Source organism: Acinetobacter terrestris (assembly GCF_004331155.1).
GTDB classification, from domain to species: domain Bacteria; phylum Pseudomonadota; class Gammaproteobacteria; order Pseudomonadales; family Moraxellaceae; genus Acinetobacter; species Acinetobacter terrestris.
Genome location: NZ_SJNZ01000023.1, coordinates 1 through 55,749, shown reverse-complemented (window position 1 = coordinate 55,749; position 55,749 = coordinate 1). Strand labels below are relative to the sequence as shown.

The window sequence follows — 55,749 nt, the reverse complement described above, 5'->3', positions numbered from 1 at the left end:
CTGGACAGTTCAGCGCTTACTCAGAATAATTCAAGTGAATTTATTTGAAATAAAAACCTTAAAAGCGTTATTTTCACCCGATAAAGTCCCCATCAAACAAGAGAAGCTTAAATGAGCTTCCTCTTGTAAAAATTGTGGGACAGCAGTGGCTTCGGCTTCCTTTTTTATTGACCCAAAAGTCATGAAATAACACCGCTAGAGAACATGACAGATGTTTATAAAATGAATAGGATGGGGAAGAAATAAATACAACAACCCAATACAAGGACGCTATATGTTGGCTTATGACGCTGATTTAGAACTATTTCGCGATAACTACAAACGCTTTATGAATGAGCATGTTGCACCGCATTATGAACAATGGGAGCAGCAAGGCATTATGCCTCGTTCTATCTGGAATTTGATGGGCGAAAATGGTTTCTTGTGTGTCGATGTACCTGAAGAATATGGGGGTTATGGCGTTCCGACCCATTATTCACTGATGCTGGTTGAAGAGTCTGCACGTGCCGGATTTAGTGCATTATCCACCGGTATTTCATGCCATTCTGAAATTGCAGCGCCGTATATTTTACACATTGGGACTGAAGAGCAAAAACAATACTGGCTACCGAAAATGGTATCGGGTGAGGTGGTCGGTGCCATTGGTATGACTGAACCCGGAGCAGGTTCAGACTTGCAAGCCATGCGTACCAATGCCGTTTTGCAGGGTGATCACTACATTTTAAATGGCTCAAAAACCTTTATTTCAAATGGTCAACATGCGGACTTGGTGGTATTGGCCGTAAAAACTGATCCTCAAGCACGTGCAAAAGGCGTGTCTTTGATGCTTTTGGATACCCATTTAGACGGATTTAAAAAGGGCACAAACCTCAATAAAATTGGTTTGCATTCACAAGATACTTCCGAATTATTCTTTGATAACATTAAAGTTCCAAAGGATCAATTACTGGGTCAGGCAGGACAAGGTTTTGCTTACTTAATGCAAGAATTACCACGTGAACGTACCGCAATTGCCTCAACAGCCATTGGCGCGATTCGTGGTTCAATTGATGTCACGGTTGCTTATGTGAAAGAGCGTCAAGCCTTTGGTCAGCCGATCAGTCAATTTCAAAATACCCGTTTTGTACTTGCACAGGCAAAAATTGATGAATTGGCAACAGCAGCATTTTATAACCAGAATGTCGAACTCTACATGCAGGGTAAACTCGATGTAGAAACAGCGGCAGCATTAAAAAGTTTCAGTACAGATATGCAAATGAAAATTGCCGATAACCTGTTACAACTTTTTGGGGGTTATGGTTATATGAGTGAATATCCAATTTCACGGTTCTTCGTTGATGCCCGTATTCAGCGTATTTACGGCGGGACCAATGAAATTATGAAAGAGATTGTTGCGCGCAGTATATTGGGGCGCTAATCCATACAATAAAAGAGAGCCATCTGGCTCTTTTTTATTGACTTAATACCATCAGACTTTCTTCAATAAAGGCAGGTAAATCGTCAGGCGAACGTGAAGAGATATATAGATTATTGTCATTCACCACGCCTACATCGTAATACACGGCGCCAGCATTGATCAGATCGGTGGCGAAGCTTTTAATGGTTGTCATTAACCTGCCTTGAACCACTTTTGCGGTAATCAGCAGTTGTGGATTGTGACAAATACTCATTATGGGTTTTTTCGCATGGGCAAAGTTACGTATAAAATGGATAAAACGGTCATCGGCACACAGGTGGTTAGGGGAATGGCCACCGGGAATGAGCAAGGCATCGAAATCATGTACCGAAACATCATCTATGCTTTGGTCAATGGTCACCGCAGATTTGCGCTTATGACCGTAGACAATATTGCCTGCTCTATTTTCAATATTCAAAACACTATGGCGTGCGGCACGAAAGGCTTGTACCGGTTCTGAGTATTCGGTATCTTCAAAATCATGAGTCACTAAAACGGCGATTCTTTTTGACATTATTATTCTCTGAATTGCTTTGTTAAAAGACTATAGAGGAAACATTACACTTTTGTGATGTGTTTTGGTAAATAGCTATTGCAAATGAAAAAGCCCCGAAAATAGGGCTTCAGGGCTTAATGTAAGTGCTGTAATGAGTTGAGTCTAGGCAATATTTTGCTGTTGTTGCATTTGTCGAAGCTCGGCACGCAGGATTTTTCCGACGGTTGACTTTGGTAACTCGTTCAATATCTCAATGAATTTTGGGACTTTATAGGCAGTCAGGTTTTCTTCGCAGTGTTTTAAAATGTGATCGCTTGAAAGGTTTGGGTTACTGGAGGTAATAAAGGCTTTGACGGATTCTCCCGTTTTTTCATCGGGTATGCCTATCACTGCAGCCTCAATGACATCCGGATGTTCTGCCAAAATAGCTTCAATTTCATTGGGATAAACATTAAAACCTGAAACAATCACCATGTCTTTCTTGCGGTCTAGAATATAACAAAAGCCATCTTGATCCACTTTGGCGATATCACCTGTATGTAACCAGCCGTCAACAAAAGTTTCTGCTGTCTCGGCTGGACGGTTTAAATAGCCTAAGACAATTTGTGGACCTTTAACGCAAAGTTCACCCGCCTCGCCCAAAGGAACTTCCTGGCCTTCTGTATTGATAATTTTAATGTCTGAGCCGGGGAGTGGGAAACCGACAGAGCCTTGGCGAATTTCACTGATCGGTGGATGCAGCAGTGCTGCACAACTGGTTTCAGTCATGCCAAAACCTTCAATAATTGTACCGACTTTGGCTTTCCAGTTTTCGGCTGTAACCGGGCGCAAAGCTGTGCCACCGGAAATGGCACAGGTCAGTTTCGGTGGATGCTGTACAAACCAGTCTTCTGCCAAAAGTCCTGCATATAAAGTATCAACACCGGTTAGCCAGGTGACATTAAATTTCTCAAAAGCGGGCTTTAAATTGCTGACTGGTCGTGGCGATGGAATCAACAGGTTATGAGATCCCCCTTCAAAGAACATAAGGAAATTCACACTAAAAGCAAAAATATGGTACAGCGGAATCGCGGTTAAAATGCAGTCCTGATGATTAAATCCAGACTGATGCGCGCGTAAATAATCACCGGTGATTTTGATCAGTGATGCTACATTTTGATGGCTAATTACCGCGCCTTTACTGCGTCCAGTGGTTCCACCTGTATATTGATATAGGGCAATATCATGTTGAATCGGGAGGTATTGTTCCAGATTTTTGCCAATGGCTATAGCATCGGCGAAAGTGGAATATTCAATACTGGGCTTGAGTGAGCGACCTTGCGCTTCGGCATCTGCCTGCATCTTTTGTGCAATCATGCCGCTATACGGTTCATCAAAGAATTCACTTAAACTGGCTGTGACTAAGGCAAGCGATTTAAGTTGAGGATTATTTTGCATGACCCGTTCAAAGGTCGCTAAAAACAGCTCCGAAACAATCAGCGCTTTTGCACCACTGTCTGTCAATTGGTATTCAAGCTCACGTGGAGTATACAGCGGATTGATGTTGCTAATGATCAGCCCGACTTTCCAGCAGGCAAATACTGCAATCGGGTATTGCAGGGAATTCGGCATTTGCAAACCGACCACATCACCTTTTTGAAGCTGAAGATGATGTTGCAAATAATTGGCAAATGCAGTCGAGAGATCATCAATTTCCTGAAAAGTTAAAGTCTTGCTTAAGCCAACCGGTAATACCACACTGAATGCGGGGGATTGGGGGAATTGCGCTGTGGTATGGGTGAGTAATTCTGCCAGATTAGCTCGAACTTGCTCGGGTTGAAGTTGATAGCCGTGTAAGGAGCTTGGTAGATGTTTTTCCCATGGGCGCTGTGCATAATGACTCATCGATTATCCTTAAATTTATTTAAACTTTGTTTTGATTATTTATGTCAGTCCTGACATTGGTCTTTTAACATCGAGTAAACAGGTATTTTGCGCAATGATCAAGTCTGCCAATCAGTAAGATGGAAACTGAAAAAAACTAGAGAAAAATAATCATCATTAAGAGTTTTAAAATCTGACTTTATTTGCAAATGCCGATAAATTAATTTAATTAAATGCCATGAAATCGGCATGACTGTTGTGTATTTAAAAATCTACGCTTGCTGCGAAATTTTGAGCAAATTGGCAAAAAGTCATCAATTTTAAATATTCATGGCAAAAACCTCAGCAATAAAATTACTGATTAAATCAACTGTATGTTTTTAAGACTGAATCAATCAAAGTCTTATTGCGTAACATTTGAAAGCTAACTATTGTTATACTGTTTGCATAATGTTTTCGAAGGGCGACATAACAATGATCCACGACGATCAAAACACCACGACTTCTCTTGATCTGGCTAAAATTCGTGAGGATATTGACTCTGTAGATCAGCAGATTCAACAACTTATCAATCGTCGAGCGAAATTGGCAGAAGCAGTGGCAAAAGCAAAATTTGCTTCTGAAGAGAATCCGTTGTTTTACCGTCCTGAACGTGAAGCACAAGTTTTACGTAATGTTATGCAGCGTAATGAAGGGCCCTTATCTGATGTGACCATGGCGCGTTTATTCCGCGAAATCATGTCAGCATGCTTGGCGCTTGAAGCTCCGCAAAGTATTGCATTTTTGGGTCCTGTTGGAACGTTTACTCATTCAGCAGTCCTCAAACATTTCGGACAAGATGCCATTGTCCGTCCACTGCCAACCATTGATGAAGTATTCCGTGAAGTCGAAGCGGGCAGTGCACATTATGGTTTAGTGCCGGTTGAAAACTCATCTGAAGGTGTGGTGAACCATACTTTAGACTGTTTTAAAGCCTCGCATTTAAACGTGATTGGTGAAGTGGAACTGCGTATTCATCACCAGTTTCTTGTTTCATCCAATACCCGTAAAGACAGCATTAAACAGATTTATGCACATCAGCAAACATTAGCGCAATGCCGTGGCTGGTTAGATGCACATTATCCGGGTGTTGAACGTGTTGCCTTAAGTTCAAATGCCGAAGCGGCGCGCCGTATTCGCAATGAATGGCATTCAGCAGCTATTGCATCTGAAGTGGCTGCAAGCATTTATGACCTGGAAATTCTACATGGCAACATCGAAGATAATCCGGAAAATACCACACGTTTCTTGGTAATTGGCCGTGAAAAAGTGCCGCCAAGTGGTAATGACAAAACTTCATTATTGATTTCTGCACATGACCGTGCCGGCGCATTGCTGGAAATTCTTGCACCTTTTGCAAAACACAACATTAGTCTAACCAGTATTGAAACCCGTCCGGCTTTGCCTGAAAAATGGGCTTATGTGTTCTTTATTGACCTGGAAGGCCATGTCGATCAAGAAAATGTCAAAGCGGCAATTGAAGAAATTCGTCCTTTGGTGAAAGAAGTTCGAGTCTTGGGTTCTTACCCGATTGCAGTATTGTAAATCTTATCCATCAAAGCGATGGTCAATTTTTACATTGAAGTTGGCCACATTTATCACTTGAAATAACTGGAAGAGTAACATGTCGTTTGTACCTGCCAATGAAGGCATCTCAAAGTTAAAGCCTTATCAACCAGGTAAACCCATTAGTGAACTTGAGCGCGAGTTAGGGATTACTGATATCGTTAAATTGGCCTCAAATGAAAATCCTTTGGGTTGTTCTGATAAGGTCAAGCAAGCTGTAGCGGCTGAACTGGCAGAAATCGGACGATATCCGGACGGTGGCGGTTTTATCTTAAAAGACCAGATTCAGGCACAATTTGGCGTGACTGCTGACCGGATTACTTTGGGTAATGGTTCAAACGACTTGCTGGAAATGTTTGCCCGTGCATTCGTGTCTTCAAGCGATTCTGTGGTATATAGCCAGCATGCATTTGCGGTATATGCCTTGGTGACTCAAGCGATTAATGCAAAAGCAATAGAAGTACCGGCAAAAGGTTTTGCCCATGACCTAGATGCCATGGCAGCAGCAATTCAAGCCAATACCAAACTGGTCTTTATTGCCAATCCAAATAATCCAACCGGAACCTGGTTTGAAGAAGCTGAATTTGAAGCCTTCATGCAAAAAGTACCGGCCAATGTGATTGTGGTTCTGGATGAAGCTTATGTGGAATATTTTCCGGAAAACTTCAATAGCTTAAAATTCTTGGAACAATATCCAAACATCATTGTCAGTCGTACCTTGTCTAAATGTTATGGTCTGGCTGCATTGCGTGTCGGTTTTGCTTTGGCATCGGCAGAAGTGACTGATTATTTAAACCGTATTCGTCAACCGTTTAACGTGAATCATCTTGCAATGGTGGCTGCTGTCGCAGCATTGAAAGATGAAGACTTTATTGAGCAATCACGTGTGGTGAATAAAGCGGGCATGAAGCAGCTTGAACAAGGTTTTGCGGCGCTGGGTCTGGATTATGTACCTTCACGTGCCAACTTCATTTTGGTGGATGTACAGGCTGATCCTGCGCAGACGTTCAATGCCTTGTTGAAAGAAGGCGTGATTGTACGTCCTGTCGGCATTACAAATCATCTTCGCGTATCGATTGGGACTGAAGCTGAAAATGCGAAGTTCTTGACAGCACTGGCCAAAGTTCTGAATTTGACCAGCAGCGCTGTAGAGGAAAAAGCTTAAGCCATGTCTCAGCCACTGTTTGAAAAAGTTGCATTCATTGGACTTGGGCTGATTGGCTCAAGTCTGGCTCGTGTCATCATTGCTGAAAAATTGGCGAAGCAAATTGTTGCATCAACGCGCTCGCAAAAAACGCTGGATGATGCAAAAGCACTTGGACTGATTCAGGAAGGCTATAGCAATCCTGTCGATGCAGTCAAAGGTGCCGATCTGGTGGTTTTGGCTTTGCCTGTTCGTGCAACGCAAAAAGTGCTGGAAACCATCAAACCTTATCTGTCAGAAAAAACCATTATTACTGATGTAGGCAGTACCAAAGGCAATGTGGTGGATGCTGCAAAAGCAGTCTATGGTGAAAACTTGCCGGCAGGCTTTGTGCCGGGTCATCCGATTGCAGGCGCAGAACATACTGGGGTACACGCAGGTAAGGTCGATTTATTTGCCCATCATAAAGTAATTTTGACTCCGCTTCCTACGAGTAGCGACTGGGCCGTGAATAAACTGGTTCAACTGTGGCAAGCCGCAAAAGCGGAAGTGATTTGTATGGATGTCGACAAGCACGATGAAGTGCTGGCCCATACCAGTCATCTTCCGCATTTAATGGCATTTAATTTGGTCGAGCAACTGGCGAACCGTGAAGATAACTTGGATATTTTCCGTTATGCTGCCGGCGGTTTTCGTGATTTTTCGCGTATTGCGGCCAGTGATCCGCAGATGTGGCATGACATTTTTTTTGCCAATAAAAAAGCAATTTTGAATGCGGTTGATGGCTTTGAACAGCAACTGGCTCAAATTCGCAAACTCATTGAAGATGAAGATTCCAAAGCATTGATGGGATTGCTTGAACATGCTCAAGCGGCTCGTCAGCATTTCAATCACATGCTTTCTAAAAAAACCTTGATGGAGAAAAATAAAGTGACACAACAATTTACCATTTTGCCTGGCGCTAAAAAATTCCAGGGTAAATTTACCGTGCCAGGTGACAAATCTGTGTCACATCGCTCTATCATGTTTGGTGCGATTGCCGAAGGTACAACGCATGTGACTGGTTTCTTGGAAGGTGAAGATGCATTGGCAACCCTTCAAGCGTTCCGTGCTATGGGTGTCAGCATTGAAGGTCCTGAAAATGGCGAAGTAACCATTCATGGTGTTGGTATTAATGGCTTAAAAGAGCCTTTAAGTGCCTTATACATGGGTAACTCGGGTACCTCTATGCGTTTGCTTTCCGGTATGTTGTGTGCACAGAAATTTGATTCAGTAATGACTGGTGATGCCTCATTGTCTAAACGTCCAATGGAACGTATTGCCAAGCCTTTACGTGAAATGGGTGCACAGATTCAAACTACAGGTGAACGCGGTACACCGCCAGTATCCATCACAGGTAATCAGCAACTAAAAGGCATTCACTACGACTTACCTATGGCATCTGCTCAAGTAAAATCAGGAATTTTGTTGGCAGGTCTTTGGGCAAAGGGTGAAACTTCGGTAACCGAACCAGAACCTACCCGTGACCATACCGAACGTATGTTGCGTGCTTTTGGTTATGAGGTGAAAACTGAAGGCAACCGTATTTCACTGCAAGGTGGTGGAAAACTTGTAGCTACTGAAATTCAGGTGCCATCTGATATTTCATCGGCAGCATTCTTTATGGTCGGTGCAGCGATCACTGAAAATTCAGATGTAACTCTTGAAGCGGTCGGCATTAATCCGACCCGTACCGGTGTGATTGAAATTTTGAAACAGATGGGTGCGGACCTGACTGTTGAAAATGAACGTATTGCTGGTGGTGAACCAATTGCAGACATTCGAATTCGCGGTACACGTACTTTAAAAGGCATTCATATGCCGGAAGATCAGGTGCCATTGGCGATTGATGAATTCCCGGCATTATTTATCGCGGCTGCATGTGCAGAAGGTCAAACCATTTTGACCGGTGCTGCCGAACTTCGTGTGAAAGAATCGGATCGTATCCAAGTCATGGCAGATGGCCTAAAAACCATGGGCATTGACTGCACACCAACCGACGATGGCATCATTATTGAAGGTAAAGGTAAATCAGGTGACTGGTCTGCAATTTTCAATGGTGGTGAAATTGAATCGCATCATGACCATCGTATTGCGATGAGTTTTTCTATGGCGGGCTTACGTACTTCAGGCGAAATCAAAATTATCGGTACAGAAACTGTGGCCACCAGTTTTCCGACATTTACTGAACTTGCAAATCAAGCCGGTTTAGCGATTCAAGTGAGTGAGTAATTAGTCTAATATTGTGTATTTTTTATACAACAGCCAAGCTTTTGCTTGGCTGTTTTGTTTTTATTGCTTATGCTAAAACCATACAAGAAAAATGCGTTTGGATGCACCGATGAGAAAATTACAATTTACTGCAAACTGTGAAAAGCATGATCATGTGTCGCAGCAACCGAAAGATTGTCATGTAACTCAGGAATATGTGGCAGATCTTTTGTCTAAAGAATTGGGTCAATACGGTTTTCAGACCTTGTCGCAAAGTGGTGATCAGGTTGCTGTAAGTGTAGACAATCAGTCTTTACCTTTATCTGTTACTTGCCAGAGTCATGATGAAGAAGGGCATTTAGTTTGCGAGATTACCTCCTATCCAGATGAAGAGCAGGATTGGCTAGATCGTATTACCGAACAAAGTCTATTAAATCAATTGGCTCAAGCGGTTGAGAACACTTTAAAAGAAGATGAATCTTTTAGCGAGTTTAAATGGACGACAGGCTAATCTTAAAATATAAGTATCAATGCGGCTTTTATAAGTCGCATTTTTTTCATCTCAATTTTTAATGGGTCACTTTTTGGATTTGCACGCTTGGTAAAAATAATAAAAAGCGATTTCAATACAGCTATTTTTACTGGAAAAATTAAATTAAAAAAAGACCGTCTGATGACGGCCTTTTGATCCATTTTCTATGCCGGTTAAGCAACTAAAAAGCGAGAGATTGCAACACGCAATTGCTTTAAATATCCAGTAAAGAAATGGTTTGCACCCGGTAATATCGTTAACAGGTGACGTTGTGGTCTAGCCCATTCGATTAAGTCAGATAATAAAGTGACTTCATCGGCTTCACCATGGATAAACAGAATATCACCTTTAATGGCAGGGGTAACATAATGCCGCAAGCCTGCCACAGTTGCAGTAGGTAAGCCACATAAAATCAATTGTTTAGGCTTAATTTCATCAGGTAGTACATTATAGCTTTTTGCCATCACATGGGCGCCAAAACTAAAACCACCTGCATAAAAAGGCAGGCTAATATGTTTACTGCGAATTTGTTTAATGGCTTCTAAAATGTCATCCGTTTCACCATAGCCTTCGTCATGCAAGCCATCGCTTTGACCTGAGCCACGAAAACTCGGACGATAAACAATACAACCACGCTCAAGAAACATTTGAGCCAAAAGTGTAGGTACCTTATGCTGCGGATTACCGCCTTGCAAGGGATGGGGGTGGCATACAACCGCGAATCCTTTCACTTCACCCTGTGGATAATCAACAAAAATTTCAAGTTGACCCATAGGACCTTGAATGAAAATTTGCTCGGACATATTACAACCGATGAATAACAGGAGAATGAGGTATTTTACCGATAATGTTCAGTAAAAACACAAATTGGAAATAAAATAAGTCTACTGTTATAGTTTGTTTAATTATTTTTTGATCAGGTTATTCATGCTCGCCTTAATTTCTCCTGCCAAGACTTTAGATTATGAATCTGCACTACCAACTGATGCACATACCTTACCAAGACTGCTGGAACATTCACAAGAACTTATAGACGTAAGTCGTAAATTGTCTGCTGCAGATCTATCCAACTTAATGAGTGTAAGTGAAAAAATTGCCAAATTGAATGTTGCGCGTTTCAATGACTGGCAGTCCGAGTTCAATTTCTCTAATGCACGTCAGGCTTTGTTTGCCTTTAAAGGAGATGTGTATACCGGCTTAAATGCCTATGATCTGAATGATCAACATATTGAATTTGCACAAGATCATTTACGTATGTTATCTGGGCTTTATGGTTTGTTGCGTCCTTTAGACTTGATGATGCCGTACCGTCTAGAAATGGGCACAAAATTGAACAATCCACGTGGTCATAACTTATACCAATTCTGGGGCGATCGTATTACCGGCTTAATCAATGAAGATCTGGAAAATGCCAATTCAGAATTATTGGTGAATATTGCATCGGATGAATATTATAAATCTGTCATTGAGCCTAAAGTTAAAGCTGAAATTATTAAGCCTGTATTCTTGGATCAAAAAAATGGCAAATACAAAGTCATTAGTTTCTATGCAAAAAAAGCACGGGGTTTGATGGCACGCTATATTATTGAAAACCAGCTCAATCGGGCTGAAGATTTAAAATCATTTAATATTGATGGTTATTATTTTGATGCGGAAAGTTCACTTAAAGGCGAGCTGGTATTTAAGCGGGATGAGCAGCAGGCAGCTTAAAGTTGTTTTGTAGATAATGGAAAATCCCGAAACTGATCGGGATTTTTTAAAGCTGAAAAAATAATCTTTATAATGATGAGATAGTTATATTTAAATACAAAAAATATTTTGAAAAGTGTGAAATACATCACGTTTTATTGTGATTGTTTGTTAATATAATAAAAAGTTACCTGAATGATAAAATTTTGTTATGAAAAGATTATTAATTCTAAGCATCATTTTTGCCGTGCTAGTGCTGGGCTATTGGGTTTACCAAGATGCAGAAATGAAAAAAAAGAGAGAGGTGAATCAGTTAATTCATGAAAGCTCTCAGTCACTCAATATTATTGAGCCATCTCCTCATAATTTTATTTATAAGAAACTCGATGAAGTCGTTGCAATTCGTTCTTCAGTTCACTTAATTGCAAAATCAAGTGAACTTTAGTCGCTAAACCGGGATTGGTAAATTAAAAAATATAGATATGCTATTGAATTTTATTGAATAATAAATTTTAGAAACAATAAAAAATCATTGTGCTATAATTTGCCACGACCATAATTGAATCATTATATTTATTTTATAAGTATATGATTTATTTAAATGAAGTAGAGCTGCATAACATTTATGCAGCTTTTTTGTTTTACAATTTTTGTCATCTGGTCGTTTTAGCTGCACTGATAAATTGTTCAATCTACTTGTTTTTAAATATAAAAGTTGGCATATCCATTGCTTAGACATCTATAAAATTAATGGTGATTCGACCTAGCGGATCATTAATTTTATAGCGTGCTGACGGCATAAAGTTTACTTACCGGGGTAAAGTCATGACGACTCCTAATCCATCTTCAGAGAATATGCTTGAACGCTTATTTAAGTTAAGCGAAAACAAAACCAGTTTTCGCACCGAAGTTCTTGCAGGTGTAACCACTTTCTTAACCATGTGTTACATCATTATTGTCAATCCAATGATTTTGTCCGAAACAGGCATGGATCATGGAGCTGTGTTTGTCGCAACCTGTCTCGCAGCCGCAATCGGTTGTCTGGTGATGGGACTTGTTGCAAATTATCCAATTGCACTCGCGCCGGGTATGGGCCTGAATGCTTACTTTACCTATTCGGTATGTATGGGAATGGGTGTGCCTTGGCAAACTGCATTGGCTGCGGTATTTGTTTCAGGTTTGATCTTTATTGCGATCAGCATGTTTAAAATTCGTGAAGCCATTGTCAACGCAATTCCAATGTCATTAAAACTGGCGATTGGTGGCGGTATTGGTATGTTCCTCGCACTGGTTGCTTTAAAAAATGCCGGCATTATTGTCGATAATCCAGCAACCTTGGTGGGCTTGGGCGATTTAAAACAACCTTCAGTACTTCTGGCCTTGCTTGGTTTCTTAATGGTTGTGGTGATGCACCAGTTTAAGGTGCGTGGCGCGATTATTATCAGTATTTTGGTGATTACTGCCATTTCTACAGCATTGGGCTATAACCAGTTCCAGGGCGTGGTTGGTGAGATTCCTTCTATTGCACCGACATTCATGCAAATGGATTTTGAAGGGCTGTTCACTGCAAGCTTAGTGGGCGTGATTTTTGTATTCTTCCTGGTTGATCTGTTTGACTCAACAGGCACATTGGTCGGTGTATCACATCGTGCAGGCTTATTGAAAGATGGTAAATTACCGCGTTTGAAAAAAGCACTTTTTGCAGATTCAACTGCAATTGTTGCAGGCGCAGCTTTGGGTACATCTTCAACAACACCTTATATTGAATCATCTGCAGGTGTTGCGGCGGGTGGCCGTACAGGCTTAACCGCTGTTGTGGTTGGCGTGATGTTCCTGTTATGCCTGTTTTTAGCACCGCTTGCGCAATCTGTGCCAGGTTTCGCGACAGCTCCGGCCTTGTTGTTTGTAGGTGTGTTGATGATTCAGGGTATCGTCCATATTGAATGGGATGACATTACTGAAGCGGTTCCTGCCTTTTTGACCATTGTGTTTATGCCTTTTGCGTACTCAATTGCAGACGGTATTGCGATGGGTTTTATCAGCTATGCATTGATCAAACTATTCACAGGTAAGGCGAAAACTGTTCCATATATGGTCTGGATTATTGCTGTACTTTGGGCATTGAAATTTGCTGCATTTGGTGGCTAATTCACCAAATTCACAGTAGGGTGTAAACTCAGTTTGCACCCTTTTTTATTTTTTGAAAAAAGTTTTATAAGGATGAGATATGAATCAACTTGAGCTTATTCAAGCGCTGCCAAAGGCAGAGTTACACGTACATATTGAAGGGACTTTTGAGCCTGAACTCATGTTCGCCATTGCTCAACGTAACCATATTGATATTCCGTATAAATCTGTAGATGAAGTGAAACAGGCTTATAACTTTCATAACTTGCAGTCTTTCCTCGATATTTATTATGCAGGTGCCAATGTTTTGGTGCTCGAGCAAGATTTTTATGATCTGGCGATGGCATATTTTGAAAAATGTGCTGCAGATAAAGTTGTGCATACTGAAATGTTCTTCGATCCGCAAACCCATACAGATCGTGGTGTAGCATTTGCAACCGTGATCAATGGCTTACAACATGCCTGTGATGATGCAAAAACCAAATTTGGCATTAGCTCGCATTTAATCATGTGTTTCTTGCGTCATTTAAGTGAAGAGGCAGCATTTGAAACTTTAGAACAGGCTTTGCCGTTTAAAGATCAAATTATTGCTGTAGGGCTGGATTCAAGCGAAGTAGGACATCCACCTGCTAAGTTTGAACGTGTATTTGCAAAGGCACGTGAAGCAGGCTTTTTGGTGGTGGCGCATGCCGGTGAAGAAGGTCCAGCTGAATATGTCTGGGAAGCTTTGGATTTGCTTAAAGTCAATCGGGTGGATCATGGCGTACGTTCAGAAGAAGATCCGAAACTGATGCAGCGTTTAATCGCGGAAAAAATGCCTTTAACGGTATGTCCTTTAAGTAACTTAAAGCTCTGCGTTGTGGATGATATGGCGCAGCACAATATCCGTCGCTTATTGCAGCAAGGCGTGCATGTGACTGTAAATTCGGATGATCCATCATATTTTGGTGGATATATGAATGACAACTTTATTGCGATTGCTGAAGCCTTGGATTTATCCAGTGACGAACTTAAGCAATTGGCTAAAAATTCATTTGAAGCATCATTTATTTCTGATGCTGAAAAGCAAAAATGGTCACACGAGATTGATGCTTTGGTGTAATTCACCCATTTGAAAATACTTTTGGATTGAGCGGATTGAAATATTGATCCGCTTAATCATGGCTGTTAAATCATACTGCGTGTAAAAAGTTAGGTTTTATTTTGAAAAAGAGTCTTTGCTGGATAGCGGTTATTGCTTTGCTGGTTGGTTCAATCTCGGTTTTTGCGACGGATAAAAATTCTACTTTAACCCAGAAAATGTTAAAACCCGTGGTTGAACAAGGGTGTAAAAGTGAATTAAATGATTCGAAAATCTGGAAATCGGCTGCCTTGTTCATGAGTTCAGAACGTCAAAGTTCGGTGCAAAAACAAATCTGCGGCTGCGTGAGTGACCATGCACTGAATGATGTGTCTGTGAAAGAATTGGCCATGGCATCCGTCAGTGAAGAGACTAAAAATAGTCTGATTAAACAAGCCGTATTAAATAGCATTAAAGGCTGTGCTCAAGAGGCTCTGAAGTGAGTTTTAGCCAAGAACAAGCCGCATCGGTATATAAACTAATGCGGCTTTTTTATTGCACTTTATTTGGCTATTTTTCTTGTCGAGTCATACTGCGTAAAACATGATCTTGATCAATAAAATGATGTTTTAACGCTGCAGCAAAATGTCCAATCACCAGAAAACCAGCAAACCATGACAAATAAATATGGACAGGCTTAACCATGGCTAAAAGTTCAGGGTTGTCTTGAACCAGACGCGGGATTTCAAATAGATACAAAACAGGCGCAGGATGCCCGGCACTCCAGCTAAACAAACAGCCGGTAATGGGTAATGCAAGCAACATTAAATATAAAGCCAAATGCCCAAGATGTGCCAAGACTTTCATGAGTGGCGACATCGTGTCTGGCAGTGGTGGAACGGGGTGGGTATAGCGCCAAAACAGACGAATCAAGACCAGAAATATAATCGTCGTCGCGATGTTTTTATGCAAGCTGATGACTTGGCCTTTAAAGCTGCCATCAACATCATAACTTAAAAAATTTCCGCTATAAAAACCAATCAACCATGCGGCAATGAAAATAACCGCCATCAGCCAATGCAGCATTTGTGCTGTACGGCTATAGTGTTGTGAAGTGCTTGTCATGTTCGACCAACATGTAATTTATAAGTCTAGGCATGCTAATCAAATCGCATATTTTAAAAAACGATGAATATGGAACGAAGCGTATAATCCTTGCAACGCTGAAAGCTGTATTGATTTTGCACAGACAATACTCACCTGGAAAATTCATTTGAAATATAGATTTCTTCTAGGGGAAAGTTTCGGCAGAATATGCGCAACAGATTTTATAACAAAGGATTTAACTGTGAAAAAACTAATTGCTGTACTTGCACCTTTAACTTTAGCGCTCACTGCATGTGTGTCAACGGGCACAACGACAGGTACAGCAGGTGCAACAGGTACACAATCAGCAACTCAGCAACTGGGTAGCGCGGCAATTAAAATTGCCATCAATGCAAAATGTACAACTGAGCTGAATAACATTGCTGCATGGCAAACAGCCACTAAATTAATGACTGCAACTCAAAAACAAAATATTCAGTCAGAAATTTGTGGCTGTGTAAGTGAAAAAGCGCCACAAAGCGTGACAGCAGTAGATTTGGCAACCGCAGCGATTGATCCTGCTGCACGTACTACGATCGTTTCAAATGCAGTGACTAAAACCATTAATGCCTGTGTCGCTGAAGCAGTGCAATAATTGTTAATGAAGTAATAAATAGGCTGACTTGTTCAGCCTCTTTTTTTGTAGGTAGATAGGTTATGAAAATCGCTGGTGCAGATGAAGCAGGACGTGGTCCACTTGTGGGCTCTGTGGTTGCAGCTGCAGTTATTTTAGATCCGAATAACCCGATTGAGGGCTTGAATGATTCTAAAAAACTCACTGAAAAAAAACGCGAGAAGCTGTTTGTAGAAATACAGGAAAAAGCCTTGGCTTGGGCCATTGCTGAAGCGAGTCATGAAGAAATTGACGAGATCAATATTCTTCAAGCGTCATTGTTGGCGATGCGCCGCGCTGTAGAGGCTTTAAAAATTCAGCCTGAGCATGTGTTGGTTGATGGAAATAAAGTCCCACAGGGCTTAATGATGAGCTGTGATGCAGTGGTGGGCGGAGATGCTATACACGCAGAAATTTCAGCTGCCAGTATTTTGGCAAAAGTCACCCGTGACCATCAAATGGTAGAGCTTGATTTACAATATCCGCAATTTGGCTTTGCGAAACACAAGGGTTATCCAACCAAAGCTCATTTTGAGGCGATTGCGGTGCATGGCGTTATTGATCAGCATCGTCGCAGTTATGCACCGGTCAAAAAAGCCTTGGCCTTGCTTGAACAAAGCTAAAAACCAATAGCTAGATAAACTTAAAGCGGCTTATATAAGCCGCTTTAGGAGAAAAACATTTAATCTTAGCGATTAAAGTCATTCTGGGTATTCTGTGGAAAATTATCTTCTTCGAAAGAAGGTTGATAATCTTGATCGAGATGTTGAAGATGTTCGTGCATAGCGCGTTCATGTTGAATACGTTGATAAATTTCTTCACGGTGAACGGATACTTCTTTTGGAGCATTAACGCCAATTCGAACCTGATTTCCTTTAACCCCAAGCACAGTTACACTGACTTGGTCCCCAATCATTAATGTTTCTCCGACACGTCTAGTCAGAATCAGCATGTTTATCTCCTTGCAAAATGCTAAACCTGCAATTGATCTAAAATATAAAAAGTACAACCTTAAATATCAAAGAAAATTTTAACAACGTAATGTGACAAACCTCGTCCCATATATCATTTGGTTAAAATTTTCTTAAAAGCACATGGCTAATATAACAGAGCCACTATAAGAAAAACTATAGTGGCTCTGTTTTTTTATACTTTTTTAAAAACTGTCTAACAATGACAATTTGTGACACATTTTCCGATATTATGCACGTACGCTTGATTCACCAGATTCACGGTCTAAACCGAAAGCAGTGTGAAGAGTGCGCACGGCAAGCTCTAAATAGTTTTCTTCAATGATCACAGAAATTTTAATTTCTGAAGTAGAGATCATCAAAATGTTGATTCCTTCTTCAGCGAGGGCAGTGAACATTTTGCTTGCCACACCCGCATGTGAACGCATGCCTACACCCACAATCGATACTTTTACGATATCAGAACGTGTTGCAACTTCACGAGCACCAATTTTTTTGGCGGTATCTTCAAGAATGGTTTTGGCTTTGGTTAATTCACCACGGTTAACCGTAAAGGTGAAGTCAGTTGTACCATCTTCTTCAACGTTCTGGATAATCATATCCACTTCAACGTTAGCATCGCCAATTGGACATAAGATTTTAGCTGCAATACCTGGTTCATCAGGCACACCTAAAATAGTCAATTTTGCTTCGTCACGGTTAAATGCGATACCAGAGATAATTGGCTGTTCCATGTTGTCTTCCAATTCAGTAGTAATAAGAGTGCCGACGTTTTGTTTAAAGTTTTCGTCAAATGCGCCATCATTGTCATTATCAAAACTGGATAATACACGTAAAGGCACTTGGTATTTACCAGCAAATTCAACTGAACGAATTTGAAGAACTTTAGAACCCAAAGATGCCATTTCAAGCATTTCTTCAAAAGAAATACGATCAACTTTTTTTGCTTTAGGCGCAACACGAGGGTCGGTGGTATAAACACCATCCACGTCTGTGTAAATCTGGCATTCGTCCGCTTTCAGTGCAGCAGCAAGTGCAACACCAGAAGTATCTGAACCGCCACGACCTAAAGTAGTCGTATTGCCTTGTTCATCAAAGCCTTGGAAGCCAGCAACAACCAGCACACGACCTGCGTCTAGATTTTCAGTTAAAACATCCGTATCAATTGCTTCGATACGTGCTTTAGTGAATGCGCTATCTGTTTTAATGCCAACTTGGCGACCAGTGAGCGATTTTGCTTCAACACCAATAGAGTTAAGTGCCATCGCTAACATAGAAATCGTAACCTGCTCACCGGTAGAGACCATTTGGTCGAGTTCACGCGGGTCAGGGGTTTCGGTAATGGCCTTCGCTAAAGCAAGCAGACGGTTGGTTTCGCCACTCATTGCTGATACAACAACCACTACCTTGTGGCCGTGGTCATGCCAGCGCTTTACACGACGAGCAACATTTAAAATGCGCTCGGGAGTACCCATAGAGGTACCGCCATATTTTTGAACGATTAATGCCATAGTTGTTCCATAAAAGCCATGACCCTGATGTACCTATCAGGGTCCGTTACACAAAAAGTGAAGTCTTATTTTGCCTCAAGCCAAGCAGCTAAATCTGCCATCACTGGTACAAACTTCTCGTTAAGTGGCGCGCCACCTTGTGCCAAGTCAGATTTACCACCCCCTTTACCACCGAGTTCGGTCGCCAAGTGTTTGATGATATCGCCTGCTTTAATGTTTGCAGTGAACTCTTTTGCTACAGATGCAAGCAGGCTAACTTTATCGCCTTCTACACCCGCAAGCACAATCACTGCATTGTCTAATTTAGATTTCACACCGTCATGCAGGTTACGAAGTGATTTCGCGTCCAAGTTTTGAACGGTAGTAATCAATGTCGAGCGACCAGCAATAGTTTGAACTTGGCTTAAAAGTTCAGATGCCTGGAAGTTCGCAAGTTTTTGGTTCAATTGCTCAATTTGTTTTTGCAATTGATGTGCAGTTTCAACAACGGCTTCAACTTTTTCTACCGTTTGATGATTTTGTGCTTTTAACAGACCATTGATGTATTGAACATCACGATCGGTTTTTTGCGTCACTTCAATTGCTTTGGTACCTGTTACTGCTTCAATACGACGTACACCTGCTGCAACACCACCTTCAGAGGTGATTTTGAACAGACCGATGTCACCCGTGCGTTTCACATGAATACCACCACAAAGTTCGATCGAGAAGTTTTTATCTTCAGTGATTGAACCCATAGAAAGTACACGGACTTCATCGCCATATTTTTCACCGAACAACATCATCGCGCCTTTGGCTTTCGCAGATTCGATATCAAGCAGTTCAGTAGATACAGCAGTATTGGCAATCACTTCAGCGTTAACTAAACGTTCAACTTCTTGAAGTTGTTCAAATGTCACCGGTTGGTCATTGGCAAAGTCAAAACGCAGGATGTCGCTTGCAACCAGTGAACCTTTTTGTTGTACATGTGAACCCAAAACTTGACGTAGGGCAGCATGTAAAAGGTGAGTCGCAGAATGGTTACGTGCAGTTGCAGCACGAATGTCAGCTTTAACCGTTGCTTCAACGCTTTGAGAAGCTTTTAAGCTACCCATGGTCACGATACCTTGGTGTACAAATGCACCACCAGATTTCTTGGTATCTTGAACTTCAAAAATACCGGTATCGTTTTTGAATAAACCGGTATCACCGATTTGACCACCGCTTTCAGCATAGAAAGGCGTTTGGTTCAATACGATGAGTGCTTCATCGCCTTCAACAACTTCAGCAACTTGTTCGCCATCTTTATAGATTGCGACAATTTGACCTTGACCCTGAGTTGCGTCATAGCCTTCAAATTGGGTTTCGCCTTCAACTTTCACAATGCTGTTGTAGTCAACTGCGAATTTACCTGCATCACGTGCACGTTGGCGCTGTGCAGCCATCTCAACTTCAAAGCCAGCTTCATCGATGGTTAAGTCACGTTCACGTGCGATGTCAGCAGTTAAGTCAGTCGGGAAGCCGTAAGTGTCGTACAGTTTGAATACTGTTTCACCCGGGATCACATTGCCTTTTAAGTGAGCCAATTCGCCTTCAAGCAATTTCAAACCTTGCTCTAAAGTTTTTGCAAACTGTTCTTCTTCTTTTAACAATAATGCTTCAATACGTGATTGTTGTGCTGCAAGTTCAGGATAAGCATCGCCCATTACAGTAATTAAAGGTTGCAACATTTTATAGAAAAATGAACCGGTCGCACCTAATTTGTTCCCATGACGAACGGCACGGCGAATGATACGACGTAGTACATAACCACGACCTTCATTTGAAGGATTTACACCGTCAGCAATCAGGAAGCAGCATGAACGTGCATGGTCAGCCACAACTTTTAAAGATGCAGGGTATTCAACCGGTTTGTTATTTGCAGCAGCTTCAGCATCAATAGCAGTGGTATCCATGCCAATGATTTCTGCAGCTGATTTTAATAAGTTTTGGAACAGGTCGATTTCGTAGTTTGAGTTTACATGTTGTAAAACTGCCGAAATACGTTCCAAGCCCATACCTGTATCTACAGATGGAGCAGGTAACTCATGTAACACGCCATCAGCAGTACGGTTGAACTGCATGAATACGTTGTTCCAGATTTCAATGAAACGGTCGCCATCTTCTTCAGGTGTACCGGGTAGTCCACCCCAGATATGATCGCCATGGTCAAAGAAAATTTCAGAACATGGACCACAAGGGCCGGTATCGCCCATTGCCCAGAAGTTGTCTGATGCGTATTTTTCGCCCTTGTCGCCAATACGGATAATACGGCTGGCATCTAGCCCAATTTCTTTGTTCCAGATGTCAAATGCTTCGTCATCAGTATGATAAACAGTGGCATAGAGTTTATCTTTAGGAAGCGCTAACCATTCATCGCCAGTGAGGAATTCCCAGGCAAATTTGATGGCATCACGTTTAAAGTAATCACCAAATGAAAAATTACCTAACATTTCAAAGAATGTATGGTGACGTGCTGTATAGCCGACATTGTCTAAGTCGTTGTGTTTACCCCCGGCACGTACACATTTTTGTGATGATGTTGCGCGAACATAATCACGTTTTTCCAGACCAAGGAAGCAGTCTTTAAACTGGTTCATCCCGGCATTGGTAAACAGTAAAGTCGGGTCGTTGGCGGGTACTAGTGAACTCGACGCGACACGTGTATGCCCTTGCGATTCAAAGTAACGCAAAAATGCTTCACGAATTTCAGCTGATGTCATAAAACGAGTACTCACAACCAAGTCACTCCATATTTCGTATTGGCGAGTAGTGTAACGAGCATTTTCATAGAAGATAAACTGCCTCAATACACTGGGCTTAAAATTTTAAAACGCCAAATTATAACGGAAAAAGCCGCATGCACCAATCACTTTCAGGTGAATTAGTGACAATTCTCTGGATTGGATATCTAGGCGGGTTGAGCTCAATCCAAGCTTTAATTTATAACAGAGAATTGCTATAAAAGTTGAACAAAAGGTTGAGTGAATATTTTTAGCCTGCTTTTTCTGCTGCTGATTTTTGGCAAAACCACTTTATAACGTGCAATATGGCGTTAATGACGCACTCTATGGAGCAAATAGACGCGAAGAAATGGTATCGGTTTTCGGTTGAAATCTATTAACATACACAAGTGTTTACATCTACCCAAGAGTTAAGGATATCTGATGCAACGAGTAGCCATTAATGGTTTCGGGCGAATAGGTCGCAATGTATTACGTGCTTGGTTTGAAAATCCGAAAGATTTTCATTTTGACATTGTTGCGATTAATGATGTTGCAGATGTAGAAACTTTGCTGCATTTATTTAAATACGATACCACTCATGGACGCTTTAAAGGCAAAGTTGAAGTGGTGCTGGAAAATGAACAGATTTTTTTGCATATTTCAGCCGGTTTGGCGCAATTGAAAGTACAGGTATTCTGTCAGCCACAACCTGAACACTTGCCTTGGAATGATTTAAATATTGATGTGGTGCTTGAATGTACCGGCTTGTTCCGTTCTCGTGAAGCTGCAACTCGGCATATTACGGCAGGGGCGAAGCGGGTGATTATCGGCGCTGCGCCTTTTGACAGCGTAGATGCGGCCATTGTCTATGGCATAAACCATTATGAAGTCAAAGACACGGATCAAATTATTTCCAGCGTATCCTGCACCACGCAAGCCCTGGTGCCTTTAGTAAAAATCATTGATGATGCTTTCGGAATTGAGAGCGCTTTAATGACAGAAATCCATGCGGTAACGGCGGATCAGTCGGTACTGGATCATGCGCACCGTGACCTGCGTCGTGCGCGGGCTTCCGGACAAAATATTATTCCAACTACATCTTCGGCATTGGGTGCATTAAAACGTGTGATGCCAAAAATGGAAGACCGGATTGATGGTTATTCAATTCGTGTACCTACCATTAATGTAGCAGCGATCGATTTAACCTTTGTTGCGCAGTCGCATGTCACAGCGCATAAAATCAATGAAGTGTTGATCAAATCGGCACGGCATGATTATGCCGAAATTATGGATGTAACCGATGAGCCTTTGGTGTCATCTGATTTTAATCACTCACCTTACTCTTTAATTGTGGATTTAAGCCAGACCATGGTGGTTGGACATCAAGCAAAAGTCTTGGCTTGGTATGATAACGAGTGGGGCTATGCCAATCGTCTGCTGGACTTATGTGAATCATTTACATCCTAAAGTTAAGGCACGTTACGGATTTAACGTGCCTATATTTAGGTGGCCATATTCTTGATCAAGAGTTCCTTCCTTGGTGTGCTATATATTGATCATGGAAGTGAACTATTCAGGATGACAATCAATTTTAAAAACAGAACAAATCTTAATAAATTGATTATATAAACACCAATAAAATGATGTTTTAATTATTTTTGATCGATGAATAAATATAAGTTCAGTTTGATAAAAATATAATCTATTCAGTAAGTTTCCGTAAGTTGAAATGGTTTTTTGATAAGTTTGGAAAAAGGCCGAGCTTGTTTACAGTAATTTTAAATAGAAAAAATAAATTGCTTGAATCAAGCTTTTAAAAATTCACATCATTTATTCGCCATGATGTTGAATAATAACTAAATAAGAGAAGAGTAGCACAGCTATGTTGATATTTATATGGGGTTTTATTCTCCTTTTAGCCATTGCAGTCATTTTTTTGATTTGGGCTCAATTTACCAATCAGAATGATGCGTTAAGTGAAATGCAATTGAATCTACAACTCGAAGAAAAAGTGATTCATTTGGAACTGAACTTAAAGAAAACCTTGGAAATTATGCAGGACTTGGCCAAAAAAATGCACATTCAGCAAGAAGTGCTGGATAAAACCAGCGCTAAACTGAGTCAAGTCGAGTTGCAAAATGCCGAATTGGTGGGATTGTTGGCAAAGGCGGTCAATTCTTCGGACAGACCCTCCGTATAAATTCATCCTTTTTAAGGTTTAAATAAGAACGAATCTTAAAATGGCTGCTGAGGTCATGCTAATCAAAACGGTAGGCAGTAATGAAAAACGAGAAGCTGCGATGAGGGTAATCACAATTGCAAGCAGGTCAGCCGGGTTGTCCTTGACAAAATATGGTGCAATCACAGAAATAAGCACACAGCCGGGAACGACTTCTAAAATGCGTTTTTGGCGATTTGTTAAAGTCTTGTTTTTTAATAATACATAGCCTAAGACACGTGTGAGATAGGTCGTTACTGCAATAAAAACAATAGCAATCAGCGTTGCGGAGTGAATCATTGTTCATCTCCCGTTAAAAAGAACGCAGATATGATTCCGGAAATTGCGCCAATGGGTACATACCAGCCTTGCGGTAAATATAAATAAGCCAAAGCAGCGGCAACCAGACTGACTAGCCATGGGCGAGCCGCTTGAATCCCTTTCCACATACTGCGCAATAACACCAAAAATACCGCAGGGAATGCCATATCAAAACCGAGGCGATTAATGTCACCCAGAACCGGACCAATGATTGCACCTAAGCTGGTAAAACCGACCCACATGATATACAGGGCAAAGCATAACCCTGCATAAAATGGCATGCAGAATGCGTGTTGATCACCCCAGACTGATTGTCTCTTTTGCGCGTCGGCTAAACTGACTGCCTAACTTTCATCGACCATAAAAAACAGGGCCGGAAAAACCTTTTTATTGGGCAGATGGCGCAAATATGGCACCAAACTCGCGCCCATGAGTAAATGTCGGCTATTTACCAAAAAAGTAATAAACATCAGCATGAAAATATTGGGTGGATTGGTCCAGACTTCCAGAATGGCAAACTCAGAACCGCCCGCAAAATTCAGTCCTGTCAGTAATGGTACTTCCAGGAAGCTAAAACCTTTCTGTGTGGCTTGAGCACCTAAAACCAGTGCAAAAGGAATAATGCCCAACAGCATAGGAACAGACGTTTTAACACCACGCTTAAATTCAACATAATTACTTGAATACGTTAAATCTTGGGCGGTATTTTTGAATGTCAACATGCGGTTTTACCTAAGCGAGAATATCTGATTTGCAAGAAGGCTATTTTATGAGTGTTAGTGTGGAATTTTTCGCTTAAATTAGCTTGATTTAGATTGAATTGAGCATTAAAAATTAATAATTGCTGTTTTATTGAAATTAAATTTTTGAGTAGGGTGAAATGGATCAGACCGATAAACGTATATTGAAAGCCTTACAGCAAAATGGAAAGTTGCAAAATAATGAATTGGCTCAGGTGATTGGATTATCTCCATCACCGTGTTTACGCCGGGTAAAACAACTTGAAGATGATGGCATTATTGAAAAATATGTGGCTTTGGTAGATTCGGCGAAAGTGAATTTGGGTTTAACGGTTTTTGCACGCATCTGGCTGAAGAGTCAGGACGCTGAAACTGTCGATCAGTTTGTAGATGCGATTCAGGATATGCCCGAAGTTGTAGAATGTCAGTTAATGGCAGGGGATTGTGATTTTTTCTTGCGCATTGTCGTGGCTGATTTAGATGCGTATCGTCAGTTTCAGATTCATCATTTAAATAAAATTTTAGGTCTGCAAAATGTGAAAACGGAAATTCCATTACAAAAGATTAAACAAACCACTGAACTGCCCTTGGGTTAATAATAGAGCAGTTTTAGCCTCATCTTTGAGCGGTGTGAGTGCTTTAGTCGAATTGGACTATTTTTGTCTGATTAAACAATAAGTATTCCGCCTGTTTTTGTGAAAAAGTCAGGTGCACAGCCAAAACTATCGTGCTAGACTAGGAGAAATCGGGTGTGCTCCCGATTTTTTTATGCGGATAACTTCCGCTCTGACAGAATTTAGGTTTACAACATGCCCATTTCAGAGACATGGTTATTACCTGATGGTGTAGCTGATGTATTACCAGAACAGGCGCAAGTGATTGAAACTTTGCGTCGTGACGCACTAGATTTCCTCGCATCTCGAGGTTATCAATTGGTGTACACGCCATTTATCGAATACATCGAATCTCTATCTTCTCTTTCAGAATCGAATCAAGATTTAGACTTAGCCACTTTTAAAGTCATCGACCAGTTATCCGGTCGTTTGCTTGGTGTGCGTGCCGATATGACACCACAAGTGGCTCGTATTGATGCGCATGTACATCCAGTTGATGGTGTGGCTCGTTACTGCTATGCGGGAACGGTTTTACATACGAAACCACAAGGGTTTAATACCACACGTGCACCATTGCAATTAGGTGCAGAGCTATTTGGTTCAGACAGTATTGATGCAGATGTCGAAATGGTTGATGTCATGCTGGGCTTAATTGAACAAGCCGGCTTGGCAGAAGGTACCCATCTAGATTTAGGGCATGTCGGTTTGTTCCGTAGTTTGGTGAAACATGCGGGTTTGACCAAGGCTGTGGAAAGTCATCTTTCAGACCTTTATCAACGTAAAGCATTACCTGAACTGGCTGAATTTACCCAAGAATTAAAATTTGGTGCAGATTTTTATACACTAGGTCGCTATTCAAGTGATCTGGATGCATTAAAAGACAATTTAAGTGCTGAAATTTTCGCAGATGAAGCATTCAAGCAAGCCTTTGATGCCTTGAAAACCACTCAAATCGAAATTCAGTCACGCTGGCCAAATCTGCATATTGGTATTGATGTTGTAGAATTACGTTCATACCATTATCACACTGGTTTAATGTATGCAGTCTATGCACCAAACCGTGCGGCTCCACTGGCTCAAGGTGGTCGCTATGACGGCATTGGCGAACATTTTGGTCGTGCACGCCCTGCAACAGGTTTTAGTTGTGACTTATATGCATTAAGTGCAGGTCAATTTAAAGATTTAAATGTGGTTGTTGCACCCAAAGGCACCGATGCAGATTTGCTTAAAGCAATTTCAAATGCACGTACACAAGGCTTTGGTGTAATTCAATTACTTGGAAATGACACTTTAAACTCGGTACCGCACGCAACTCACCAATTGGTGAATGTGTCAGGTGAGTGGAAAGTCGAAAAGATTTAATGACGTGAATTGGTTTTAGTTAACCTATTCAAGTTTTCAATTTTAACAGCATGATGCAATGAGGCTATTATGGGCAAAAATGTTGTGGTACTCGGTACCCAATGGGGCGACGAAGGTAAAGGTAAAATCGTTGACCTGCTCACAGATCAAGCGGCTGCGGTAGTTCGCTACCAAGGCGGACATAACGCGGGTCATACACTCGTGGTTGGTGGTAAGAAAACCGTATTACACCTCATTCCATCTGGTATTTTACGTGATAACGTACTTTGCTTAATTGGTAACGGTGTTGTACTTTCACCTGCTGCATTAATTGAAGAAATGGACATCCTTGAGAAAGAAGGCGTTCCAGTTAAAGAACGTTTACGTATTTCTCCAAACTGTCCTTTAATCTTGCCGAACCACATCGCGCTTGACCAAGCACGTGAGAAAAAACGTGGTAATGCGAAAATTGGTACCACGGGTCGTGGTATTGGTCCAGCGTATGAAGATAAAGTTGCTCGCCGTGCAATCCGTGTTGCGGACTTGGTACGTGGTGGCGCTCATCTTAAAGCTCAACTTGAAGAGCTTCTTGAATACCATAACTTCCAGTTGACTCAATTCTACGGCGTAGAAGCGGTTAACCTGGAAGAAGTATTGGCACTTTGTGACCAATGGCGTGAAGTGGTTGCTCCATTGGTTATGGATGTCACCAAAGAATTACATGATTACCGTAAAGCGGGCAAAAAAATCATGTTTGAAGGCGCGCAAGGTTCACTTCTTGACGTTGACCACGGTACATATCCGTATGTAACATCTTCAAACACAACTGCCGGTGGCGTAAGCTCAGGTTCTGGTCTTGGTCCATTGCACCTTGACTATGTATTGGGTATTACCAAAGCATACACAACACGTGTAGGTGCTGGTCCGTTCCCAACTGAACTTGTTTACGATGCTGCGAACGATGTTGGTGATGCAATCGGTAAACACCTTGGAACTGTAGGTTCTGAATTTGGTGCGTCTACTGGTCGTCAACGCCGTTGTGGTTGGTTCGATGCTGAAATTCTTCGCCGCTCAGTAGATGTAAACTCACTTTCAGGTATTTGCTTAACTAAACTTGACGTTCTTGACGGTTTAGAAGAAGTGAAAATCTGTGTAGGTTATGAAGCTGCAGATTCTGGTTGTATCGGTTCTTCTGATGCGATTGCATTCGAATCTTTAAAACCAATCTACGAAACTATGCCAGGTTGGTCTGAGTCGACTTTCGGCGCTAAAACATTAGAACAATTACCACAAGCTGCGATTAACTATGTTAAACGTCTTGAGCAATTGATCGAATGTCCAATCGACATTATTTCGACTGGTCCAGACCGTGAAGAAACCATTGTTTTACGTCATCCGTTTGATGCTTAATTTAAGCTGATCCCAAGATGATAAAAAAGCCTCGCCATTCGCGGGGCTTTTTTTATATTCTTATTTTTGAAATGCAGTCAGCGAATATATGGGGGAAATTTTGCCAAGACTAAAGTTGCATCAGAGAATACTGTTTAAATAACTGGCACTTGTTAGAATACAAAACATAAGCTAAATGGAAGGTTGTGCGGGATGCATAAGAATATTTCAGCAACGATATTTTATTCCTTGCTATTTGCCATGGGTGGCGCGCCTACGATTGCAATGCTGATTATTCAGGCACAAACCCAAGATCCCAATATTATTTATAATGCATTTATCGGTTTAAGTGTAATTATTGCCTGTATTTTGGTTCCATTGATTCTGATTCAAAATGCTATTTTATTTTTCAAGAGAAAAAATGAGCAGCTTGAACAGAAAATCAAGCCATTTTGCCAAGTGTATTTGGTTTTGAATGTTTTATGTTTGATTTATTGGCTTAGTTTTCAGTTTCTTAAATAAGTACAGTTACATAAATGATATGAATATGGATGGAATAATAATGTAAAGCTTATCCACTATTATCCTATAATCTGCTTAAAACTGATTATCTGTTTTCAAGGTGGAGATTATTATAATGAATAGCAAGCTGGTTTTAAGTTTGTGTGCAGCGAGTGTGATCACGATTTCAGGTTGTACTACTGTGGCAGAAATGGCAGGGGCGGATTCATCGACATTAAATGTAGCTGCGGCACAAGGTTTTAATAAGACCGTTCAGGAAGCGAGTGCAAATAAAACCTTAGATACATCTTCAGCCACTTACAAACGCATTAATTCGGTATTTCTACGTTTAAAACCTTATGGCGATCAAATCAATCAAACAGGTCAAAAGTTTGACTGGAGACTGGCTGTTCTGAAATCAGATCAGGTGAATGCTTATGTGGCACCTGGTGGTAAAGTGGTGTTTTATACCGGAATCGTGAATAAATTAAACCTGACTGATGCAGAAATTGCAGCAGTGATGGGTCATGAAATGGTGCATGCTTTAGAGGAACACTCTAAAAATAAAATTGGTCAACAAGCATTAACTGACTTGGCTTTAAGCATTGGTCTAAGCGCTGCGGGAAGTAATGTAGGGCAGTTAGGCAGTGCCGCGGCTCAGTTGGGTGCGCAAGTAGGTGTAGGTTTGCCTTATTCGCGAAGTCTGGAAAGTCGTGCCGACCAAGGTGGGTTGATGCTAATGGCACGTGCAGGCTATAACCCGCAAGCAGCCATTACCTTGTGGGAAAAAATGAATAAATTAGAAGGTGCAGGCGGTACATCATTCTTGTCTACTCACCCTTCAAATAGCCAGCGTATTGAAGCGATGCGCAAAAGCTTGCCAGCCGCTCAAGCGATTTATAACAAGCGTTAATTGTTATTTTGCTCATAAAAAAAGGATGCTCAGGCATCCTTTTTTAGTTTTTTACCCTCATCCCTTTAGGCAATATATTACTCATCCTAAAGGGAGAAGCAGATATATGCTTATGGAGCAGGGTTTGGCTGTTGACGATGGATATCCTCAATGCCCTGTAAAACTTCTGCCGATAGATCAATTTCGAATGCCTGGATATTTTCTTTGAGCTGACCCAGGTTGGTTGCACCAATAATGGTGCTAGTCACAAAGAACTGTTGTTTAATAAATGCCAATGACAGTTGGGTCAGGCTTAGGCCATGTCGTTCAGCAAGTTGAGCATATTGTTCGGTTGCCCATTCACTCTCTGGATTGCTATAGCGACTAAAACGTGAAAATAGGGTAACGCGTGCATTTGCAGGACGCGCACCATTACGGAATTTTCCAGTCAAGTAACCAAAAGCTAAAGGCGAATAGGCAAGCAGCCCGACATTTTCATAATGGGCAATTTCGGACATGCCAATTTCATAGGTGCGGTTGAGCAGGCTATAGGGGTTTTGCACGCTGACGAATTTTTCCAAGCCCAATTTTTCAGCCAAATGCAGAAACTTTAAAGTTCCCCATGGGGTTTCATTGGAAAGGCCAATATAACGAATACGACCCTTTTTAATTTCATCACTTAAAGCGCTTAGGGTTTCTTCTAAAGCAGTGATTTCTGTGTCCTGCTGAGCTTCAGCATTACCATAACCGAGCTTGCCAAAGAAATTGGTTGGACGTTGTGGCCAATGCAGTTGATAAAGGTCGATATAATCGCTCTGCAGGCGTTTTAACGACCCATCTATAGCTGAGCTAATCTCTGCAGCGTTAAAGCGGGTTTGTCCGTCACGGATGTGGCTACCGCCTTGTGAGGGGCCCGCTATTTTTGAAGCAATAAAAAGCTGATCTCGCTTGCCGCGCTGTGCAATCCAGTTGCCGAGGATGGTTTCAGTTGCACCTTGCGTTTCAGGTTTTGGTGGCACCGGATACATTTCAGCCGTGTCCCAAAAAAACAGACCTTGATCTAAAGCATATTCAAGTTGCTGAAATGCCTCTGCTTGGGTATTTTGCTCACCAAAAGTCATTGTGCCTAAACAGATTTCAGGTACAAGAATGCCTGTGTTGGCTAAAGGTTTCAGTTGCATAGGGCTTGATCCTTGAATTTTTATCATGAAATTTTAAATGGCTAAAGCCTAACTGATTTTTTGATCAGGGTTAAATCATGAATAGTTTTAAAGTTGTCACAAAATTTACAAAAGCAGAGGAGTAAGAATCTATACATAAAAAAAGCAAACCCTAAAGTCTGCTTTTATCGTGAGTCTTAAAGAATCAAAAATTATTCTTCGTCATCTGATTCAACTACAGCGACATTTGCATCTTCAGTTGAAACATCGAAAATAAGAATGGCTTTGCCATCAGTTTCGATCATGCCTTGTTCTTCAAGGGTTTTCAAAACGCGTCCCACCATTTCGCGGGAGCAACCGACAATACGACCAATTTCTTGACGGGTAATACGGATTTGTCGGCCGTTATGCAAAATCATGGCTTCCGGTTGAGAAGAAAGGTCGATTAAGCAACGCGCAATACGGCCAGAGACATCGATAAATGCCAGGTCAGTCACTTTACGTGTGGTATTTTTTAAGCGACGAACCAGTTGGGCGAATACAGCATAGCTCAGGTCTGGATACTGTTTGCTTAACTCGTGGAAGTTGTCATAGGTGATTTCAGCAATTTCACAGACGTCACGGGTACGGACTTCCGCAGTACGTTGTGGATTTGCTTCAAAGAGACCCATTTCCCCAAAAAAGTCTCCTGCATTTAAATACGCAACCACAATTTCACGGTCATCATCTTCACGTAAAATAATGGATACTGAACCTTTTAAAATTAAATAAAGTGATTTTGATTCAGTGCCTGCGTCAATAATTGCAGTACGTTTTGGATAGCGATTTATATATGCACGTTTTAATAATGCTTTGACTGACTCTGGTAATTGACCAGGAGAAAGTGCATCAGTGCTAAGTTGTGAAAAGCTTGCAGTCATGCTAACGGTTCCGAATATGGATAAGTAATAGATCGCACAGACCTAAAATGAACTTGTCACATAGAAGAGATGAAATTCCTTATCAACTCAATTTATGTTAGTGTACAGGTACTTCGTAAATTTATAGCTTTTTTCAGGTAGTTGCAATGCAAACAAGCGTACATTGGCTAGAGAATGTTGCTTTTGAAGCAAAATCAGAAAGTGGTCATCACATTGTCATGGATGGTGCTGAGGCATATGGTGGTGAAAACCGTGGTCCACGTCCCATGGAGCTGATATTAATGGGACTTGGTGGCTGTGCTTCCTTTGATATTGTGACTATTTTAAAGAAATCACGCCAAGATGTGACAGGTGTTGTATGTCAGCTCAAAGCGGATCGTGCCAATACGATTCCTGCAGTGTTTACTAAAATCCATTTACACTTTGTGGTGACCGGTAAAGCAGTGAAAGAAAAACAGGTGGCTAAGGCTGTTGAACTTTCCGCTGAAAAATACTGTTCAGCAAGCAAAATGTTATCCGATGGTGGCGTTGAAATTACCCATGATTTTGAAATAATTGAAGCTGCATAATAAAAAATTAATGGCAATTCATCAGTGAATTGCCATTTTTTATGAAAAATAAACCTTAAAAATATTTTATAAAACATAATCAGTGCAAGCTTAATGCACAGTCTAAAAATACCAATGTTATTACTTCATTTTTTGCCCTATTTAAATTCAATTTCCCCGCTTCAGCTAAAATCAAAACTTTGATCAATTCAAGGAGCTTTTTATATAAATTAAAAACAAAGCTATAATTTTTAAAAACTTATCTATTATTCAATATTGAATAACTCAGCCAATTGCTCAAACCCAATGATGAAATGTCTTTGAAATAGAATTTGATACACAAGATATTAAAATCACCTTGAAAAAAAGCGCTCAAATACCCATATTATAACTAAAATCCATGTTTTCTCTCGATTGTTTTAGTTGTTGAAAATTAAAATATTTTTTAAGAAATTTTATTGAAAAATATCAAACCATTCCCATCTATTATCCAAGTGCAAAATTTGTTGTGAGGAAAATAAGAATGCGTTTTGAAAAATTTACCAATCGCTTGCAGCAAGCTTTATCAGATGCTCAATCTTTAGCCATGGGTAAAGACAATACCTCTATCGAAGGTATTCATATTTTATCGGTGCTATTGCAGGAGCCTGCCAATATCAGCTTGCTACAACAGGCTGGGGCAAATCTACGAGATCTTCAGACCAAGCTAGATCAAGCGTTGAATAATGCAGCGACCATTGCCAATCCGACAGGAGATATCAATCTTAATCCTGAAGCAGTACGTGCCTTAAATCTGGCGGACAGCTATGCACAAAAAGCCGGAGATGAGTTTTTATCAACCGACTGGGTATTGCTCAGTTTAGCTGAAACAGGTGCAACCAAAACTTTACTGAATAGTGTAGGCGTAACATCGACAGGCTTACGTAAAGCAATTGAAAATATTCGAGGTGGTGAAAAAGTCATGAGTAATACCCACGAAGATCAGCGTGATTCACTCAATAAATACACCATTGATTTAACTGAGCGTGCCATGTCCGGAAAACTGGATCCCGTGATTGGGCGTGATGAAGAAATCCGCCGTACCATTCAGGTTCTGTCACGTCGTACCAAAAATAATCCGGTACTGATTGGTGAACCGGGTGTTGGTAAAACTGCAATTGTAGAAGGCTTGGCTCAACGAATTGTCAATGGAGAAGTACCGGAAGGCTTAAAAGGTAAACGTGTTTTATCTTTAGATTTGGGTTCATTGCTGGCCGGCGCAAAATATCGTGGCGAATTTGAAGAACGCTTAAAAGCGCTCCTGAAAGATCTGGCCAAATATGAAGGCGAAATCATTCTCTTTATTGATGAATTGCATACCCTTGTCGGTGCAGGTAAAGGTGAGGGTGCCATGGATGCAGGCAACATGCTGAAACCCGCATTGGCACGTGGCGAGCTGCATTGTGTCGGCGCAACGACTTTGGATGAATATCGCCAATTCATTGAAAAAGACGCTGCACTGGAACGTCGTTTCCAAAAAGTTTTGGTGGATGAACCGAGTGTTGAAGATACCATTGCGATTTTACGTGGTCTGAAAGAAAAATATGCAACGCACCATGGGGTTCAGATTCTGGATTCAGCCATTATTGCCGCTGCGAAAATGTCGCATCGGTATATTACCGATCGTCAATTGCCCGATAAAGCCATTGATTTAATTGATGAAGCAGCTTCGCGTATCAAAATGGAAATTGACTCCAAACCTGAACCACTTGACCGTTTGGATCGTCGTTTAATCCAGTTGAAAATGCAGCTGGAAGCAGTCAAACAGGATGCCGATTCAGTCAGTAAAGCTGAAGTGTCACATCTGGAAAAACAGATTGCTGAAGTTCAGAAAGAATATAGTGATTTGGAAGAACAGTGGATTGCCGAGAAACGACTGGTTGAAGGTACAAGTCAGGCGCAAGTCGAATTGGATAAAGCGCGTACGGCTTTTGAAAAAGCACAGCGTGAAGGGGACTTGGCAGAAGCCAGCCGTCTGCAGTATGGGGTAATTCCTGAATTGCAAAAACGGCTTGAAAGTGAAGAAGTTGCTGAAGAAAACAATGAAGAGCCAAAACTCATTCGGACCAAAGTCACTGAGAATGAAATTGCGGAAGTAGTCAGTGCTGCAACTGGTATACCGGTGGCAAAAATGCTGCAAGGCGAACGTGAAAAACTGCTGCATATGGAAGAATTTTTGCATAATCGTGTGGTTGGGCAAGATGAGGCGGTGGTTGCAGTCTCCAATGCGGTACGTCGCTCACGCGCAGGCTTATCTGACCCGAATCGTCCAAGCGGTTCATTCTTGTTCCTTGGGCCAACAGGTGTGGGTAAAACTGAATTGACCAAGGCTTTGGCCAACTTCCTGTTTGACAGTGATGATGCCATGGTCCGTATCGACATGAGTGAATTCATGGAGAAACATTCCGTGAGTCGCTTGGTTGGCGCACCTCCAGGATATGTGGGCTATGAAGAAGGCGGTGTATTGACCGAAGCTGTGCGCCGCAAACCTTATAGTGTGGTGCTGTTCGATGAGGTAGAAAAAGCCCATCCGGATGTGTTTAACATCTTGCTGCAAGTTCTTGATGATGGACGTTTGACTAACTCTCAAGGCCGTGTGGTCGATTTTAAAAACACCGTTATCGTTATGACCTCTAACCTGGGTTCGCAGGATGTGCGCGAATTAGGGGACAATCCATCTGATGAGGAAGTTCATTCAGTGGTGATGAGTGCTGTTTCTCAACACTTCCGTCCAGAATTCATTAACCGTATTGATGAGTTGGTGGTGTTCCATTCACTGAAAAAAGCACAAATTCGTGGCATTGCAGATATTCAGCTGAATCGCTTGCGTTCACGTTTAAATGAAAAAGACATGCGTCTTTCTGTGGATGATAGTGCTTTTGATCAATTGATTGATGCTGGTTTTGACCCTGTGTACGGTGCGCGACCATTGAAACGTGCCATTCAACAGCAGGTCGAAAATTCCTTGGCTCAAAAAATCTTGAGTGGAGATTTTCTACCTGGTGACACGATTTTGATTAAAGCTGAAAATGGTCATCTTGAGTTTGAAAAAATGAAACTAAGTTAATCATTTACTTATGATTAAAAGATTAAAAACCCAGCTTCGGCTGGGTTTTTAATTTGTACGTTTGTCGTATTTATTGTTTAGATACGTAAAGCTAATTGCAATTTATCAATTCATGGTTCTACTATTGCATCCGAATCTACAACTTGGATGTGTAGATCATAGCTTTATAAAAAAACAAAAAAGTGCTTGCTGGATAGCAAGCGAAAGGGATAAAAATTATGATGGAATTTAAACTTTTACGGCAAATAAAAAAGGAGCCGTATAGTCAGTATAAACATACCGGTGATGTGACCATACAAGAAATCAAACGTATGTATGATATTTACCAAAAATATTATGCCAATACCCGTTATGAAATTTTTGAACGGGATTTCTTAGAAAAAACCGGTGTTTTCTTTATTATCGAACCTAAAAACAAACAAATCGTGGGCTTCTCTACCGTTATGGAACGTGACTTCGTGGTTAATGGTAAAGCTCGCCATGCCTTTTTTAGTGGTGACACTATTATTGAGCAAGCTTATTGGGGAAATCGGGCTTTAACACGTGCAATGTATCGTTATATCGTTAGCTTTAAACTGCGTTATCCACTTACCCCGATTTACTGGATCTTGATTTCTAAAGGTTTTAAAACCTATTTATTGCTGGCAAATAACTACTACAGTTATTATCCACACTATGGTGAAAAAAATTCGCATTTACAAGATTATGTGGATTCCTATTGCCGACAGTATTTTGCCGAATATTATGACAAAGCCTCCGGTCTACTCAATTTTGGTGAAGATTATCAGCCCTTAAAAGCAGATGTCGCACCCATTACTACAGACTTACGCGAGAAAAACACCAAAATCGCATTTTTTGAAGATAAAAACCCGACATGGGCGGAAGGAACAGAATTGCCCTGTATTGGTGAATTACGCTGGAGTGATCTATACCGCTTTATTAGCCGCTTTATGACCAAAAATATGAGTGTGGGCAAACTGGAAAGTCAAATGCCACGAAAGCGTCCATTACATATTGCTTCGGATTCAGATTCAAAGGTAGCGTAACTATGGGATTGCTGCTGTCAGCTTCACATCAAATATTGGAATTCGCCTGCCGAAAAGCATTTCAGCGTTATCGGCAGCAAGCGAATGATCTAGAAGCGGTACAACGCCAAAAATTGGATCAGTTCTTAAAGCAACATACTTCACAAAGTTTGAGTTATGAAGCGTTTGTAGAAAAGTATCCAATCACCCGTTATAGCCATTGGAAAGAAAAAATTGAGCAGTCTCGCCAAAGTGGCAAAAACTGTTTGGGGCCGGAAAAAATTGTTCGCTTTCAACCCACCAGTGGTTCAAGCGAAGCGCTGAAATTTATTCCTTATACGCAAAGTTTTTTAAATGAATTGGATGAAGCTATTGGTTTATGGCTCACTAATTTATATCGTGAACATCCACAACTAAAAAATTCAACCCACTATTGGTCAGTATCATGGTTGCCAGAAAGTCAGCGTAAATTGTTAGAAAACAGTAACCTGAATGATGATAGTGCATTATTGAATGTCTCAAAACGTGTTTTAAGTAAAATTACTCAAGCTGTACCGGCTGAAATTGCCCTTGCTGAATCAGCAGAAGATGCCATGTTTGCGACCGCCGTATTTTTGGTTGCGGATAAAAATCTAGGCATGATTTCAGTCTGGAGTCCAACTTTTGCAATGCAATTATTGGATGTGATTGAACAGAATCAAAATGAAATTGTGAACGTGCTGCGAATGGGGCAATGGAAACGTCGCAGTCTGGATTATTTAAAAGCACCACGATCATCAGAGCAGAGCTATAAATTACAACGTCTAGATTTAAAAGAACCAACGGCTTGGACCAGTCTTTGGCCTAAATTGGCATTAATTTCCAGTTGGGATACAGCAAGTGCTGAACGCTGGGCCAAAAATTTACAAGATCGTGTAGCAAATGTCGCTTTTGAAGGCAAAGGCTTATGGGCGACAGAAGGCGTAGTCACGATTCCTTTTAATAATCGTTATCCACTTAGCTATCAGTCCCATTTTTACGAATTTTTGAATTTGGAAAGTGGCCAAACTGTACCTTCATGGGCGCTCAAAGTGGGCGATATTGTGAGTCCTGTTATTACTACAGGTTCTGGACTGATCCGGTATGTGATTGATGACGAACTTGAAGTGACCGGTTTTTATGATCAGGTCCCATGCTTTTTGTTTCTAGGACGAAAGATGACGGTCGATTTGGTCGGTGAAAAAATTGATCAAATCACCGCACAAAAAGTATTGGCTACATTTCAACAAGAAGGTTATGTCCCGGTAAGTTTGTTAGGAATTGAGTTTTGTGAAATTAAAAAACCTCACTATGTTTTATTAAGTGAAGGTAATTTAGCAAAACAACCTTCAGCTATAGAATTAGATGAATTGTTAAAAGAAAATTTTCATTATGAGTTGGCACGAAATTTAGGCCAGTTAGATGAGCCTGAAGTGAAACATGTAGATGATGCTTGGCATTACTATAAAACTTTGGCAATGCATAACGGAATGATCGAAGGGAATATCAAACCTGAACCATTGAAGAAAATGAAAACAAAAATAATTTAAGTATATTTGAGTAAAACTATATGAGCTTAAACGTATTGTATGCACAAAATGACAATGATAACCTAATTTATCGCTCGAAAAATGAACCAAATTTTTTGGTGCGGGATGCCACTCAGGCAGATGACGAACAACTGGTGCAATTGATTGCCGAGACTATGCCGAGCAATGGTATGACTTTGGCTTTTGAGCGTTATCCGAGTTATCTCAGTGCCAGTCATGCCCAGTATAATCGTCCCGATATCAAACTGGTTGTACCAGAGGAAAATCTGGCACAAGTGGTCGGGATGATGAATCTGGGTTGGCGCTATTGTTTTATCAATGGTCAACCAGAATTATTGCGTTATGTCGCGGATTTGCGCATGCATCCGGCGCATCGTGGTAATAAAGTACTGCGTCTGCTGATGGATTATGTCTATGATGAAATTCCACTAGATACTATTTTTGAAAGTGTGGTTTTGGAAGATAATACTGTCGCATGTAATATTTTACATAATGAGCGTAAAGGCTTTCCCAAACCATTTCATTATGACGATATTCGTACCTTTACGGTGTCACAAGCGCAAAAACCTGCGCAATTTGGACAGTATCATTTTGAGCAAATGAATACGAACCATGTAATTGAAGCCAATGCATTTATTTTAACAATGACGCAGTATTATAATTTTCTACCGAATTATGATTTTTCAGGTTTGGCAGAATTCAACCATCCATTTTGGTTGGGCATGAACATCCACGATTTTTATCTGATGTATGACCAGAATCATCAGATTGTTGGTTTATATGGTTTATGGAATCAAAAAGCTTTTAAACAAACCCGTGTTGTTGACTATTCTTTGCCTTTAAAAGTCATGAAGCCTTTTTATAATGTTTATGCGGGTCTTCGAGGTGTTTTGTCTTTACCCAAAAAAAATGATGCCTTTGAGTATTTGATGATTCATAGTGCTTTATGCCATCCCGAGCAACAAGATGTGTTTGCCAGTCTGATTTTTCATGCGAAGCAACAGACTAAACTGCGTCGCAAACAAGCCTTTTGTATTACCTTGGCAAATAATGATCCACGTATTCATTGGATGAGCAATACCACATCTCATATAATTCAAGCCAAGCATTATTTTCATAGCTTTAAAGGCAATCCCTATAGCACCTTTGATCGTAATAAAATTAGCTATTTTGAAGTGGGTCGTATTTAATTCATATGTAGTAACTACCCAATCACGCAATGTGATTGGGAGCAGAGAGTCATTTAAAAAATTATATTAATTTACATTTTCAACCTATACTTGTTTACAAAATAAGCAAAAAATGAGGCAGGTGATGTCAAAATTAATATGGGGTTTGGGTAGTCTTGTTGTATTGGCAACGGCTGCGATTGGGGGGAATTTGTATGCGGATAAAAGTTTACATTTGTATTATCAGCAAAATCAAAAAACCAATTTAGTTTCAATTCAATATAAAAACTTTAATATGGGCGCAATGCAGGGTTCTGCAGACTGGGCAGCACAATTGTCATTTGATCCGTGTAAACCTAAAGATGTTTTGATGCTCACAGGCAAGGATGAAATTAAACGCAGTTGGAATGGTTATCATATTGAATCAAAAATTAATTTACAGCAAGGCAGTGAAGTTTTTCAAAAAATACTCACACAGCCTTTAACTGCTCAAACCACGATTGACTGGTTGGGTGTGGTGCATTCCTCATTGACGACACCCGTTTTTGAAAAAAATGATGCGGATATACAAACTCGAATCGATTCGATGACGTTTAAAGTAGATGCAAAATCCAAAGACGATCAATTAAAAATATTGAATGCCAAACTTGAAATACCCAATATGACTGTGAGCGATAAATTGGGTCACCTAGAGATGCGGGAAGTAGAGCTTGAAACGACTCAAGGTTTAAGTTCTACCCTTGATGAAGGGAAAACCCAATTGAATATTGCCTCGATTAAACGTACCGATCGAAATGTGCAGCAATTTGGCAGTGGAGAATTTAAAGATTTTGCTTTGATGATGAATACGGGTATTGATCAACATACGGTAAATTTTGATACTCAGCTGAATATTAAAGAAGTGGTTATGCACAAAATACCGACTTTGCAAAAGTTGCAAATGAATTTCAATCTGAAAGCACTGAACAAGCAAAAAGTACAAGCTTTCTTTGATTTGTTAGAAAAAAATAGTGAAGTGTGTGTAGCTAAAGAAGAGCTGACTCCAGAATTGGCGAATAGTCTTTTGTCCATTGTGAATGAAGGTTTTAGTTTTGAATCGCAAAATAACCAGATTAACTTGGGTGAAGGATTTGCTAAAGCAAGCTTGAGTGGCAAGGTAATGCCTGGTCATCAATCTTCATTTGCCAGCTTGGTTAAAATGGCACCCAGTTTAGTCGAGTATCAGGCGAATGTTGAATATGACAAGCAAATTATGAAAACCCTAATTAGCAATTACATGCAGCAAGGGGGTAAAACATTGTCTGATCAGGAACTTGAACAAATGTTAAATGGCATGCAGCAAGCGGTACAAGCCAAACGAAAAGGTGATGTGTTAAAGATAGGAATTGAATATAAATATGGCGAAAAGAAATTTTTAAATTAACAACCCGATCTTAAGCAAAAAAGGCTGCCAGATGTGCAGCCTGAACAAGCACAAAGCGCTGCCTTGTTTGCAGGGCAAGGGAAAATTATATTTTTGCTGCTACAGAATATCGGGAAGTCCTGAAAGCACATTGTTGTTGTATATAAAAATTGCTAGCGTGCAGAATGAATAATAAAAAGGAAAGCTCATCATGAAGATGAAAAATAAAAAAAGCGTTTGTAGTCAGCTACAAAAAAATATAGTGATCATAAATCTTCTGTTGGTCATCTGTTCAGGATCTTATGCAGAAGTTCCTTTAACAGACCAAAAACTGTCAGAACAAAGGAGTGATTCAAAACATTTGGATGCTGAGACTATTCAGCGTGCTCAAAATAGTATTGCGCAACCGATTGATCAGCAGAAAAAAGAAAGTAAAGAATTAAGTGACCAGAACAATCAGGGGATTCAGAAGCAGAATATTGATGAAACGGTATTATCCGATTATCAAATGCAGAAAAAGAAAGCGGCTGAACAATTGATGCTGAATGAAAAGCAAGCCGGTACTCATTCAAACATTCACTTATTTGACACAGTGAATCAATCAGATAATTTGCGCATGAATTATTACGATGGCATTACCATTGAGATGAAACGCTAAATCGCGTTCCATCTCAATTTGGATTATTTAAAGCAAGGCATGATTAGATTGCATGATGTTTAATTTTCCATGCTTTATGGATTCTGGTATTGCGTTTGAAATCTGGCCCAATGGTTTCACTGGTAATTTCTTGCACATCGAACATGGCTTGAACTTCTTCATCCATTTCGAAACCACGGTAGTTATTCGAGAAGTACAAGGTACCTTCAGTGGTTAAACGGTTCATGGCACGTTTAAGCAACGAATTATGGTCACGTTGTACATCAAAAGTACCGTAGAATTTTTTCGAATTTGAGAATGTTGGTGGATCAATGAAGATCAGGTCATATTGTTCATGGCCTTCTTTTAACCATTCAAAACAGTCACTTGAGAAAAATTGATGCTGTTCATCCGCATGATCTACCGTCAAGCCATTGAGTACAAAGTTTTCTTTAGACCAGTTCAAATAAGTATTGGATAAATCGACACTTGTTGTACTTGCTGCACCACCTAAAGCTGCATGAACGCTGGCAGTAGAGGTATAACTGTATAAGTTTAAGAAGTGTTTGCCTTTCGCTTCAGCAGCAATGCGTAAACGCATTTGGCGATGATCCAGGAACAGGCCAGTATCTAAATAATCGGTCAAGTTGACTAAAAGTTTAGCTTTGCCTTCTTGCACAATAAACCGCTTAGAAGCAGTACTTTGTTTTTCGTACTGAGTTTTACCTTCCTGACGGGCACGCGTCTTGATAAAAATCGCATCACGGCCTAAACCAGTCACTGCACGAATAGAAGCCAAAGCTAAATTAAAGCGTTTTTTTGCTTTTTCAGGATCAATGGTTTTTGGTGGCGCGTATTCTTGCACATGCAGACGGTCGCCATACAAATCCACTGCAACATTAAAGTCAGGTAAATCTGCATCATACAAACGCAAGCAATAGATATTTTCTTTAACAGCCCATTTTTTCAAGGCTTGAATATTTTTTTGCAAACGGTTGGTAAAGTCTTCAGCGCCTTCAATTGGCTCAAACTGTTGCGGCTGCCAAGTCGCCAGGAAGGGCTGACTTGCAGTTGCAGGTTTGATCGTACCGAAACGTACGTAAATAGGAAGCTTACCATTCATCAAACGCAGAATTTGCGGATCGTTGAACGCTAGTACATCGGCTTGTTCAACTTGTGCAGCAATCACTGCAGCATATTGATTCGGGAAGTTCTTTTGTAAAAGAGCCGATAAGCCTAAGTACAAGGCACGGTTTGAAGCTTTTTCACCTAAACGCTCACCATACGGTGGGTTGGTCACGATAAACGAAGTTTTTCCTTCAGCTTGGAAATCCGGCCAATCTGCAAGGGTACGTTCTTCAATTTTGATTTGATCGAGTATTGCTTCAAAGCCCGCTGCAATAATATTTTGCTTGGTGGCTTTTACAGCTTCCCAGTCAGCATCATACGCATAGAACTGAGGGAGTGGTTTTTCTAATGCAGCTTGATGGCGTTCAGCTGCTTCAGCTTTAATCGACATCCATAAATCATGGTCATGGCCATTCCAGCCACTGAAACCAAAACGGCGGACTAAACCTGGTGCACGATCGGTCAGCATCATGAGAGATTCAATGATGAAAGTTCCCGAACCACACATTGGATCTAAAATAATGTCAGGATTTCGTTCGATTAATTTGGCTTTCTGCAGAATTGCTGCTGCAAGATTTTCTTTAATCGGGGCATCGGTCATGAAATGACGATAGCCGCGTTTATGTAAAGAATCACCTGATAAATCCAGGCAATAGGTATGCTGAGTTTTACCAGCAAGTACGTATAAAGTAATTTCAGGTTGTTTGATGTCGATGCTTGGGCGTTTGCCTACCGCTTCCATAAAGGAATCGACCACACCATCTTTTACCCGTAACGTCGCAAATTGAGTATTTACTTTGATGTCACGTTCAACGTGTAAGCGAATGGCAAATGTACTTTGTGTTGCAAAAACAAGTGACCAGTCAAAGTTCATTGCACCTTCGTACAATTCTTCAGCCACATCACGTGCATCATGAGTGAACTCTAATTCATGCGTATGAATAGGCGTCAGTACACGAGAGGCTAAACGTGACCACATACAAATACGGTATGCATTTTCTAGCGTGCCTTGGAAAACTAAACGTCCTGGAAAGCGTTCAATATTTTGAACACCTAAACCTTCCAATTCTTCTTGGAGTAAGGTTTCAAGCCCATCTGCACAGGTGACCCAGTATGTAGAAAGACGTAGTTTCGAATTCATGCAAATTTCCAAAAGCAGCTAAGCAATCTATCATTTTAACGTATTTTAGCCCTGAAAAGTTTATAAATTCGGGCAAAGCTTGGGCTTGATGAGGAAATATATGATTTTTATCTATTAAGCGTGCCTAACTGGTATGTATTTTGCTGATCATCTTGTTTATTGGTTATGAGTCATGTGATTTTGACTGTAACTATTATTTTTTAATTAGTTTGATTTATCAGCTTGATTTGATTAGGGGACATTGGATGCAAGACACGACTATAAATGAGTTTGTGAACCGTTCTGAAGCATTTTCTATTGCGACATTAATTTATACCCGCTTAAGGCGTGTAACAGGGCGCATGATTGATGTGACGTATTTAATGCAAAATCAAGATTATACAAAATATGTGATTGATCTTGCTTTATCTGCGAATGATTCCGAATTGCAGCGGCAAGCTGAGCGTCTACGTTCATTAATGGTATTTGACCTTGAAGCTGATCAAATTGAGGTTCAGGCAGAAGCAGCAAAAATATATGAATCGGAAGTAACAGAAGAAGAAATTTATAGAGCACAAGTGTCACATCACTATATTGGTGCATTGCGTTAATGTTTAGGCTCTAAAGACTGCCTTGATTTAGAGCCTGATTTTAGCCAATTTCCCATAAATAGAATTTGTTAAATAAAATGTCGGGACAGATAAATCGGTAAAACTACTAATTCACTTTTAATTAATAAATTTACATGACACGTAAATAGTCACTGAATGCTGAAAACTTCAACTGCCAACCCCGGGGGAATATCTGTATAATAGTTCAACTTAACTGAACGGGAATCTCTCATGCACTTGGCGGCATTGCATACTCCGAGCCAGATTCAACTCAATCAACAGGGTAATCTCAAACATTTCTTGACCATTGATGGTCTTTCTAAAGAAACCCTGACCAAAATTCTTGATACAGCTAATTCCTTTTTTAATGATCAAAATCAACTGATAACGACTCCTTTATTAGAAGGTCGTACGGTCATGAATTTGTTCTTTGAAAACTCTACCCGTACGCGTACCACTTTTGAAGCAGCGGCAAAACGTTTATCAGCCAATGTGCTGAATATTGATATAGCACGCTCAAGTACTTCAAAAGGTGAAACATTACGAGATACCCTGTGGAATCTTGAAGCGATGGCAGCCGATATTTTCGTGGTTCGTCATTCCTCTTCAGGTGCGGCACATTTTATTGCACAAACTGTTTGCCCACATGTTGCGATTATTAATGCCGGTGATGGCCGTCACGCACATCCGACGCAAGCGATGCTGGATATGTTGACCATTCGCCGTGAAACTAAAAAGCCATTCGAAGCTTTGAGTGTGGCCATTATTGGTGATATCAAACATTCACGTGTAGCACGTTCCGATGTGGCAGCATTGCAAACTTTAGGCTGTAAAGACATTCGTGTAATTGCACCGAATACCTTGCTGCCGTATGGCTTTGAAGAATATGGCGAAGATGTTCGTCTGTTCAATGACATGGAAGCCGGAATTAAAGATTGCGACGTGATTATTACCTTGCGTATTCAGAATGAACGGATTGATTCTCCTGCGTTGGCGTCACAGGCTGAATTCTACAAAATGTATGGTTTAAACAAAGAACGTCTAGCAATGGCAAAACCTGATTGTATCGTGATGCATCCGGGGCCAATGAACCGTGGCGTTGAAATTGATTCCAGTATTGCTGATGGTCCGCAAGCGGTGATCTTGCATCAGGTGACCAATGGGATCGCGGTGCGTATGGCGGTACTGGCACTATCTATGCAAGGTCAGTTGCAAGAAAAAGGTTTAATTGAAGCGATTGCGGGATAAGGTAAAGTCATGAGTATTGTAAAAATTGAAAATGTACGTGTCTTAGACCCAATCAAAAAAACTGATCGCGTACAAACCGTATTTATCGAAAACGGCAAACTGGTTGCGGAAACAGATCAGGTGAGTGAAAGCATTGATGGTCAAGGCCAATGGCTGATGCCAACCATGGTCGATTTGTGTGCACGTTTACGTGAACCGGGTCAGCAACAACATGGTACTTTAAAATCTGAAGGAAAGGCCGCGCGTGAAAACGGCATTTTGCATGTCTTTACGCCGCCAGATTCAAAACCCATCGTACAGGACAATGGTGCGCTGATTCATGGCCTGGTTGAAAAAGCCATGCTGGATGGCGGTATTTATCTGCAAGTGATTGGTGCGCAAACACAGGGCTTGCAAGGCAAACAACCGGCCAATATGGCAGGCTTGAAAAAAGGCGGTTGTACGGCTGTTTCGAATGCCAATGCACCGTTTGCCGATGATGACGTGGTAATTCGTACCCTTGAATATGCAGCTGGTTTAGGCATGACTGTCGTGTTCTATGCAGAAGAACATCAAATTGCGAAAGATGGTTGTGCACATGAAGGCTTTATTGCTTCACGTCAAGGCTTGCCAATGATTCCGGCATTGGCTGAAACCGTTGCAATTGCTAAATATTTGCTTATCATCGAAGCAACCAAAGTACGTGCACATTTCGGGTTGTTATCTTGTGGTGCGTCTGTTGAATTGATCAAAATTGCAAAAGACAAAGGCTTGCCTGTTACTGCTGACGTGGCGATGCATCAACTGCATTTAACCGAAAGCTTAACCGACGGTTTTAATTCTTTGGCCCATGTACGCCCGCCATTGCGTGCTGAAAAAGATAAGCAATTATTACGTCAAGGTGTAAAGGATGGGGTGATCGATGCGATTTGTACCCATCATGAACCGCTTAGCAGCTCTGCAAAATTAGCACCATTTGCCGAAACACAACCAGGTATGACCGCTTTTGATACTTACGTTGCATTTGGTATTCAACTCGTTAATGAAGGGCTGTTTGAACCTTTGGAATGGGTAGAAAAAGTAACACTTGCACCGGCAAAAGTGGCCAATATGGTCGATCGCTGGACTGAGGAATCGGGTTGGGCTTTGATTGACCCTCAACTTGAATGGACAGTTTCTAAAGATTCTATCCTTTCACAAGGTAAAAATACGCCGCTTATTCACCAAAAAGTTGTAGGTAAAGTGGTGCAAACTTTTGTGGCTTAATTGACTTAAAAATTTTTTAAAAAGTTGTAAAAGTCAGCCTCGGCTGGCTTTTTTGTGATCAAATTGTTATTAATTGCTAATTTTGTTTATAATTATGTAAATAAAAGAGGGTATATTAATGAAACTTAACAATAAAACACTTGTGGTGTTTGCATCGACTTTGGTTTTAACTGGCTGTAATAATCTTTTTTCAAATCATGTGAAATGTGATGATGAGTCCGCAACCTCATTAGTAACCCAGGTATTAAAGGATGATTTGGCACAATCTTTAGAAGGTGAACTCAAAGCGTTAATTAAAAATGGTTCGATTAAGGATTTAGATCCCGCAAAACTCAAACTGTCGGCAAAAAATATCCAATTTAGTTTGCTTGATAGCAGAACCGATTTTATTGATCCAAATAGTCCAAAAACGACATGCTCAATTGATTTAACAGCAACGATTCCTTCTGATTTAGTCAAAAAATCTGATGAAGCCAGAGCTAAAGTTGATGTAATGAGTGTAGAAGAACATGCCAATAATTTAGGTGTCAATTATGAAAATAATAAGATTCATTTAACCCTAGAGTATGTTCTGCAACCGACTGACAAAGGTGACAAAGTTTTAGCTCTACTTAAGAATAATTCTAATGTACAAATCTTAATTTCAGAAACTTTAACTTATGCATTCTTAAAACCACAAATTGAAAAGAATCAAATTAAAAATTTGGAAGCGAGTAAAGCCACTGTACAAAGAAATAATGCCAACACTGCAACTTATGATGCAAATAATGAAGCGATCGTAGCTGCTGATGCAGCAACAGAAGCAGCACAAGCAGCCGTTGCAGCAGCGGAAGGCTATGACGAAGAGTATGAATAATTAGTTTTTTTAAAATAAAGATGAATTGAAAATAGGATAATCATGAAACTTAAATTATTAGCATTGGCGGGTTGCATGTTGCTTGTGTCGGGTTGTGACAAAGTACAATCAATCGCAGGTAGTACAGTGAAATGTGATAATGAAACTGCAAAGCAGTTGGTTGTTGAAAGTTTCAGTAAAACAGTAAGCGATATTGCTGCAGAGCGTGTCAAAGAGTTGATTGATAGTGAAAATGTTACAATTGATATGGGGAAATTAAGAAGTACGCTTCAGCAAATTACCTTCAATGTAAATGATGTCCGTACCAATAATTCTGATCCCAATAGTAATAAGCAGTATTGCGTAACTGAATTTGTAGTCAAAGTTCCAGATCAAATGGTAAAAGATGCGGATGCCGCTCGTGCTGTTTATGATGAAAATAATATTGCTCAGGCTGCGGTATTATCAGATCTATCATTTGAAGCAAACCAGCTGAAAAAAGAAATTGAATATTTAGTTCAGCCAACAGATGATGGCAAAAAAGTTTATGTCACTTTAGAAAATCCAGATGCTCTAGCATATTTCGTCAGGGATATCGCAGTTGATTCTTTGGTTAAAACTGCACGTCAAAATGCAGCTGAAGTTGCCAAGCAAGAAGAGATTAAACGTGTAGCGGAAGAAGAGGCGACTGCACAAGAATACCAGTCTGTATTAATGTCAGAAGCGAAAACCAATTTAGATAAAGCCAATGAGAATTTAAATTTGGTTTGGAATTCGACCACTAAGGAAGTTCGTAGTCAGCTTCTAGATGAGCAAAGACTTTGGCTTAAAAAACGTGAGTTGGAATGTAAATTAGAAAGTACTCATTCAGATAATCCAGAAATCCATCGAATCAATTGTGAAACCAATATGACAACGCAACGGACTTCAGAGTTGCGTCAAAAAATTTATTATTTAGAAGAATAATTATTTTTTGAATATAAGAAAAGTCAGCTTCGGCTGGCTTTTTTATTGCTGAAAAAATAAGAGTATTCAAATAATACAATTAATTACACTGTCTGAAAAATGAGCAGATAAACTGAAAATACACATGATAAGACCAGAATAAGAGGAATAATGGATGAATATTAATTTGATTGATCTATTGAAGCAGAAAGTATCTGCGATTGTTCTTGAGGGCGAAACAGAATATCTTAGCGAGAAGAGTCAGGCATTAAGCAGTTTTTTTCCTATCCTCTTGGCACTTTTCAAATCTAAGCCAGAGCTTATCGGAAATTTACAGAGTCAATTAAATCCGAGATTGAGTGATATTTTTGCAACACATCCCGATTTAAAGCAGCAATTTTTAGAGCAGATTTCCGGAACAGTCCCCACTGGAACCATTGAATCCACTTTAAATCACTCCATTGCACCGACACTGGGGTTTTTAGAAAGCGAAGCCGGTTCTTCTGAACCTAGCGCGATTGCACATCTTATTGAGACACATTGGCCAGCAGTGTCGAGTGCCTTGCCACATTGGGCACCCGCACTTTTAAGTGCTTTGGGTGTCAGTATTGCAGCCGGGCACGCATTGCACCAAGCACCCGCAGTTGAACCTTATAGGGCAGTTGAGGAAAAAAAGAAATCGAGTTTTCTGTTGCCGCTGATTGCTTTTATTATTTTGGCAGCACTGCTGGCTTTAATGTTTAAGGCTTGCTCCGATAAAAAGGAAACTGAACCTGCAAGCGGTGTGGCTACCCAGACTGCAACCAGTGAACCTGCAAAATTGCAACTCAGTACCGGTTCGACAGGGGATTTAACCACGTGTCAGCTCTATTCTGGCAATGCGAGTTATATCGATATTTTGCAAAAAGACATTAAACAAATTTTTAATCACAATATCGGTTGTGGCGTAGAGACGAATGCAAGCTACCATACCGAATTTATTGATCAAGATGCTATTCCAAGTGTATTGAAATTAGTCAAAGGCGTTCCAAATGCATCATTAACCTGGATGGGAGATCAACTTTCTATTCAGACTGCGAATCCTGCTGATGCAGAGCAATTGGCAGCTAGAATTCAGCCACTGGTTAAAAATATGACCGTAATGACACAAGCTGCTAGCGCTGCCTCAAAACCAGTTGATAACACGACTGCAATAAGCGCAGGTAATATCAGTGCTGAAAAAGCCCTGGCAGAAATTAATCCAGATAATATTCGTGCATTAGATATTGCAACTGCCCTAAATATGCAAATTATCAATTTTGATACCGCAAGCAGCAACATCCCAGATGCCAATAAATCAATTTTAGATCAAGCTGCAGCCTTGATTAAGCGGGCATCACAGGTACATTTAACGGTTAAAGGCCATACCGATGCTATGGGTGATGTTGCAGCAAATAAAGCATTATCACAAAAACGTGCACAAGCCGTTGTAGATTACTTGGTAAAACAGGGGGTTGACCCCGCACAACTGCAAGCTGTCGGTTATGGTTCGGAACTACCTGTGGCTGATAATGCAACAGCTGAAGGCCAATTTAAAAATCGCCGTATTGAGTTTGAAGTGTTAAATACAGAAACGGGTGTAGCTCGTGAAGTAAATGAGCAAGGCATTAACAAACAGTAAATGTCTGGTTTTGATCGCTTTCATAAAAAAATCCCTGTATGACGCAGGGATTTTTTATAAGCATTCTTTTAGATGATGATTAAGCAAAAGGATGAATTGATTCATCCTTTTTTTATTGGCATGCTGTGATCAATTGTAAATAGTGAAAATACTATGCGTATTAGCTTTATTGGAGCAGGGCGGGTTGCCCATCATTTGGCGCATGCCTTAAGCCAGCATCATCAAATCATCCAAATTTATAGTCGCAGTTTCGAGCCTGCACAAACTTTAGCTGCACAAGTAGGTGCAACGGCAACGGTGAATGTCGCCGAAATAAATCCTGAAGTAGATTTAGTGATTATTGCAGTTAGTGATCAAGTGATTGCATCCGTAATTGCAGAAGTTCATTCTCAATTAACTGATGTCCTGATTGTACATACCTCGGGCAGTATCGATCTTGAAGTCTTGGCAAAAGTCCATGCACGTGCTGGCGTATTTTATCCTCTACAAACCTTTAGTGTGGATCGGAAAATAAGCTGGGCAGATACGCCACTCTTTGTAGAAGCCAAGTCTGAAGATGATCTGGTTTTATTAACAGCGCTTGCCAGTCAGTTAAGTCGTCGCGTTTATCAATACACATCGGCACAGCGTTTAAGCCTGCATTTGGCTGCGGTATTTGCCTGTAACTTTAGCAATTACTGTTATGACATGGCGAAGCAGATTGTCGACGCGCAGCAGGTGGATTTCTCCCTGCTTTATCCACTGATTTTAGAAACCGCCCATAAAGCCGTTCAGCATGATCCTAAACAGATGCAGACTGGACCTGCAATGCGAGGCGATCAAAATATCTTGAATATGCATCAACAGATGTTACAAGATGCTCAGCGAGAAGATTTAAAAAAAGTGTATAACTTGATGAGTCAACAGATTTTGCAATCGCATCATCCTAAAGAGTCACTTAAACTGAAATAAATAAATTTAAGCCATGTATTGTAAAAGGAGGCGCGTATGGCAAAGGATTTTAATAGCCAGTATGTGGTGGATGGCTATGATGAGCATATTCGAAAATTAATTCCCGGCTATGATGTTGTACATCAGCAAATCAAGGCTTTATTGCAAACCTATGCAGATGAATATGCCCATGTATTGATTGTGGGCTGTGGTACCGGCTATGAGCTGGGTTATCTGTTACGATCATTTCCTGACTGGACCTTTACTGCAACAGAGTTGTCGGAAACCATGCTGGATAAAGCCAAACATCATATCCATGCTTTAAATGCATCGCATCGGGTGGAGTTTGTGCTCGGAGATGTAGAGCAATTAAAAACAGGTCAAACATACGATGCAGCGCTTTCTATTCTGGTTACGCATTTTGTAGATTATTCAGATAAACGCAAGTTCTTTAAAGCGATTTATTCAAGTTTAAAACCTCAAGGACTATTCATTACTTTTGATTTGATCAAAATAAAGTCAGATCAGGAGCTGGAAATACTGAAGCATGTATGTGAGGCCAATGGCTTAACGACTTCACAATCTGCGGCAATGATTGAGCGTTTGGACGATGATTTTTATCCGCTGTCGGAACCAGAAACATTTGAACAATTGAAATTGAGTGGCTTTGATTCTGTAGAGCGTTTTACCCAAATTTTATCTTATCAAGGTTATCTGGCGATAAAGGCTTAAATTTTGATAATAAAAAATGGCCCATTCATCGATGAGCCATTTTTTTTAATCTCTATTCAGTTTATTTAATTTTCTTGAACAGGAAGTCATTAATGGTATGACCTTCCTCAATCCCGCGGCGTTCAAACTTGGTTTGTGGACGCCAGTCAGGGCGTGGGTAGCTATTGCCTTTGCCTGCCATGTTCTCAAGATTTGGACGGTTATCGAGTACATCCAGCATCCATTCAGCATACGGTACCCAGTCTGTAGCCGAGTGGAAAGTACCGCCCATTTCCAGTTTTTGTTCAACCAGTGGCATACGGTCATGCGATACAAAACGACGTTTGAAATGACGTTTCTTTTGCCAAGGATCGGGGAAATACAGTTGCACGGCATTAATGCTGTTGTCCGGCATTTCACGAAGCACTTGAATCGCATCAGCATCGAGTAAACGCAGGTTGGTGATACCTGCCATACCGGCTTCATATACACATTGCGCGATACCCGGAACATGCACTTCAATACCGACATAGTTGCGTTCAGGATTGGCTTTTGCCATAAGTACCAGCGAACGGCCCATACCAAAACCAATTTCAACCGTTAAAGGACGTTCTGGATGTTCAAAGTGCTGACGTAAATCACCCACCGGATATTCCAAAATTAGGTGACCATATTGTTCAAGCGCAGTACGTTGAGAGGTATTCAGCGGAGATGAACGACGCATAAAAGTGACAATTTCGCGATGTTCATTCAAGTTGTCCAGCTCGACGACTTGCGGGTCTAATTGATCGTTCGACATAACTTTGGCAAATGTAATAAATTCGAATGCGGTATTTTAAGTCTTAAGACTGGCAAGTCAAACTTTTCTAGGATTTTTCACAGACTAAAATACTTTAGCAGGGCCAAAAATATAAAAGAGTCCGAAGACTCTCTATATTTTCTTTTTATTTAATTAGGCTTGGTTGTACTGATCAACCAGTGTGCTGCTGGCCTCATTTAAGCCGACAACCGTGACTTCAATATTCTGATCTTTAAATTTCTGTACGACATTATTCAGCATATTGACTGAAGTAATATCCCAGATATGCGCATAGGTAAGATCAATCTCAACCTTGGAAATATTTTCTTTAAAGTCAAAAAACAGGAAAAACTTGTCTGAGCTGCTAAAGAAAATTTGTCCTGAAATCGTGTAATGACGTGTGGATTGATTGACTAATACAGAACTGACTTTTACTTCGCTTTCCAGTTTATTCACTAAAAACAAAGCCGAAAGTAACACACCGACAAATACGCCTAGCGCAAGGTTATGGGTTGCTAAAACGATAATGACCACAGCCAGCATCACGATATTACTTTGCTTCGGATGCTTCTTAAAATTACGCACCGAATCCCAGTTAAAAGTAGTGAAAGACACCATAATCATAATGGCAACCAAAGCGGCCATCGGAATGTAGGCTAACCAATCTTTAAGAAAAACCACTAAACATAGTAAAAATACACCTGCAACCAGGGTGGATAAACGTGTACGTGCACCAGATGATACGTTAATAATGGATTGACCAATCATGGCACAACCAGCCATGCCGCCCATAAAACCACTCACGATATTGGCATAACCTTGACCGCGACATTCCTGATGACGGTCGCCTTCAGTGTCGGTAACTTCATTCACCACGGTCGTGGTCATCATGGTTTCTAATAAACCCACGGTTGCAAGGGTAATTGAATAAGGAAAGATAATTTTTAAGGTTTCAAAGTTCAGTGGAATTTCTGGAATCAGGAAAATAGGCAAGGTATCGGTGAAATGTCCCAAATCACTGACGGTACGCATATCACCGCCTAAAAATAAGGCAAGTAGACTCAGCAGGACAATACAAATCAGTGGAGATGGAATCAGTTTGCCAATTCTTGGAATGTAAGGAAAAAGATAAACCACCGCCAAACCTAGGCCCACAAACAAATAGCCTAAGCCATCCATTTTGCTTAATTCGGGAAGTTGAGCCACAAAAATCAAAATTGCCAAGGCGTTTAAAAAACCATACACCACAGACTGCGAAACAAAGCGCATTAATTTGGCGACTTTAAAATAACCTGCAATCACTTGAATAATACCGGTCAAAACGGTTGCGGCAAGTAAGTACTGCAAGCCATGTTCTTTGACCAGGGTAATCATCAGCAAAGCCAGCGCGCCGGTTGCCGCAGAAATCATGGCAGGGCGACCGCCAAAGAAAGCAATGGTAACGGCTATACAAAATGATGCATAGAGACCGACCTGCGGGTCAACACCGGCAATGGCTGAAAAGGCAATCGACTCGGGGATCAGAGCTAAACCCACCACCAAACCTGCCAATACATCGGTACGGATATTGGAAAACCATTCTTCTTTTTTAAGGCTAATCACAAGGTTAATTTTCATCAAACTTTAAAGTGGGGTATGTTAAAACAGTTTTATGGAAAAAAGCACCTCGGATTGACTTGAAAAATACTGCATTTTGGACAATATTCTAAAGGTAAAGGTTTTTTACGCATTGATGCTTTTTTGCAATTTACAGGTATGATCACTTGAAAGTTTGTTAGAAGAGATTTAAAACAGTTAATAGTTAAATAACAAGGATCAGATATGAAGCTTTATTACGCCCCTGGCGCGTGTTCACTGGCATCACATATTATTTTAAATGAAATTAATGTCGATTTTGATTTAGAGCGTGTAAATTTAAAAACCCATACTACAGAGAAAGGTGCTGATTACTACGCAATTAACCCAAAGGGCTATGTTCCAGCTTTAGAAATTAACCCGGGCTTGATTTTGACCGAAAATGTGGCAATTTTACCGTTTCTTGCACAACACGATCCCAAACAAGATTTAATTCCGCCATCAGGTTTAGGGCGTGCCAAAGTTCTTGAATGGTTGGGTTACTTGAACTCTGAATTACACGATGCTTATGCGGTATTTTTCGGTGCGCCATTGTCAGATGAAGCGAAAGAAAAAGCCTATGCAGAAATTGACCGTTTGCTTGCCTATATTGAAAAAGCCTTTGGCGAATCTGATAACGACTATTTAGTCGATGATAATTTTGGTCCGGCAGATGCCTATTTATTTGTGTTAACCAACTGGTCAAAGGGTATTGGGCATGACCTTACGCCGTATACCAAGATTAATGCCTTGCGTAATAAAGTGGCAGAACGTCAATCGGTACAAATTGCGATGCGTGATGAAGGTTTAATTCCTTAATTTTTTGCATTAATTTGAAAAGCACCTCAGGGTGCTTTTTCTTTGCTTTTAAAATATAGAGTGTTGAATGAACTAATCATTCTATTGTTGATTTTTTATCAATAATGTTTTGCAAAATTATGAATTTTTAGCAATAAAATATTTGAGTATATTGGCCTCTGAAAATAAATCATCCAAGGCGAATGAATGAGTAATATCCTGATTGTGAATGGTGCCAAGCAATTTGCACACTCGAATGGCGAATTAAATGATACGTTGACTGAGTTGGCAAATACTGTGCTTGGCGAGATGGGTCATAGCATTAAAATTTCTCGTTCAGAGAGCGACTATGACATTCAGGAAGAAATTCAAAAATATATCTGGGCAGATGTCATTATTTATCAAATGCCAGGCTGGTGGATGGGCGCGCCCTGGACAGTTAAAAAATATATTGATGATATTTTTACAGAAGGGCATGGAACTTTATATGCCAGTGATGGCCGCTCACGTTCAGATGCCTCGAAAAAATATGGTTCAGGTGGTCTCATTCACGATAAAAAGTATATGTTGTCATTAACCTGGAATGCACCCATGGAGGCGTTTAATAATGCTGATCAATTTTTTCATGGCGTTGGTGTAGATGGGGTCTATCTGCCATTTCATAAAGCCAATCAATTTTTGGGGATGAAAAGTTTAAACACCTTCATCGTAAATGACGTGATTAAAATGCCCAATGTCACTCAATATGAACATGAGTATCGTCAACATCTGATGGATGTTTTTGCCTAATTGATGGATTTTTTAAGGAATAAGCTCTGTTGATCGTTATTGCAGATATTCAGATTCGCTCTGGTGCCCAACATCGTGAAAACGTGTTAAATGCATTTAGAAAGATAACACCTATAGTTTTGCAGGAAGATGGTTGTTATGGCTATGAGTTACTGGTCGACCATGAGTCGGATGTGAGTTATCAGACTAAAACACCCGATTCAATTACGATGTTGGAACATTGGGAAAGTGTTGAACACTTGAATGCGCATTTACAGCAACCACATATGCAAGCTTATCAACAGCAAGTTAAAGATGATGTGCTTGAGGTTAAAATCCGGATTATGCAAAAGGGTTTAAGTATTTAAGTATATTGTTGAAATATAAAAAAGGACTCTTTTGAGCACTGCTGTCCCATAGTTTGATTTAAATAAAAAACCTGAGTCCAAATCGTTAAAATATGAGTGCAAACAAACACTTTAACGACCAGGATTCAGGTTTTGTCACATCAGAATACCGTATTTCATCAGCTTATTAAACCCGTCGTGCGACAGGATTTTGAGCAACTTGCTAAAGTAC

50 protein-coding genes and 2 pseudogenes are annotated in these 55,749 nt (G+C 40.5%); 38 read left to right on the top strand and 14 right to left on the bottom strand.

All coding sequences use genetic code 11. The features are described 5' to 3' along the window. Both E0H81_RS16430 and E0H81_RS12485 read left to right on the top strand, forming a co-directional pair. Positions 1 to 129, top strand: a pseudogene (locus E0H81_RS16430) (IS4 family transposase); the annotation flags it as partial. 145 nt (positions 130 to 274) lie between these two features. Further along, complete coding sequence (locus E0H81_RS12485; protein WP_131319317.1) at positions 275 to 1,417, top strand: acyl-CoA dehydrogenase family protein; 1,143 nt, start codon at positions 275 to 277, stop codon at positions 1,415 to 1,417. 34 nt (positions 1,418 to 1,451) lie between these two features. Here the strand turns inward: E0H81_RS12485 and E0H81_RS12480 are convergent, their stop codons facing one another. Both E0H81_RS12480 and E0H81_RS12475 read right to left on the bottom strand, forming a co-directional pair. Then, on the bottom strand, positions 1,452 to 1,970 hold the full coding sequence (locus E0H81_RS12480) for a type 1 glutamine amidotransferase domain-containing protein (RefSeq protein WP_131319315.1): 519 nt from the start codon (positions 1,968 to 1,970) through the stop codon (positions 1,452 to 1,454). 144 nt (positions 1,971 to 2,114) lie between these two features. Next, on the bottom strand, positions 2,115 to 3,836 hold the full coding sequence (locus E0H81_RS12475) for a long-chain-fatty-acid--CoA ligase (RefSeq protein WP_131319313.1): 1,722 nt from the start codon (positions 3,834 to 3,836) through the stop codon (positions 2,115 to 2,117). A 453-nt stretch (positions 3,837 to 4,289) separates the two neighbouring features. On the opposite strand from E0H81_RS12475, the gene pheA reads away from it, so the two are divergent. The 4 genes from pheA to E0H81_RS12455 all read left to right on the top strand — a co-directional run bounded on the left by pheA (position 4,290) and on the right by E0H81_RS12455 (position 9,325). Beyond that, positions 4,290 to 5,399, top strand: coding sequence for a prephenate dehydratase (gene pheA, locus E0H81_RS12470; RefSeq protein WP_131215868.1), 1,110 nt, complete (start codon positions 4,290 to 4,292; stop codon positions 5,397 to 5,399). 79 nt (positions 5,400 to 5,478) lie between these two features. Further along, positions 5,479 to 6,585 (top strand): histidinol-phosphate transaminase, encoded by a 1,107-nt coding sequence (gene hisC, locus E0H81_RS12465; RefSeq protein ID WP_131319311.1) that lies wholly within the window; start codon positions 5,479 to 5,481, stop codon positions 6,583 to 6,585. Between the two features lie 3 nt (positions 6,586 to 6,588). Then, positions 6,589 to 8,835 (top strand): bifunctional prephenate dehydrogenase/3-phosphoshikimate 1-carboxyvinyltransferase, encoded by a 2,247-nt coding sequence (locus E0H81_RS12460; protein ID WP_131319309.1) that lies wholly within the window; start codon positions 6,589 to 6,591, stop codon positions 8,833 to 8,835. A gap of 109 nt (positions 8,836 to 8,944) precedes the next feature. Further along, the gene (locus tag E0H81_RS12455) at positions 8,945 to 9,325 is read left to right on the top strand and encodes a hypothetical protein (RefSeq protein WP_131319307.1); all 381 of its coding nucleotides are present in this window, start codon (positions 8,945 to 8,947) and stop codon (positions 9,323 to 9,325) included. Positions 9,326 to 9,519: 194 nt separating this feature from the next. On the opposite strand, the gene E0H81_RS12450 is transcribed toward E0H81_RS12455, so the two are convergent. Further along, positions 9,520 to 10,149: an alpha/beta hydrolase gene (locus tag E0H81_RS12450; RefSeq protein ID WP_131319305.1), complete on the bottom strand. Its 630-nt coding sequence runs from the start codon at positions 10,147 to 10,149 to the stop codon at positions 9,520 to 9,522. A gap of 124 nt (positions 10,150 to 10,273) precedes the next feature. Here E0H81_RS12450 and yaaA point away from each other — a divergent pair, with 124 nt between their 5' ends. From yaaA to E0H81_RS12425, 5 genes are all read left to right on the top strand, one after another. Then, positions 10,274 to 11,056 (top strand): peroxide stress protein YaaA, encoded by a 783-nt coding sequence (gene yaaA, locus E0H81_RS12445; RefSeq protein ID WP_131319303.1) that lies wholly within the window; start codon positions 10,274 to 10,276, stop codon positions 11,054 to 11,056. A 190-nt stretch (positions 11,057 to 11,246) separates the two neighbouring features. Further along, complete coding sequence (locus E0H81_RS12440; RefSeq protein WP_131319301.1) at positions 11,247 to 11,480, top strand: hypothetical protein; 234 nt, start codon at positions 11,247 to 11,249, stop codon at positions 11,478 to 11,480. A gap of 380 nt (positions 11,481 to 11,860) precedes the next feature. Beyond that, the gene (locus E0H81_RS12435; RefSeq protein ID WP_131267427.1) at positions 11,861 to 13,183 is read left to right on the top strand and encodes an NCS2 family permease; all 1,323 of its coding nucleotides are present in this window, start codon (positions 11,861 to 11,863) and stop codon (positions 13,181 to 13,183) included. 79 nt (positions 13,184 to 13,262) lie between these two features. Further along, positions 13,263 to 14,264, top strand: coding sequence for an adenosine deaminase (locus tag E0H81_RS12430; RefSeq protein WP_131319299.1), 1,002 nt, complete (start codon positions 13,263 to 13,265; stop codon positions 14,262 to 14,264). Positions 14,265 to 14,365: 101 nt separating this feature from the next. Next, complete coding sequence (locus E0H81_RS12425) at positions 14,366 to 14,725, top strand: hypothetical protein (RefSeq protein ID WP_244926539.1); 360 nt, start codon at positions 14,366 to 14,368, stop codon at positions 14,723 to 14,725. Between the two features lie 67 nt (positions 14,726 to 14,792). On the opposite strand, the gene E0H81_RS12420 is transcribed toward E0H81_RS12425, so the two are convergent. Next, positions 14,793 to 15,347, bottom strand: a complete 555-nt coding sequence (locus E0H81_RS12420; RefSeq protein WP_131319295.1) for a cytochrome b — start codon at positions 15,345 to 15,347, stop codon at positions 14,793 to 14,795. Positions 15,348 to 15,570: 223 nt separating this feature from the next. Between E0H81_RS12420 and E0H81_RS12415 the strand changes: the two genes are divergently transcribed. Continuing rightward, the gene (locus tag E0H81_RS12415; protein WP_131319293.1) at positions 15,571 to 15,963 is read left to right on the top strand and encodes a hypothetical protein; all 393 of its coding nucleotides are present in this window, start codon (positions 15,571 to 15,573) and stop codon (positions 15,961 to 15,963) included. Positions 15,964 to 16,025: 62 nt separating this feature from the next. Then, a complete protein-coding gene (gene rnhB, locus E0H81_RS12410) occupies positions 16,026 to 16,604 on the top strand; it encodes a ribonuclease HII (protein ID WP_131319291.1) in 579 nt (192 codons plus the stop codon). Between the two features lie 65 nt (positions 16,605 to 16,669). On the opposite strand, the gene csrA is transcribed toward rnhB, so the two are convergent. From csrA to alaS, 3 genes are all read right to left on the bottom strand, one after another. Continuing rightward, the gene (gene csrA, locus E0H81_RS12405; protein ID WP_067723263.1) at positions 16,670 to 16,933 is read right to left on the bottom strand and encodes a carbon storage regulator CsrA; all 264 of its coding nucleotides are present in this window, start codon (positions 16,931 to 16,933) and stop codon (positions 16,670 to 16,672) included. Between the two features lie 249 nt (positions 16,934 to 17,182). Further along, positions 17,183 to 18,463, bottom strand: a complete 1,281-nt coding sequence (locus E0H81_RS12400; RefSeq protein ID WP_131319289.1) for an aspartate kinase — start codon at positions 18,461 to 18,463, stop codon at positions 17,183 to 17,185. Positions 18,464 to 18,528: 65 nt separating this feature from the next. Then, positions 18,529 to 21,219, bottom strand: coding sequence for an alanine--tRNA ligase (gene alaS / locus E0H81_RS12395; protein WP_171458597.1), 2,691 nt, complete (start codon positions 21,217 to 21,219; stop codon positions 18,529 to 18,531). A 429-nt stretch (positions 21,220 to 21,648) separates the two neighbouring features. On the opposite strand from alaS, the gene E0H81_RS12390 reads away from it, so the two are divergent. Together E0H81_RS12390 and E0H81_RS12385 are read left to right on the top strand one after the other, a co-directional pair. Then, positions 21,649 to 22,674, top strand: a complete 1,026-nt coding sequence (locus E0H81_RS12390) for a type I glyceraldehyde-3-phosphate dehydrogenase (RefSeq protein ID WP_131319287.1) — start codon at positions 21,649 to 21,651, stop codon at positions 22,672 to 22,674. A 415-nt stretch (positions 22,675 to 23,089) separates the two neighbouring features. Continuing rightward, positions 23,090 to 23,407, top strand: coding sequence for a hypothetical protein (locus E0H81_RS12385; RefSeq protein ID WP_131267420.1), 318 nt, complete (start codon positions 23,090 to 23,092; stop codon positions 23,405 to 23,407). 18 nt (positions 23,408 to 23,425) lie between these two features. Here E0H81_RS12385 and E0H81_RS12380 read toward each other — a convergent pair whose 3' ends face one another. After that, positions 23,426 to 23,725, bottom strand: coding sequence for an AzlD family protein (locus tag E0H81_RS12380; RefSeq protein ID WP_131319285.1), 300 nt, complete (start codon positions 23,723 to 23,725; stop codon positions 23,426 to 23,428). After that, positions 23,722 to 24,468 (bottom strand): annotated as a pseudogene (locus tag E0H81_RS12375) (AzlC family ABC transporter permease). The gene E0H81_RS12380 and the pseudogene E0H81_RS12375 overlap by 4 nt, the downstream one beginning before the upstream one ends. Before the next feature lie 158 nt (positions 24,469 to 24,626). Here E0H81_RS12375 and E0H81_RS12370 point away from each other — a divergent pair. From E0H81_RS12370 to E0H81_RS12350, 5 genes are all read left to right on the top strand, one after another. Beyond that, on the top strand, positions 24,627 to 25,082 hold the full coding sequence (locus tag E0H81_RS12370) for an Lrp/AsnC family transcriptional regulator (protein ID WP_131319283.1): 456 nt from the start codon (positions 24,627 to 24,629) through the stop codon (positions 25,080 to 25,082). A 213-nt stretch (positions 25,083 to 25,295) separates the two neighbouring features. Continuing rightward, positions 25,296 to 26,462, top strand: coding sequence for an ATP phosphoribosyltransferase regulatory subunit (locus tag E0H81_RS12365; protein WP_131319281.1), 1,167 nt, complete (start codon positions 25,296 to 25,298; stop codon positions 26,460 to 26,462). 69 nt (positions 26,463 to 26,531) lie between these two features. Further along, the gene (locus E0H81_RS12360) at positions 26,532 to 27,851 is read left to right on the top strand and encodes an adenylosuccinate synthase (RefSeq protein WP_131319279.1); all 1,320 of its coding nucleotides are present in this window, start codon (positions 26,532 to 26,534) and stop codon (positions 27,849 to 27,851) included. A 192-nt stretch (positions 27,852 to 28,043) separates the two neighbouring features. Beyond that, positions 28,044 to 28,352 (top strand): hypothetical protein, encoded by a 309-nt coding sequence (locus E0H81_RS12355; RefSeq protein WP_131319277.1) that lies wholly within the window; start codon positions 28,044 to 28,046, stop codon positions 28,350 to 28,352. Positions 28,353 to 28,467: 115 nt separating this feature from the next. Further along, positions 28,468 to 29,244: a M48 family metallopeptidase gene (locus E0H81_RS12350; protein WP_131319275.1), complete on the top strand. Its 777-nt coding sequence runs from the start codon at positions 28,468 to 28,470 to the stop codon at positions 29,242 to 29,244. A gap of 110 nt (positions 29,245 to 29,354) precedes the next feature. Here E0H81_RS12350 and E0H81_RS12345 read toward each other — a convergent pair whose 3' ends face one another. Beyond that, positions 29,355 to 30,404, bottom strand: coding sequence for an NADP(H)-dependent aldo-keto reductase (locus E0H81_RS12345; protein ID WP_131319273.1), 1,050 nt, complete (start codon positions 30,402 to 30,404; stop codon positions 29,355 to 29,357). A 191-nt stretch (positions 30,405 to 30,595) separates the two neighbouring features. Then, on the bottom strand, positions 30,596 to 31,303 hold the full coding sequence (crp, locus tag E0H81_RS12340; RefSeq protein WP_131267412.1) for a cAMP-activated global transcriptional regulator CRP: 708 nt from the start codon (positions 31,301 to 31,303) through the stop codon (positions 30,596 to 30,598). A 146-nt stretch (positions 31,304 to 31,449) separates the two neighbouring features. Between crp and E0H81_RS12335 the strand changes: the two genes are divergently transcribed. From E0H81_RS12335 to E0H81_RS12305, 7 genes are all read left to right on the top strand, one after another. After that, positions 31,450 to 31,872, top strand: a complete 423-nt coding sequence (locus E0H81_RS12335) for an OsmC family protein (protein WP_131319271.1) — start codon at positions 31,450 to 31,452, stop codon at positions 31,870 to 31,872. A gap of 502 nt (positions 31,873 to 32,374) precedes the next feature. After that, a complete protein-coding gene (gene clpB, locus E0H81_RS12330) occupies positions 32,375 to 34,957 on the top strand; it encodes an ATP-dependent chaperone ClpB (protein ID WP_131319269.1) in 2,583 nt (860 codons plus the stop codon). 218 nt (positions 34,958 to 35,175) lie between these two features. Further along, on the top strand, positions 35,176 to 36,003 hold the full coding sequence (locus E0H81_RS12325) for a hypothetical protein (protein WP_131267409.1): 828 nt from the start codon (positions 35,176 to 35,178) through the stop codon (positions 36,001 to 36,003). A 2-nt stretch (positions 36,004 to 36,005) separates the two neighbouring features. Then, complete coding sequence (locus E0H81_RS12320) at positions 36,006 to 37,550, top strand: GH3 family acyl-acid amido synthetase (protein ID WP_131319267.1); 1,545 nt, start codon at positions 36,006 to 36,008, stop codon at positions 37,548 to 37,550. Between the two features lie 20 nt (positions 37,551 to 37,570). Continuing rightward, entirely contained in the window at positions 37,571 to 38,740 is a 1,170-nt protein-coding gene (locus E0H81_RS12315) for a GNAT family N-acetyltransferase (protein WP_131319265.1), read from the top strand. A gap of 124 nt (positions 38,741 to 38,864) precedes the next feature. Next, positions 38,865 to 40,142 carry a DUF945 family protein gene (locus tag E0H81_RS12310; protein ID WP_165492623.1) on the top strand — a complete coding sequence of 426 codons (1,278 nt, stop codon included), beginning with the start codon at positions 38,865 to 38,867 and terminating at the stop codon, positions 40,140 to 40,142. Positions 40,143 to 40,332: 190 nt separating this feature from the next. Continuing rightward, positions 40,333 to 40,779, top strand: a complete 447-nt coding sequence (locus tag E0H81_RS12305) for a hypothetical protein (protein ID WP_131319261.1) — start codon at positions 40,333 to 40,335, stop codon at positions 40,777 to 40,779. A gap of 43 nt (positions 40,780 to 40,822) precedes the next feature. Here E0H81_RS12305 and rlmKL read toward each other — a convergent pair whose 3' ends face one another. Beyond that, positions 40,823 to 43,027 carry a bifunctional 23S rRNA (guanine(2069)-N(7))-methyltransferase RlmK/23S rRNA (guanine(2445)-N(2))-methyltransferase RlmL gene (rlmKL, locus tag E0H81_RS12300; protein WP_131319259.1) on the bottom strand — a complete coding sequence of 735 codons (2,205 nt, stop codon included), beginning with the start codon at positions 43,025 to 43,027 and terminating at the stop codon, positions 40,823 to 40,825. Between the two features lie 245 nt (positions 43,028 to 43,272). On the opposite strand from rlmKL, the gene E0H81_RS12295 reads away from it, so the two are divergent. The 8 genes from E0H81_RS12295 to E0H81_RS12260 all read left to right on the top strand — a co-directional run bounded on the left by E0H81_RS12295 (position 43,273) and on the right by E0H81_RS12260 (position 51,212). Continuing rightward, a complete protein-coding gene (locus E0H81_RS12295) occupies positions 43,273 to 43,617 on the top strand; it encodes a hypothetical protein (RefSeq protein WP_131319257.1) in 345 nt (114 codons plus the stop codon). Positions 43,618 to 43,848: 231 nt separating this feature from the next. Beyond that, positions 43,849 to 44,865, top strand: coding sequence for an aspartate carbamoyltransferase catalytic subunit (locus E0H81_RS12290; RefSeq protein WP_131291122.1), 1,017 nt, complete (start codon positions 43,849 to 43,851; stop codon positions 44,863 to 44,865). A 9-nt stretch (positions 44,866 to 44,874) separates the two neighbouring features. Continuing rightward, positions 44,875 to 46,110, top strand: coding sequence for a dihydroorotase (locus E0H81_RS12285; protein ID WP_131319255.1), 1,236 nt, complete (start codon positions 44,875 to 44,877; stop codon positions 46,108 to 46,110). A gap of 118 nt (positions 46,111 to 46,228) precedes the next feature. Beyond that, positions 46,229 to 46,966 (top strand): hypothetical protein, encoded by a 738-nt coding sequence (locus tag E0H81_RS12280; RefSeq protein WP_131319252.1) that lies wholly within the window; start codon positions 46,229 to 46,231, stop codon positions 46,964 to 46,966. Between the two features lie 42 nt (positions 46,967 to 47,008). Further along, on the top strand, positions 47,009 to 47,911 hold the full coding sequence (locus E0H81_RS12275; RefSeq protein ID WP_244926538.1) for a lysozyme inhibitor LprI family protein: 903 nt from the start codon (positions 47,009 to 47,011) through the stop codon (positions 47,909 to 47,911). 154 nt (positions 47,912 to 48,065) lie between these two features. Next, positions 48,066 to 49,550 (top strand): OmpA family protein, encoded by a 1,485-nt coding sequence (locus E0H81_RS12270; protein WP_131319250.1) that lies wholly within the window; start codon positions 48,066 to 48,068, stop codon positions 49,548 to 49,550. A gap of 132 nt (positions 49,551 to 49,682) precedes the next feature. Beyond that, positions 49,683 to 50,501, top strand: coding sequence for a Rossmann-like and DUF2520 domain-containing protein (locus tag E0H81_RS12265; protein ID WP_342353506.1), 819 nt, complete (start codon positions 49,683 to 49,685; stop codon positions 50,499 to 50,501). Between the two features lie 36 nt (positions 50,502 to 50,537). Beyond that, the gene (locus E0H81_RS12260; protein WP_131319246.1) at positions 50,538 to 51,212 is read left to right on the top strand and encodes a class I SAM-dependent methyltransferase; all 675 of its coding nucleotides are present in this window, start codon (positions 50,538 to 50,540) and stop codon (positions 51,210 to 51,212) included. A gap of 61 nt (positions 51,213 to 51,273) precedes the next feature. Here the strand turns inward: E0H81_RS12260 and trmB are convergent, their stop codons facing one another. Next, positions 51,274 to 51,990: a tRNA (guanosine(46)-N7)-methyltransferase TrmB gene (trmB, locus tag E0H81_RS12255; protein WP_131319244.1), complete on the bottom strand. Its 717-nt coding sequence runs from the start codon at positions 51,988 to 51,990 to the stop codon at positions 51,274 to 51,276. A 153-nt stretch (positions 51,991 to 52,143) separates the two neighbouring features. Then, complete coding sequence (locus E0H81_RS12250) at positions 52,144 to 53,592, bottom strand: SulP family inorganic anion transporter (RefSeq protein ID WP_131319319.1); 1,449 nt, start codon at positions 53,590 to 53,592, stop codon at positions 52,144 to 52,146. A 219-nt stretch (positions 53,593 to 53,811) separates the two neighbouring features. Between E0H81_RS12250 and E0H81_RS12245 the strand changes: the two genes are divergently transcribed. From E0H81_RS12245 to E0H81_RS12235, 3 genes are all read left to right on the top strand, one after another. After that, complete coding sequence (locus tag E0H81_RS12245) at positions 53,812 to 54,423, top strand: glutathione binding-like protein (protein ID WP_131267395.1); 612 nt, start codon at positions 53,812 to 53,814, stop codon at positions 54,421 to 54,423. 186 nt (positions 54,424 to 54,609) lie between these two features. Beyond that, complete coding sequence (locus E0H81_RS12240) at positions 54,610 to 55,191, top strand: NAD(P)H-dependent oxidoreductase (protein ID WP_131319242.1); 582 nt, start codon at positions 54,610 to 54,612, stop codon at positions 55,189 to 55,191. Positions 55,192 to 55,217: 26 nt separating this feature from the next. Then, entirely contained in the window at positions 55,218 to 55,538 is a 321-nt protein-coding gene (locus E0H81_RS12235) for a putative quinol monooxygenase (RefSeq protein ID WP_131267393.1), read from the top strand. The last annotated feature ends 211 nt before the right edge of the window (positions 55,539 to 55,749 follow it).

Bases quoted from the DNA above. Each gene is read 5' to 3' on its own strand.
- E0H81_RS12485 (WP_131319317.1), top strand. From the start codon at position 275: ATGTTGGCTTATGACGCTGATTTAGAACTATTTCGCGATAACTACAAA.
- E0H81_RS12480 (WP_131319315.1), bottom strand. From the start codon at position 1,970: ATGTCAAAAAGAATCGCCGTTTTAGTGACTCATGATTTTGAAGATACC.
- E0H81_RS12475 (WP_131319313.1), bottom strand. From the start codon at position 3,836: ATGAGTCATTATGCACAGCGCCCATGGGAAAAACATCTACCAAGCTCC.
- pheA (WP_131215868.1), top strand. From the start codon at position 4,290: ATGATCCACGACGATCAAAACACCACGACTTCTCTTGATCTGGCTAAA.
- hisC (WP_131319311.1), top strand. From the start codon at position 5,479: ATGTCGTTTGTACCTGCCAATGAAGGCATCTCAAAGTTAAAGCCTTAT.
- E0H81_RS12460 (WP_131319309.1), top strand. From the start codon at position 6,589: ATGTCTCAGCCACTGTTTGAAAAAGTTGCATTCATTGGACTTGGGCTG.
- E0H81_RS12455 (WP_131319307.1), top strand. From the start codon at position 8,945: ATGAGAAAATTACAATTTACTGCAAACTGTGAAAAGCATGATCATGTG.
- E0H81_RS12450 (WP_131319305.1), bottom strand. From the start codon at position 10,149: ATGTCCGAGCAAATTTTCATTCAAGGTCCTATGGGTCAACTTGAAATT.
- yaaA (WP_131319303.1), top strand. From the start codon at position 10,274: ATGCTCGCCTTAATTTCTCCTGCCAAGACTTTAGATTATGAATCTGCA.
- E0H81_RS12440 (WP_131319301.1), top strand. From the start codon at position 11,247: ATGAAAAGATTATTAATTCTAAGCATCATTTTTGCCGTGCTAGTGCTG.
- E0H81_RS12435 (WP_131267427.1), top strand. From the start codon at position 11,861: ATGACGACTCCTAATCCATCTTCAGAGAATATGCTTGAACGCTTATTT.
- E0H81_RS12430 (WP_131319299.1), top strand. From the start codon at position 13,263: ATGAATCAACTTGAGCTTATTCAAGCGCTGCCAAAGGCAGAGTTACAC.
- E0H81_RS12420 (WP_131319295.1), bottom strand. From the start codon at position 15,347: ATGACAAGCACTTCACAACACTATAGCCGTACAGCACAAATGCTGCAT.
- rnhB (WP_131319291.1), top strand. From the start codon at position 16,026: ATGAAAATCGCTGGTGCAGATGAAGCAGGACGTGGTCCACTTGTGGGC.
- csrA (WP_067723263.1), bottom strand. From the start codon at position 16,933: ATGCTGATTCTGACTAGACGTGTCGGAGAAACATTAATGATTGGGGAC.
- E0H81_RS12400 (WP_131319289.1), bottom strand. From the start codon at position 18,463: ATGGCATTAATCGTTCAAAAATATGGCGGTACCTCTATGGGTACTCCC.
- E0H81_RS12390 (WP_131319287.1), top strand. From the start codon at position 21,649: ATGCAACGAGTAGCCATTAATGGTTTCGGGCGAATAGGTCGCAATGTA.
- E0H81_RS12385 (WP_131267420.1), top strand. From the start codon at position 23,090: ATGTTGATATTTATATGGGGTTTTATTCTCCTTTTAGCCATTGCAGTC.
- E0H81_RS12380 (WP_131319285.1), bottom strand. From the start codon at position 23,725: ATGATTCACTCCGCAACGCTGATTGCTATTGTTTTTATTGCAGTAACG.
- E0H81_RS12370 (WP_131319283.1), top strand. From the start codon at position 24,627: ATGGATCAGACCGATAAACGTATATTGAAAGCCTTACAGCAAAATGGA.
- E0H81_RS12365 (WP_131319281.1), top strand. From the start codon at position 25,296: ATGCCCATTTCAGAGACATGGTTATTACCTGATGGTGTAGCTGATGTA.
- E0H81_RS12360 (WP_131319279.1), top strand. From the start codon at position 26,532: ATGGGCAAAAATGTTGTGGTACTCGGTACCCAATGGGGCGACGAAGGT.
- E0H81_RS12355 (WP_131319277.1), top strand. From the start codon at position 28,044: ATGCATAAGAATATTTCAGCAACGATATTTTATTCCTTGCTATTTGCC.
- E0H81_RS12350 (WP_131319275.1), top strand. From the start codon at position 28,468: ATGAATAGCAAGCTGGTTTTAAGTTTGTGTGCAGCGAGTGTGATCACG.
- E0H81_RS12345 (WP_131319273.1), bottom strand. From the start codon at position 30,404: ATGCAACTGAAACCTTTAGCCAACACAGGCATTCTTGTACCTGAAATC.
- crp (WP_131267412.1), bottom strand. From the start codon at position 31,303: ATGACTGCAAGCTTTTCACAACTTAGCACTGATGCACTTTCTCCTGGT.
- E0H81_RS12335 (WP_131319271.1), top strand. From the start codon at position 31,450: ATGCAAACAAGCGTACATTGGCTAGAGAATGTTGCTTTTGAAGCAAAA.
- clpB (WP_131319269.1), top strand. From the start codon at position 32,375: ATGCGTTTTGAAAAATTTACCAATCGCTTGCAGCAAGCTTTATCAGAT.
- E0H81_RS12325 (WP_131267409.1), top strand. From the start codon at position 35,176: ATGATGGAATTTAAACTTTTACGGCAAATAAAAAAGGAGCCGTATAGT.
- E0H81_RS12320 (WP_131319267.1), top strand. From the start codon at position 36,006: ATGGGATTGCTGCTGTCAGCTTCACATCAAATATTGGAATTCGCCTGC.
- E0H81_RS12315 (WP_131319265.1), top strand. From the start codon at position 37,571: ATGAGCTTAAACGTATTGTATGCACAAAATGACAATGATAACCTAATT.
- E0H81_RS12310 (WP_165492623.1), top strand. From the start codon at position 38,865: ATGTCAAAATTAATATGGGGTTTGGGTAGTCTTGTTGTATTGGCAACG.
- E0H81_RS12305 (WP_131319261.1), top strand. From the start codon at position 40,333: ATGAAGATGAAAAATAAAAAAAGCGTTTGTAGTCAGCTACAAAAAAAT.
- rlmKL (WP_131319259.1), bottom strand. From the start codon at position 43,027: ATGAATTCGAAACTACGTCTTTCTACATACTGGGTCACCTGTGCAGAT.
- E0H81_RS12295 (WP_131319257.1), top strand. From the start codon at position 43,273: ATGCAAGACACGACTATAAATGAGTTTGTGAACCGTTCTGAAGCATTT.
- E0H81_RS12290 (WP_131291122.1), top strand. From the start codon at position 43,849: ATGCACTTGGCGGCATTGCATACTCCGAGCCAGATTCAACTCAATCAA.
- E0H81_RS12285 (WP_131319255.1), top strand. From the start codon at position 44,875: ATGAGTATTGTAAAAATTGAAAATGTACGTGTCTTAGACCCAATCAAA.
- E0H81_RS12280 (WP_131319252.1), top strand. From the start codon at position 46,229: ATGAAACTTAACAATAAAACACTTGTGGTGTTTGCATCGACTTTGGTT.
- E0H81_RS12275 (WP_244926538.1), top strand. From the start codon at position 47,009: ATGAAACTTAAATTATTAGCATTGGCGGGTTGCATGTTGCTTGTGTCG.
- E0H81_RS12270 (WP_131319250.1), top strand. From the start codon at position 48,066: ATGAATATTAATTTGATTGATCTATTGAAGCAGAAAGTATCTGCGATT.
- E0H81_RS12260 (WP_131319246.1), top strand. From the start codon at position 50,538: ATGGCAAAGGATTTTAATAGCCAGTATGTGGTGGATGGCTATGATGAG.
- trmB (WP_131319244.1), bottom strand. From the start codon at position 51,990: ATGTCGAACGATCAATTAGACCCGCAAGTCGTCGAGCTGGACAACTTG.
- E0H81_RS12245 (WP_131267395.1), top strand. From the start codon at position 53,812: ATGAAGCTTTATTACGCCCCTGGCGCGTGTTCACTGGCATCACATATT.
- E0H81_RS12240 (WP_131319242.1), top strand. From the start codon at position 54,610: ATGAGTAATATCCTGATTGTGAATGGTGCCAAGCAATTTGCACACTCG.